Here is a 56,306-nt window from a genome sequence, read left to right on the forward strand (position 1 = left end):
ATCCGACAACTCTTAAATGGATAATCACCTTGCGTTAGATCAAAGTCGGTAGATCACGGAGAACCAGCAAATAGTCAGACTGCATATCCACAACGCACATAGCACTTGTCCACAGAAAACTTGAGCAAGCCTGTGGACAACCTGAGCACATCCTTCCCAAGTCCTTGACGCCAAACATCTATCCTCGATCGGCCCGTCTTTAGGCTGTGATAAAAAGTAGCCTTCGCTTTTCCTCACGCTTTCCGCCACTCGCCGAGGCTTCGCATGTCCTCCGTCATGGGCTTCAAACTCGTTCTGCTGTCGTTGATCGCGATCATCGGTCTCGAGCTGCTCGCGAAACGTCTGCGTCTGCCGCCCGCCGCCGCGCTGCTCGTCGGTGGCGTCGCCATGGCATTCGTGCCCGGCCTGCCGCCGTTCAATCTCGACCCCGAACTCGTTCTGATCGTCTTCCTGCCGCCGCTTCTCATGGACGGCGCGTACTTCTCGGTGTGGGACGAGTTCAAACGCAATCTGGGCGGCATCCTGCTGCTCGCCATCGGCGCGGTCGCTTTTACGACGCTCGCGGTCGGACTCGTGGTCCACTGGGTCGTGCCGTCGCTGCCGTGGGGCGCCTGCTTCGCACTCGGGGCGATCGTCTCGCCGCCGGACGCAGTCGCCGCCAAGGCGGTGCTCGAACGGGTCGCGCTGCCGCGCCGGTTGATGGTGCTGCTGGAAGGCGAAAGCCTGCTCAACGACGCCGCCGGCATCGTGCTGGTGCGCTTCGCGGTGGCCGCCGCGCTGACCGGCACGTTCAGCGCGCAACACGCGGTCGTTCGCTTCGCGATGCTCGGGCTGGGTGGTGTCGCGGTGGGCGTCGCGGTCGGCTTTCTGATCGTCCGGCTGCTGCGTTTTCTCGATCACGCCTATCTCATCATCACGGCGTCGATCCTGGCTGCGTGGATCAGCTACATCGTCGGCGACATGCTCGACGTTTCCGGCGTCATCGCGACCGTGAGCTGCGGCATGATGCTCGGCTGGCATCAGCACGAGATCTTCTCGGCATCCGTACGCATGCGCGGCACCGCCTTCTGGCAAGTGCTGATCTTCCTGATGGAAGCGCTCGTGTTTATCCTGATCGGCCTATCGCTGCGCGGCGTGATGATCCGGCTCGGCGGAGTCGGCGACACCTTGAGCGCATTCGCGCCCGCGGTCGGCGCGGTGATCGCGGCAGTGGTGCTGTCGCGCTTCGTGTGGGTGTTCGTGGTCGAGGCGCTGAGCGGCGTGTTGAAGCGCCTGATGCGTCGCGCGGACGCCGCGCCCGACTGGCGCTCGGCGACCATCACGAGTTGGGCGGGCATGCGCGGCGTGGTGACCCTGGCGATCGCCCTCGCCTTGCCCGAAACGATGCCGGGTCGCGATCTGATTCTGGTCGCGTCGTTCGCGGTGATTCTGGTGACGGTGCTGGGCCAGGGAACCACGATCGGTCCATTGATCCGCTGGGTCAAACCGGACCAGGACGCGCAGCGCAACACGCGCCATCTGACCGAGCCGCAAGCGTGGGCGCGGCTGGAAGCGGCCCAGCTCGCCGCGATCCAGCCGCTCGTGCACGACGAGCACGGTCAGGTGATCCACCCTCGCCTGCTCGAGCAATACAGCTACCGTGCGCGCATCACCGAGTCGCATCAGAACGACGCTGCGTTTCCCGCCGACGCCCGCGCGGCCCATTACGACGTCGTGCTTGCCGCGGTCGCCGCCGCGCGTATCGAGCTACTGCATTTGCATCGAACCGGTCTGTTGCACGATGAACTGCTGACGGTTCTCGAGCACGATCTCGACTTGCAGGAAATCGCCGCGCTGCACGGCCGGGGCTGACTTACTGCGACTGCGACGCCTCTTTCTGCCGCAGCGATTCGGGCAAGCCAAACAGCACGATCAACGCGCACACCAGGCTCATTGCACCGATCACATACAGCGCCGGCGTGGTGCTTCCTGTGAGGTCCCGAACGCGCCCAACCATCACCGGACTGACAATCCCGCCGAGTTGTCCGAGCGTGTTGATCAACGCAATGCCGCCCGCCGCGCCGGCGCCGGTGACGAGCTTCGGCGGCAGCGCCCAGAACGCCGGGATCGACGCCACCACGCCCGCGCCCATCACGGCCAGCGCGATCACGAGCAGCGTGGTCTGCTTGTCGAAGAATCCTGCGGCGAAGAAGCCGGCCGCGGCCATCACCAACAGCCCGCAGACATACTTGCGCCGCTCGCCGCTCGCGTCCGACACGCGCCCGACCACCACCATGCAAATCGCGCCGCACACATACGGCACCGCCGTTAGCAGACCGATCATCGTGGGATTGTGCGTTCCGGAAACGCGGATCAGATGCGGCGCCCAGAAGTTCAAGCCGTACGACGCCACCTGAATCAGAAAATAGACGAGACCGAGCGTGAGAAAGCCGGGCGTCCTGATTGCGCCGAGCAGGGAATGGCCGGTTTCCGGATGACGGTTCTGCCGCGAAATCTGCGTCGTGAGAAACGCCTTTTCCGACGACGACAGCCAGCCGGCGTCTTCGATGCGATCCTTCAGCAGCTTCAGCACCATGACGCCGAGCACCACGCACGGCAGGCCGCCGAGCAGAAAGAGCCAGTGCCAGCCGGGCATGCCGAGCACGCCGTTCATGTGGCCGATCACGAGACCGGCAAGCGGTGCGCCGACCAGTCCGGAAAACGCGGAAGCGAGAAACAGCATGGACGTGACGCGCCCACGATAGCTCGGCGGAAACCAGAGCGTGAGGTAGTACAACACGCCCGGCGCAAAACCGGCTTCCATTGCGCCGATCACGAAGCGCAAACCGTAGAACTGCCATTCGTTGTTGACGAACACCATCGCGGCGGTCGCCAGTCCCCACGAAATCATGATGCGCGCAATCCAGCGACGCGCGCCGACCTTGTAGAGAAACAGATTGCTCGGCACTTCGAACAGCACGTAGCCGATCACGAACAGACTCGCGCCGAGACCGTATGCGGTGTCGGACAACCCGAGATCGCTTTGCAGCTGAAACTTCGCGAAGCTGATGTTGATGCGGTCGAAAAATGCGAACAGGTAGCAGATCATGATGAGCGGCATCAGCCGCCACGCTACCTTGCGGATGATCGCCGCGGCGTCGTTGCCGCTTTCTTCGCGGCGTCCGCTTGCTACTGCGCCCAGGTCACTCATGCTTGTCTCCAGTGCCGGATTCGGCGAGGCCGTCCGGTCATATAGTCGGTTTGTCGGTTGGGGAAGGTCAGATTTGCAGTACGTAGTCGGGCACGGGATGCAGGTCGCGATTGCGGCCGGCTTTAGCCAGTTGCCCCGGCACTTCGTGGCCGAGCAAGGCGGGCAATCCGCGCGACAAGGCCAGCAGTTTCTCGAGGTCGACTCCGGTGGGAATGCCCATCTCGTCGCACATATTCACGAGGTCTTCGGTGCAGATGTTGCCCGACGCGCCCGGCGCGAACGGACAGCCGCCGAGGCCGCCGAGCGCGGCATCGAAACGTCGAGCGCCGGCTTCGTAGGCGGCCAGCACGTTGGCGAGACCGAGACCGCGCGTGTTGTGAAAGTGCAGCGTCAGCGCGGCAGCCGGCACGCGTTCGAGCACGCGCGCCACGAGCCGCGCCACCTGACGCGGATTCGCCATGCCGGTGGTATCGGCGAGCGTGATGCCCTCGATGCCCATCTCGCGATACGTGTCCACGATCGCGATCACGCGGTCTTCGTCGATCGTGCCTTCGAACGGGCAGCCGAACGCGGTCGCCACCGACGCGTTCAACGTGGCCCGCGACGTGTCCCGGACGAGCCGCACGATGTCGCCGAAAGCCGTCAGCGACGCCTCGCAACTCATGCGCATATTGGCGCGGTTGTGCGTCTGGCTCGCGGACATGACGAGATTGAGTTCGTCGGCGCGCGAAGCCAGTGCGCGCTCGGCGCCCTTCAGGTTCGGCACCAGCGCGACGTAGATCACGCCGGGTCGACGTGCGATCTGCTGGAACACGGCGTCGCCGTCGCGCAAAGCCGGAATCGCCTTGGGCGAAACGAACGAGCCGGCTTCGATGCGCGTAAAGCCTGCCGTCGACAACGCATCGATCAACGCGATCTTGTCGGCGGTGTCGACCCACGTGGGTTCGATCTGCAGACCGTCGCGCGGCGCGACTTCCTGGACGACGAGCGTGTCGAAGTGAGTGTCTCGCGGGTTCATTGCACGGCTCCTTCCCGGCGCAGCCGCTCGATATCGTCATGGCCGAAGCCGAGATCGGTCAGCACGCTGCCGGTGTGTTCGCCGAGCGTGGGACCTTGCCAGCGCACTTCGCCCGGTGTGTCCGAAAGCTTCGGCACGATGCCCGGCATCTTCACCGACGCGCCGCCGGGCAGATCGGCTTGCAGCAACATGTCGCGCGCCTGGTAATGCGGGTCGGCCACGATGTCGGCCACCGAATAGATGCGTCCGGCCGGCACTTCGGCGCGTTCGAGCGCGGCGAGCACGTCGTCGGTGGCATGGCGCGAGGTCCATGCGGCGATTGCCTGATCGAGCATCGCGCATTGCTTCGCGCGGCCGTCGTTGCGGGCGAGCGCGGGGTCGTCGGCGAGATCGGGGCGGCCGATCACCTGCATGAGCCGCCGGAAAATCGGATCGCTGTTGCCGGCGATCACCACGTAGCCGTCGTCTTCGGTGGGATAGGTGTTGGAGGGCGCGATGCCCGGCAGCGCGCCGCCGCTGCGTTCGCGCACGTGGCCGAGCAGGTCGTACTCGGGCACCAGGCTTTCCATCAGGTTGAAGACGCTTTCGACCAGCGAGACGTCGACCACCTGGCCTTCGCCCTGACCGGTCTTGACGCGCAGCAAGGACATCAACGCGCCGATCACGCCGTGCAGCGAGGCGAGCGAGTCGCCGAGGCTCACGCCGACCCGTGCCGGTGCGCCGTCCGTTTCGCCCGTCGTATAACGGATGCCGCCCATCGCTTCGCCGATGGCGCCGAAGCCCGGACGATCGCGATACGGACCCGACTGACCGTAGCCGGAGATACGGACCATGGTCAGCTTCGGGTTGATGGCGTGCAGCACGTCCCAGCCGAGGCCGAGTTTTTCCAGCGCGCCGGGACGCAGATTTTCGATGACGACGTCGGCGTCGGCGGCCAGACGTTTGACGATGTCCACACCGTCCGCCGACTTCAGATTTACGCAGATGGACTTCTTGTTGCGCGACTGCAGATACCACCACAGTGAGGTGCCTTCATGCAGCTTGCGCCATTTGCGAAGCGGGTCGCCCGTCCCGGGCGCTTCGATCTTGATGACTTCGGCCCCGAACTCGGCCATGAGCCGCGCGGCGAACGGCGCGGCGATGAGGGTTCCGATCTCGACGACGCGAATACCCTGAAGGGGTCCACCCATAATGCTGTCTCCGAAGCTGGTTTCGTGTTGAGACACAGCTTAGGAGCGGCGCGGGCGCGGCGTCCAACCGCAATTCGTCAAGCATCGTTCGCGAATGACGAACGCTCGGCCCGTCTTTCAGGCAGACGCCGTCGTCTCCTGCGCCTCGACCGAACGCAGATGATCGAATAGCAGACGGCTCACCGGCGAAAGCGCCTCGACATCGCGTACCACCAGCAGCAGGCTACGTTCGGACCAGTTGTCTTCGAGCGGCACGCCGATCAGGCCGAGCGGGCGGCCCATTAACTGATACACCTTGAGCGGCAGCACGCCGACGCCCATGCCCGCCTGCACCATCCGGCACACGGCGTCGAATCCCGGCACGTGAATTCGCAGACGCAGCGGCTTGCCGGCCTGGCGCGCGGCCAGATGCGTGCGCGCGTTGATCGAGCTGGCCGAATGCAGACCGACGTGGTCGCCGTCGAGCGTCTCGGCGAACGCGACACTCGCGCGGCCGGCCAACGGATGATCGTCGCGCATCACGAGCACCAGCGAATCGCGCCGATAGTGGGCCACGTGCAGGTCGCGCGTGTCGGCGTCGCCGGAACAGATGCCGAGATCGGCGAGGCTGTCGTCGACGGCTTCGACGACGCCGCCGCTCGGCCGCTCCTCGAGATCGAGCTTGACGCGCTCATGCTGCAACTGGAATGCGCGCAAGTCCTCGGGCAGAAATTCCACGATTGCCGAGAGGTTCGCCATCATCCGCACATAGCCGCGTACGCCGCTGGCATGGCCGGCCAGTTCGATGCCGATGTTCTCGATGTCGCGCATGACCCGGCGCGCGTGATGCAGCAGCGTTTCACCAGCCGGCGTGAGCGTCATGCCGCGCGCGTTGCGCTGGAACAGCGTCGCGCCGATGGCCTGTTCGAGTTCCAGCAGACGCTTGCTCGCGGCCGACACGGCAATCGCCTCGCGTTCGGCGGCACGCGTGAGCGTGCCTTCCTCGTAGACGGCGAGAAACAGTTGCAGCGTGGTGAGATCGAGCTTGCGCAGAAGGTTTTTGATTACCATGGCGGGGCGCCGCGCGGTTGTGCGATGAGCGTATTCTGACGCCAGATGCACAAAATAGGTGGAGCGCCTCGCCGTGGCGTCAGTCCTTCCAGGACGAACCGAGAATCATCGTGCAGAAATTCTCGCGATGGTAATGCGGGTCTTTCAGCGCCAGCACGTCCGCCTTCACGTTGCCGAAAGTCGTCTCCGGCTTGTGGATCGTGCCATGCGCGAAGGCGTCGATGATGCCTTCCTTGAAGTGCGCGCCGCGCGGGTGCGCGTGAATCACTTCATGCCGTTGATGTTCGGTGAACTCGTCGTAAGCGAGGCCGAGCACGTCCATCTCGACGCCGGCCGTCACCAGCGCGACCACCGGCTTCATGTGCTGCGGAATGCCGGGCGTGGTGTGCAGCGCAATCGAATTCCACACCTGTTCGATGTCGTGCTCGCCGATGCCGTGACGCTGCAGGAAGTCGCGCGCGGCGTTCGCGCCGTCCACTTCGAAACGGTCATGCTCGCTGCTGTACGGCGCAACGAGGCCCATGTCGTGAAACATCGCGCCGATGTACAGCAACTCCGGATCGTACTTGAGTTGCTTGCGCTGTCCGGCGAGCGAGCCGAACAGAAAAACGCGGCGCGAGTGGTGATACAGCAGATCGGTTTCGGTGTCGCGAACCAGCTGCGTCGCTTCGCGCGCCATCATGCTGTCGGGAATCTGGATGCCTGCAATCGTGGTCATGAGAGATGCTCCTTGCGGTAGAGAGAAGCGCGTCTTTGTCACGCAAAGGCGCGTTTGGTATGCTGCTCCGCGACGCGTCGTCTCCTGCTTTCGTGCTGCTCTGCAAGCGTTGCGTCGATGAAGTTCAGTATTGGCCAGCGCGCTTTCGCGGGCAATCGCCGCACACCGTTGAACACTGCCAGGCGCACGGCGTTGACTGCCGCGGCGGCTTTTGCCCATCGTCAAAGGAAGCCATTGGATGCGTACCGTCGCGATTGCGATCTTTCCCGGCGTGCAGGCGCTCGACGTCGCCGGCCCGGTCGACGTCTTTTCCGAAGCCAATCGCTTCATCGCGCCCGGCGATCGTTATGAGGTGACGTTGCTCAGCGCCGATCCCGCACCGCTGCGCGCCTCGAACGGTATGACGATGGTGGCCGACGCCACCTTCCACAGCGCGCGCCGCCCGTTCGATCTGGCCTTGGTGGCAGGCGGCCCGGCCTTGCCCGAAGGCGGCACGCCCGATCCGCGTCTGCTCGACTGGCTCAGCAAGGACGCCGCGCAATGCGCGCGCTACGGCTCGATCTGCACCGGCGCGTTCGTCCTCGGCCATGCCGGCTTGCTGGATGCGCGTCACGTCACGACTCACTGGCAGCATGCGGCGCAACTGGCCACGCAGTTTCCGCTGGCGCGTGTCGACTTCGACCGCATCTATCTGCGCGACGGTGCGCTCGTGACCTCGGCGGGTGTCACCGCCGGGATCGATCTGTCGCTGGCGCTGGTGGCGGAAGATCACGGTCCGCTAACCGCGCTCGCCGTGGCCAAACGGCTCGTGGTATTCGCGCAGCGCCAGGGCGGACAGTCGCAGTTCAGCCCTTATCTCACCGCGCCCGCCGACGACACTTCGCCGGTCGCCAAAGTGCAGGCGCACGTGATGGAACACATCGGCGAAAGCTTCACCGTCAAGCAGCTCGCCGACGTCGCGCGCATGAGCGCACGCAACTTCGCGCGGGTTTTCGTGCAGGAAACCGGCGTGACGCCCCATGAATTCGTCGAACGGGCCCGCGTGGACGCGGCGCGCAAGCTGCTCGAAAGCAGCGGCGCGGCGCTCAAGGCGATTGCATACGACTGCGGATTCGGCACCGCCGACCGGATGCGCATCGTCTTCACGAAACGTATCGGCACGACACCGATGCAATACCGCGAGCGTTTCCGTTCGGAATAAGGGGCCGCTGCGGGCCGCGAAGCTTGCGTGAGAAAATGACGGCCTCTCAAGTCAACGATCACAAGGCACGCCATGACCTCTTCCTCGCCGATCCGCGCAATCGTCACCGGCCACAATCGCGGCCTGGGCGCCGCGCTCGCCGAGCAACTGCTCGCACGCAACGTTGCCGTGCTGGGCCTGTCGCGCTCGCGTCACGCCGACCTGCACACGCGTTTTCCCGCGCTGCTGGAAGAAATCGAACTCGAACTGGGCGACCCCGCGCAGGTTGCGCAATGGGCGGCGAGCGACGCGCTGCGCGCCTTCACGAGCGGCGCGCAAACCGTTCTGCTGATCAACAACGCGGGCACGATGCAGCCGGTCGGCCCGGTCGAAACGCAGAATCCCGCTGAGATCGCCACCGCCATCAGTCTGAACGTGGCGGCGCCGCTGATGCTGTCGAGCGCGCTGGCTGCTGCCAGCGTCGACGCCACCGATCGCCGCATCGTGCACATTTCGAGCGGCGCGGGCCGCAACGCGTATCCGGGTTGGAGCGTCTATTGCGCGACCAAGGCGGCGCTGGATCATCACGCACGCGCCGTCGCACTCGACGCGAATCGCGCGCTGCGTATCTGCAGTCTCGCGCCGGGCGTGATCGATACGAACATGCAGGCGCAGATTCGCGGCAGCGACAAAGACCGCTTCCCCATGCGCGAGCGATTCGAAGAACTCAAGCAGAACGGGCAACTCGCCACGCCCGAAGCGTGTGCCACGCAGTTGCTCGACTATGCCTTCAGCGATGCGTTCGGCACGACGCCTGTCGCCGATATTCGCGAGGTCGGGAAGCCGGCTTGAGGAGCGCGCAGCGCAGCGTAGTCTGCCTGCTTTGACGCTCCCGTAAAACCTCACCTTTCGGTCATTCGACCGATCAGTTGACGCCGGGCGCGGCCATCATGTCGCGCTCGGCCGCGCCGATTTCTCCGTGCGGCACGAACACATAGCCGCGTCCCCATACCGTCTGAACGTAACGCGGCTCCGAAGGATCGATCTCGATCAGACGACGCAAGCGCCAGATCGACACATCGAGACTGCGCCCTTGATGCAGCACGCTATTGCCGCGCAACTGCTCGTTGAGTTGCACGCGCGTGAGCACCGTCATCGCATGATTGACGAAGATCTTCAGCAACGCGAATTCGGAACTGCGCAGCGCGAAGCGCTCGTTATCGCGACGCAACTCGCGCGCCGAGAAGTTCAGCTCGCAACGGCCGAAGCGATAGGGCGGCCGCGTTTCCGGCGCGCCGGGCGCGAGCGCGCCGCGCCGGCGCAGCAAGACGCGGATACGGGCCAGCAGTTCGGCGGGATCGGCGGGCTTGCTCATGTAATCGTCCGCGCCGAGTTCGAGACCGATCACGCGATCGATCGCGTTGGTGCTGGCCGACAGCAGGATCACGGGCACGTCGTTGCCGCTCATGCGCAGGTCGCGCAGAACGGCGAGTCCGTCGCCGTGCGGCGCGGAGACGTCGAGCACCAGCAAGGCTGGACGCTCGGTGTCGATCACGTGCTTCAACCCGGCCGAATGCGGGCGTGCCGACACCCCGCAGCCTTGCCCGCGTAAAGATTCGCCAACTACGGCCGTTAAACCGGAGGCGGCGCCTACAAAGAGAATATGCTGGCTCATCCAACTGATTCCAGGAGACGATCGGTTTTCAGAGACAGGCGATGGCTTGCAGCAATAGCAAAGCCGCTGACCGCTTGTCGTCCGCGTCGCCATCTTCTCCGCATGCCGCTATTCTCAAAACGCGGAACAACCCCCAAGGTTGGCAATTTCTTCCCAACTCTTTCAACGGCGAACGTGATATGAGAAAAGCGCGCGAGGCGCGCTTCACCGCATCACGGTCGGCTCCCGAAAAATCTCACCTTTGGCACGCAGCGACCGGGGCCAGGCGCGAGGCGCGTCCCGGAATGCTCCCGAAAAGTCTCACCTCAAGCACATTTTGGCGGTCCGCAAAGCCATGCTGGGCGGGCGGTGGGTCACTCGAAAACAACGATTCCCGAAAACCCTCACCTTTATCGACACGCGACTAATCTGCATACCCAGGTAAGTCGCGCCTGCTGGCGAACGCGGACAGACAACGTCGGCGCGCGGCACGGGATACCCGCGCAAAATGCCTGACAGCAGGGATAAACCGGCTAAGTACGTGTCGGAAAAGCGAAATGACGCGGCGGGAAGGAGGCGGGATCATGGGTCATGGCGACACGCTCGCCGACGCTCGAAACGGCTCGCGTCGGGAATGTGCAGAGAGGTATGTCGCGATTTTCTGCGGGTGAGGCGCGGCAACACGGCTCGACTCACTTTTAGCGTTTGCGCGCCAGGTCCCGAAAACTCTCACCTTTGGCGATTCGGCGCACCTTAACGCGAGCGCAGGAACGCGCCGCGTAAGCGCAAAGAAAGTCGAAGCACGATCAGGCCGGCACGGCGGACAACTCGGAAGGAGCGTATTTCGAGCTTGCCAGTACCTCGGCGGGAACCGGCACGTGCGCGCGACGCACCAGCGCGCCGCTGCGGAACATCAACATATCGCCGGGCTGGCAGAAGGTCCAGGCTTCGTCGGTGAGCGGCGTGGTGGCGATCACGGCGGTGCGGTCGGCCGGCGTGCCGCGCTCGGCGAAATCCACGGAGAGATCGCCGTCCACGAGACGTGCGCTCGAAAACGGCCAGTGACGTATCACGTACGAAAGGCGCGTCGAGCAGTACGCAAACTGCACGTGTCCGTTCGACAACACGAAATTGAAAATGCCGTAGGGGTTCAGCGTGCGTGTCGCCTACTCGATCACGGCAAACACCGCGTCGATGTCGGCGGTATCCGCGTGAGTGGCGAAATGCGCGTGCAGACGATTCATGATGAAGCAGAACGCGGCTTCGCTATCGGTCGTGCCGACCGGCGCATACGGACCAGACTGTGCGTCGTCGAGCGGCCGCAGATCGCCGTTGTGCGCGAACACCCATTGCTGGCCGCGCAATTCACGCATGAACGGATGGCAGTTCTCGACCCGCGCGCCGCCCTGCGTCGCCTTGCGGATATGCGCGACGACGTTGCGGGACTTGATCGGATAGCTCTTGAGATAAGCGGCCACCGGCGATTCGCAGGCCGGCTTTTCGTCGACGAACACGCGGCACGCGCGGTCTTCGTAGAAGGCGACGCCCCAGCCGTCGACGTGATGATCGGTGAGGCCGCCACGCGCGGCGAAACCGGTCAGCGAAAAGCTGACGTCTGTCGGTTCGGCACAGCTGAGGGCGAGCAATTGGCACATGTTCGCAGACTAGCGCGTTTCCCGCGCCGCCGTTATAGCGAATCGTGCTTTGCAAATCAGCCGAGAGCGGCTCCCGAAAAACCTCACCTTTGGACGCGTGGCGCGTCGCGCGGCTTCATGTTCCGAGCCGGGCTGTCTGCCAGGCCGCCGGCTTCAGCTCGCCAGCTTGCGGAACGTTTCCAGCACGGCGTCGCCCTTGAACGGCTTGACGATCCAGCCTTTGACGCCAGCCGCCTTGCCGCGCTCTTTCATCGCGGGGCTGCTTTCGGTGGTCAGCATGATGACGTTGACTGTCGTATTCGCGAGTTCGCCGCGGATTTTCTCGACCATCGTCAGACCGTCCATGTTCGGCATATTGACGTCGCTGATGACGAGGCGCGTGCCCGGACTGGCCTTCAGTTTCGCGAGACCGTCCTTGCCGTCCACGGCCGTATCGACGTCCAGACCGTTCTTCTTCAGAAAGCCGGCCACTTCGTCGCGCACGGTGCTCGAATCGTCCACCACCAGAATTTTCGCCATGATTTTTGTCCTTTTGACAGCATTTGCCACGTTCAAAACAGTTCCAGCTCTCCGCTGGTTTCTTCGATAGCGCTCGTGTCCGCCACGAAATCGATCGGCGCGTAAGCACAGACGCAAATCGTCGCGGCAAGCTGCGCGGCGTCGCCGAGCCTGATCGAATACGACTGCACCAGACCCGGCTTCAATTCGTGCAGATGCGGCAGGCAGCGCGCGCTCAGCACGTACGGCGTCGACATGCCGAGGTCCGGGAAGTAGTGCAGCAACTCCTGATTCATCGCGCCGCAACAGAGATTGCAGATTTCCAGAAAGGCTTCCTGGAAGGAGCGCTCCAGATCGCCTTGCAGGTAGTAAGCGCGCGTGCTGTCGTCTTCGTCGAAATGAAGAATCAGCAACAATCTGAATACGATCGACGAAATGGTCAGCACGACCACTTGAGTATTTTTCGTTGCGCCCTCGCCGGCATCGGCAAGCGGCACGATCTCGCAGTGTTCGCTGGAATCGACCGGCAGGCGCGCCTGCGCCGCCTTACGGAAAATGCGTTCGAAGCTGTCCTTCGCTTGAGCCGTGATCACTTCAGCCCCTTAGTGCAGCTTCGAATGAAACTGATTCGCCAGCGACTCGACGCTGGCCAGCGACGCCGCAATCATCTTGCCGCCCGCCTGGATGTCCTGAAACGTCGATGTAGTGGTCAGGTCGTTGCGATGCAGGCTGTCGCGATAGCTCTTCGACAATTCTTCGGAGCGTGCCGCGAGCGCGCGCACTTCGCTCGCCACGACCGCGAAGCCACGACCGGCAGGACCCGCACGCGCCGCTTCGATCGACGCATTCAACGACACGATCACCACATGCCGCACGATCGACGACAACTCCTGGTTCTTCGCGTGCATGTCGTGGTTCTGCGTCATCAGCGAGATCATCTGTTCGTGCCAACGCTCGAACGTCGCGCCGAGGCTCTTCAGACGCATGGCTTCGCCCGCGATCAGACGCGCCTGATGCGCCCACTGGTCCTTGTCTTCCGTGGCGGACTTCAGTTCGGCGCGCAGTTCTTCCGCGGCGGCCAGTTGTTGCGCGAGTTCTTCGCGCAATCCGGCCAGCAGAGCTTCCGTATCCTGCGCCACCTGCGCCTGCTCGACAGCCGTCTGACTCCGGTCAGCCTGCTCCGCGCTCGCCGCTTCGATTCCCGTGCGCGCTTCGGCGCGCAAGCGCGCCGTCAGCTTCGCGCTGTGCCATCTGTGCGCGGCCCACGCGAGCAGCGCAGTGAGTGCGCTGCCTGCTGCTGCCGCCAAGGCGTACTGTTCGACCTGTTGAATCACAACACTTCCTTACTTAGTGCTTGCCCAGAAACGCGCGGCGTTCAGTCGGCCATCGCGTCGAGTTGCAGTTCGCCGGTGGGGCGTCGTGCCTGCAGGCCGAGCGTATCCACGGCGACGCTATCGGGCAGGCTGACGATCGTCTGAAACTGACGGAACGCCGCGCCTTTACGATCGTCGGTGAAACGCAACTGGATGCTGCCGTGCTCGCGCCGGAGGAAGTCGCGCACGGCGTCCATACCCACGCCGCGTCCCGAGACTTCCGTGACGGCTTCGGCAGTCGAAAAACCCGGCCGGAAGATGAATTCGGCAACGGCTTCGTCGCTGATCGATTCGTCTTCGCGAATCCAGCCACGCTGAACGGCGATGCCGCGAATCCGTTCGAGCGCGAGGCCGCGGCCGTCGTCGCTAAGGGTGATCTGCAGCGCGCCGCTGTCCACGCCGACCTCGATGTCGATCGTGCCGGCCGGCGCCTTGCCGTGCGTCGTGCGCGCTTCGACGGTTTCGATGCCGTGGTCCATCGAATTGCGCAGCAGATGCATGAACACGTTGTTCAACGTGCCGCCGGCCTGACCCTGCAGGCGGTAGCCGTTGTCGTCGATACGAACCTGCGGCGCCGCTTTACCCAACTCCGTTGCCAGCGAAGGCAGCGAGCCGAGCACGCCCGAAAGCGCATCGGCCACGCTTTCGCTGCCGAGCGCCTGCAAACTCTGCCGCATCACGTCGCGCATGGCTTGCAGTTCGTGAAGTTCGCTCGCGTCGGTGCGCTCGAGCAGGCTCAAGGTCTGCTGGATATGCGCCTTCTCGACCATCACGTAGTTGCCCGCGTCGCCGGCCTGATTCGCGGCACGCTTGCCCTTGCGTCCGAGGCTCTGCTCGTTGATCTTCGCGTAGCTCTCGATGGCCTCGCGCACGCGCGTCAGTTCGCGCATCAGGTGATCCTGATCCCACGGACGGTCCGCATCCGGCTGACGCAGCTCGTCATAGCTCTGCTCCGTTTCGTGCACGACGTTGGTCAGGTGCTGCAGGTTGTAGGTGCGCGCGTTGCCCTTGATGGTGTGCATGTTGCGGAACAGTTCGGCAATGGCCGCGTGATCCGCTTCCGAATGCTTGCGGATGATCCGCTCGTTTTCGCTGACGAACCCCGCCGAGCTTTCGATGAAGTGATGGAACTTCTCTTCGCTCACCGCGAGAATCTCGCCGATCATGTCGAGACGGCGACGCTGCTCGCTGGCTTCGGCGGCGAGCTTGCGCAGCTCGGTGACGTCGCGCACGCACAGCATCAGACGCACGATCACGTCGTTCTCGTCGGTAATCGCGGACCAGCTCAGGTCGAGAATTTTGAGGCGGCCGTCGGGCATGCGCTTCGAGATTTCGCCCACCAGCAGATGCTGGTTGAACGCAAAGTTGATGCAGTCTTCACCGAGACAGGCATGCGTGGCGGCGTCGACTTGCGAGAGTACGTCCGAGCCGAGGTCGGTGTCGGAGAACACCAGTTCCATCAGGCCGCGCCCGGCAATGTCGCGCGTTTCGAAAATGTCTTCGAGATACGCCGAGTACTCGGCGTGGATCACGGCGCCGTCGATCACGGTCAGAATGCCCTGCTGCATGTTCTGCAACATCGCCTGAATGTCGGCGGTCTTCTGCTTGAGTTGCGCCGAGCTTTCCTGGATCTTCGCGATCATGCCGTTGAAGGCGACGATCGAATGTCCGATCTCGTCGAGACGTCCCACCGGCACACGGCGCGTGAAGTCCTGGCTCGACGCGATCTCGCTCATCATCGCCTGCATGCGGCTGAGCGGACGCGTGATCTGGCGGTAGAGCAGCGAGCCGATCGAGGTCAGCAGAATGATGGCGATGCCGGTCACGATGGCGATCGCCGTGGTCGTGGTGGCGAGCGTCGCGTTCAGCGCGGTGATGGCGTCGTCTTTCTCGCGATTTTTCTCGACGCGCAGCGTTTCCACGATGCCTTCGAGTTCGTCGCGATACTGCGCGACATTGGCGAACAGATACGCCTGCGCCAGTTCGTTCTTGCCGGCCGCCTTCATTTGCGCAGTGTCGGCAATGGCGGAGAAATAGTTTTCGAGGCTCTCTTTAGCCTGCGTCACCAGCCCCTGCTGGGCGTGACTCGCGGCGTCTTTCGCCTGCAGCGCGAGTGCCTGCTGCAACGAAGTCTTTTTCTTCTTCAGTTCGTCCTGTGCCTGCGCGACCATGTTCGCGTCCGGCGCGTAGACCAGCGTCATGGTCGCGAGCTGCACGTCTTTCACTTGCGAGACGAGATCGGCGGAAGCGAGCGCGCTGGGCACGACGCCTTCGGTCACTTTGCGCACTTCGGCCGCGCTGCCGCGCGTCTGATAAACGGCATAAGCGCCGATCGCCGATAACGCGACGAACATCAACACAACCAATAACGTAATGCGATGACGAATAGTCATGGTGAAACCCCCGAGGGTATGGCCTTGTGCGCTTTTGCCCTCTGACGGAGCCGCGCGTATGTATGTCGAATCCGGTCGATTCGACCGCTGCAGCGCGTCAGGCGTGCAGCGCGGCAGATTATTCAAGCCGCATGTTACTGAGCGATGACTAGAAACTAATTAAATCAGACAATAGAAAATTGCGACTAAATTCCTAAAGTATTTCTATTGGCGGCCGTTAATTGTTCTTTTCGATTTTTTATTCACGACGAATTACGGCATGGGACGCGACACGAAACCGTCACGAGCGCACCGCCAAACTAGCCTCCACGCCACTTCGCGGAGCGCACCGATGACCGTTTCTGTCCGCAGCTATCTTTCCCCGACACTCGTGTTGCTCGCGTTCGACTGGCCCGAAGGCCAGAACCGCGACGACTTTCTCGGCTTTGCCATCAAACGCACGCCGGGCTTTGTTTCCGAAAACGGCCACGATCGCGAAGCAAGCAGTTGGCTTCCCAATCGCCTGACCTTCAAAGGTGCCGTGCCGTCGACGCAAGCCGATGCGCCGTCCAACACGGCGCCGATCCAGAAATTCATGTGGTGGGACGCGCGGATCGACGAGCCCGATCGCGAGAAGCCGTTTGCCTACAAGGTGTATCCGGTGGTCGGCACACCCGACGCGCCGCAATTGCTCGAAGCGCAAATGGCCGAGTGCAAGCTCACGCTGCCTGCGCATATTGAAGCCGGCATCGGCACCTGGTTCAACCGCGCGGTGGTGAGTTCGCAGGCATTCGCGCGCAAAGTGGCGGCCCTGCATCTGGCGCCGAACGAGGCGCCGCCGCCCGCGCAGGCCTTGCGCCTGCGCACGTGGCTCGCCAACGACTTGCAGGAAGTGTTCAGTCTCACGCTCGCGCACGCGCATCGTGCGGCGGCGGCTGTTTATCACCTCACCGATCCGCTGTGGGCCATTCCGGCATTTGCGGCGTTCGGCAAGGAGCAGGGCAAGACTGCGCTTGCCATTGTCTATGACTCGCACGAGGTGCGTGAGAAGGGCAAGCCGCCCGCGCCGTCACCCAATCAGCCGGCTGTCGATCAACTCGCCGACGTCGCCAGCTTCGCACCGCGCGACAAGACGCACATCATGCACGACAAGTTCATTGTCGTAGACAACGGCAACGGACAGGCGTCGCCCGCGCGACTGTTGACCGGCTCGGCGAATTTCACCACCGAAGGCATCACGGAGCAGGCGAACGTGCTGCACCTGTTCGATTCGCCCGAACTGGCGACGCTTTATAGCGACCGCGCAAAGAGCCTTGCCGGCAATCCCAGCATTGCCGACACCGCGAAGCTCACGCATGGCTGGTCGCAACCGGTTCAGGTCGGCACCGCGCAAGTTCGCGCTATCTTTTCTCCGGAACCGAAATCCTCGCGCCTGCAAATCGATACGATCGTGGACGCCATCGGCAAGGCGAAGCATTCGGTCGTGTTCTGCCTGTTCATGCCGACCGACGCGCCGCTGCGCGACGCCTGCTTCGCCGCGGGCGACAAAGGCCTGATGATGTTCGGGCTGGTGAACCATATCAGCGCGAAGTCGGCCGACGCGGCGGAAGCGGCGCAACGTGACGGCCAGATCGTCACGACCACGGCGCTCGCGAACATGGAGCTTTACCATCGCAGCCGCGACAATCGCGACGTCATCGACGCGGAATACTTTTCACCCGCCACGGTGCCGGCCGGCTTCGAACCCGAGCTTCGGCTGTTTCCGGGCGAGCATGCACCCGACTACGCGCCGGTCATCATTCACCACAAGTTTCTGGTGATCGATGCGGAGAGCGCGAATCCGATCGTGTACACGGGCTCGGCCAACATGAGCAACAACTCCGAGCATTTCAACGACGAGAACCTGCTGGAAATTCGCGACCGCCGGATCGCCGGCACCTACCTCGCGGAGTTCCTGCGCCTGTACGAACACTATCGGGCGCGTGCGCTCGCCATCGACCAGAAGAACAAGGACACGCACCCGCGCCTCGCGCTGCAGCCGAACGGCGATTGGGCGAAGAAGTATTTCGTCGCCGGCAGTCCGGAAGCGAAAGCGCGCATCGCACTCGCGCACGGCGGCGATTGAGTCATCACCTCGCAGGAGGCCGTACTCTGCCGGCCTCCCGAATCTCCTCACCTTTGAGAGCAAAGTGCGCTGACAGGTAGCGAGTTTGTCACCGCACGCTCTCCCGAATATCCTCACCTTTGGACGATCCGGCCTGCTTGCGGAGGCGATGTCGTCCGCGTCGTCCTTCGTAATAAACTGTAAGCGCGGACAAGAACCCGAAAGCGGCAGCGCGGCGCAATTCGCTATATTCGCTTATCCGACTGGCGCGCCGACGCGCGATCCATCCACTCTTTTCTCCGATCAGGCCTGAGCCATGTCCGACACGCCCATCCAGGTTCTGCTGGTCGACGACGACGCCGATCTGCGCGACCTGCTCAGAACGTTTTTCCAGCAACGCGGTATCGAGATGTCCGTGCTGCACGACGCCAATCATCTTGCCGCGCGACTCGAACGCGAGCGGCCGTCGATCATCGTGCTCGATCTCATGATGCCGGGCGTCGACGGTCTGAGCGCGCTGCGCCAGCTGCGCGCGAGCGGCGACATGATTCCGGTGGTGATGCTCACGGCGCGCGCCGACGGCGTCGATCGCGTGATCGGTCTCGAACTCGGCGCCGACGACTATCTCGGCAAGCCGTTCATGCCGCAAGAGTTGCTGGCGCGCATTCACGCCGTATTGCGGCGACATGCGCAGCCTGCCGCCGCCGCGCCGGTCGAGCGACGCGAGGCGCTGCGTTTCGGCCGCTTCCGCCTCGATTTTGCGACCCGCACGCTGTTTCGCGACGAAGCGCCGCTCAAGCTGACCGGCAGCGAATATGCGCTGCTCGAAGTGCTGGCGCAGCATCCCATGGAAACGCTGTCGCGTTCGAAGCTCGTCGATCTGCTGCATGGTCCGTACGCCGATGTCACCGAGCGCGGCATCGACGTGCCCGTGTGGCGCCTGCGCCGTCTGCTCGAAGACGATCCCGCCAACCCGCGCCGTATCCAGACCATTCGCGGCATCGGCTACATGTTCGTCCCCGGCGACAGCGACGATGAAAAATCCGTTTAACACGCTGTTCGGCAGGCTCGCGCTGATGACGGTGAGCCTGATCGTGCTGGTGCATATCACCGCTCTGGTTCTCGTGGACCGCGAACGCGGGCAGATCGATACGAGTCACGCGCAGCGCGGCGTGCGGCTCGCGGTCGAAGCCGAACACGCCATCACGCTTCCCGCCTCGCAGGTCGTTGCGACGCTGGGTACGTCGTATGTAAATGCCGACGACGCCATCGCGGCCGGTTGCCCCGCGCCCTGCGACAACACGTTCGGGCCGTTCGAGCGCGACTTGCGCGCGCGTTTGCCGGCAGGCAGCCGTGTCGTTGCCGACAGCGAGAGCGGCACCGTCTGGGTCCGTTACGCAGACAACCCCGGCTGGATAAGAATGGACAACGCGATCTTGCCGGCGCGCCGTTTCATGGGCGCATCGGCCACCATGCTCGTGCTCGCGGTCATCATCGCGTTGTTGAGCGCCTGGCAATTGCAGCGGCCGATTCATCGTCTGGCGCTGGCTGCACGCGAGTTCCGCGTCGGACATCGCGCGCCGGTCGTACAGGCAAGCGGGCCGCGCGAACTGCGGGAACTGATCGGCGACTTCAACCAGATGGTCCATGAACTTGCGCAGTCCGAACAGGAACGCGCGGTGATGCTGGCCGGTGTGGCGCACGATCTGCGCGCGCCGATCACGCGCATGCAGGTGCGCGCCGACCTGTTGCCGGATGAAGCCAACCGGCGCGGCTTTCTACGCGATTCGGAGTCGTTGTCGCGCATCGTCACGCAGTTCCTCGACTTCGCGCGCGAGAGCGCTGACGCGTCGCCGCGTACCAGTGTCGATGTGCATTGCCGGCGTCACTACGGCGACAGTCACGCCGACGACGCGCTCGTGCGCCTCGACCTGCAGGCGGGCGGCAGCTTCGCCTTGCCGCTCGTCGACCTCGACCGCATTCTCACGAACCTGATCGAGAACGCACTGACGTATGGCGAACCGCCCGTCGAGATTTCGACGTCGATGAGCCAGGGGCACTACGTTCTGCGAGTCCGCGATCACGGTGACGGCATTCCGTCCGGCCAGCTCGACCGCGCCTTGCAACCGTTCGTGCGTCTCGACGAAGCCCGCAGCGGCGACGCGCATTGCGGGCTCGGTCTCGCGATCGTCCGGCGACTGGTGCGCTACAACGGCGGCACGTTCCACGCGGACAACGCCGCCGATGGTGGCTTCGTCGTCACGCTCACGTTTCCGGTGTAGCGCGTCTGCAGTCGCAGTCGAGCAGCCGTGCGCTCAGGCTTGTGCCGGATTGCCCGGCACGACGATCGAACCATGCGGACCGCCACCACCAGGGCCGCCGCCCGGACCACCCCCACCACCGCCGCCGCCTGGACCACCGCCCCAACCCGGCGGCGGTCCCCACCAGCATCCGCTCAAGGTTGCGCTTAGCGCGGCCAGTGCCGCGATCGCGATCAGCTTTTTCATGATTGCTCCTTCGATGAGTTGACGCGTTTCGCGCCGTCGTTTGCAGGACGGCGCCGTGCGTTATGCGCAACTTATCAATCAGCGAAAGATCATGTTTTACGAAGCCGTTACATCCACGACAAGCGCAGCGCGCCCGACGCGCGCGTCGTACAGCGTGCAAGTCCGCGCAGCGAAGGCCACGCGGCAATTCGACATGACGCCGCTCGGCTTCACGCGCTCACGCTTTGTTTGACTATGGAAGTGGATGTAAGGAGTTGACCGCCGCTGCACGCGGCGCGCGTCGAGCATGAAACAAACAGCGGTGATGTTTCACTGTCACGAGGAATCACCACAACGGCCTGTGCGCGACTCCCTGGAAATCCTCACCTTATTCACAGGTGCAATTATTCATGGGCCGTTCCTCACCTCCTGGAATTCCTGACCTTGACGACGCAACTCCTGGAACGGCTCACCTTTGCGCCAGCACCTCCTGGATTTCCTCACCTCCTGGTAATCCTCACCTTTCGTGACGGCTAACGTCTCGCGAACAAGGCGACCGGCGTGTCGACGAAATCCGCGGACTGCGCCGGCATGCCGAAGGCGTGATAAAGCTCGCTTGAGATGATGTTCATGTTGTTGTCCGGCTCGGTCACCTTGCCGACGAACCAGACGCGCTGATGCGCGGCCAGAAGTTTTCTGATTTGCGCACGGTCGCTTTCGACGACCGACGGCGAACCTTTGTTGCCTTGCAGATACGGCCGCGTCAAACCGGCAGCCGGGTACGTTGCGGGCAAAGCGAGCACGTCCATGCCGCCTGCGTTGTCGCGCGCGTAGTAATCCAGACCGAGTTGCAGGTCGTTGGGATACACCATCACGAGATCGCCCAGCTGGTAGCGCGACGAGAGATAGTCGGTCGCGCCGCGCAGATCCGGCGTATTGCTCTGGTAGTAGCCGATATCGTGTCCGATGCAGATCAGCGCGAGTATCGGCGCGAGCGCGAACTTCAGCTTCTGCATTTTCCCCGGCAAAAACAGTCCGAGCGATACGACCGACAGAAACACCGGCGTCAACCATGCCATCGTCCCCGTCACGAAAATCGCGCTGACGACATACGATGCGATGAACACGAAGACAACCGGAATCACGACGACGCTCGCCACATACGCGGCGATCGCGCGGCTGTTCTTGTAGATACGCAGCCACGCCATCACGGCGACGATGCCCGCGAGAACGAACGCGAATCCGCCGCCGGAGGCCAGCGTGAACGGCGAGAGAAGCGTGTCCAGTGAGTTCGACGGCGAGCTGAAACCGGAAGCGGGTTTCGACTCCAGCCAGGCGATGAAAATGCAAGGCGCCCAGATCAGCAACACGACCGCGAGCGCCTTGCCTGAGACGATAAAGTCACGACGGCGGTGAGTCGAACCCAGCAGAATCGCGCCTGTGAATCCCACCCAGTTGCCGACGATGAGGAACAGGCTGTCGTGCTGCAACCAGAGCGTGACACCCGCAAAAATGCCGGCCGGCAAATAGGCCAGCTTCAGGGCGGCGTCGTCGTGATCGTCGATCTGAAGACGTTTGAGCAGCACGGCCGACGCCAGAATCGTCAGCGTGGCGAACAGGGTGAGCAGCGCATCGGCGCTGGCCTGCTGCGCGTAGTCGATGCTGCCGGGATTGATCGCGAGCAACGCGGCGGTCATCACGCCGATCCGATCGTAGCGGCTGGCAAAACCCAGCAGCCGCGACGAAAACGCGATCACGCCGACGGTCGCCAGACTCGCCACCACGGAGAGCGAGCGCATGCCGGCTTCCGAGTCCCCCGTGATCCACGTCCAGATTTTCAGCAGCGAATAATAGAGCGGCGGATGCGAGCCGTAGAACGGTGTCTCGGTCCAGAGCGCGGACCAGGAGAGATTCGAGAAATAGTAGCTGTACGCTTCACCCGCACCGATCGCGCGATCGGAAAGGTTCGGCAGGCGAAGCGCGAGGGCCAGCAGCATCACCAAGGCAACGCCCGGCATGAACCAGCCGATCGATTTCGCGTCCGCCCGCAAACGCATCATCCAGTCGCGATTGAAAATCGAGCCTCGTGCGGGGATCGTCTGCTGATCGACCGGCGTCTCTATTGTTCTGGGAGGCATCATTGCGGCGGTCTCTCCGACTGAATCGTGTCTCAACGCGCTGATTGCCCGACGCGCTCCGATCGGGAGCGCATGTCGGGTCGCGACGATCCGTGCGCGTACCGGGGCGCTGGAGAGAATGTAGCGAGGATTGGTCTGAACGTTTGTTCGTCAACCCACACTGAGGGTGGGCGGGCGCACACATGAGAACATGCGCAGAGAAGCGTGGTTCCGGTGAAGGCGGGACGCAGCGAATCGTCACCGTTGGGCAACGAAAGGCAGCCCCTGGAAAACCTCACCCTTGAGAGGTGCGCACGAATCCGATGATCGGCTCACCTCCTGGGAATCCTCACCTTTGAACGATTTCGACCCGGCATCGTGCGACAACGGGCGTGAAGAGTGATGCGGCAGTCGATTAAAACTTCACCTTCACCTGGAAGCCGATCGTGAACGGAAGATCGTCTGAAGGGATAGGCGGAATCACGATGAAGTTGGCACCGACGCGCTTATATTCGAGCATGACGATGGGCGCGGCAACGGGTCCGATGGTGTGATTGCGGCCGAGGCCCCAGTTGCCGTAGTTGTAGCCCGAGATGATGCCGCCCATTGCGGCGATGCGCACGATGCCCCAATGCAGGAACTCGGGCGCCCAGACGCCGCCGCCGTAGTAGGAAGGCCGGCGCAGCGAGTTGCGAAAGCCGCCGGCCGTCAACGCCCATTGATTGTTCAGCCAGCACTCGACACCAAGGCCCGGGTTGAACTGTTCGAAGTGCGTGTTCGGGTCGGGGTTGATGTGGTACGAGCCGAGCATCGCATCGACCCATACGCCACCGCCGCACCAGTCGCCCGCATAGGCGGCCGGCACTGCCGCGACGCTCGCGGCAAGCGCGACGGCGAGGTGCCGGATGTTCCTCTTGATCTGCCGAAAATGCATGTGTTCTCCGTCACCGGTCGGGCGCCGGTGTCATCAGTGTTCTGTTATGCCTGCATGCTGTCCGTCGCGCACTGTACCTCATGGCGCACGGGCGATGTCGAGGACGCGCTCGGACGCGCGGGCACGAGACGTGCCGCGCACGACAGACACAACGATAACGGAGACCGATGGCAGAGTGGTGAATACGGACGACGCGTCCGCGTCACCCGATCAGAGACCGAGGTCGGACAGGCCCGGATGATCGTCAGGACGACGGCCGAGCGGCCAGTGGAACAGACGGTCGGCTTCGCGGATCGGCATGTCGTTGATGCTGGCGTGACGGTGCGCCATCAGACCGTGCTCGTTGAACTCCCAGTTTTCGTTGCCGTAGGAACGGAACCAGTTGTTCGAGTCGTCGTGCCATTCGTAGGCGAAGCGCACGGCGATGCGGTTGTCGGTAAAGGCCCACAATTCCTTGATGAGACGGTAGTCGAGTTCCTTGGCCCACTTGCGGCGCAGCAGTCCGATGATCTCCGGGCGGCCTTGCACGAACTCGGCCCGATTGCGCCACAGGCTGTCCGTCGTGTACACGAGCGACACGCGTTCGGGATCGCGGCTGTTCCAGCCGTCTTCGGCGCCGCGCACTTTCTGGATGGCGGTTTCGCGCGTGAACGGCGGCAGGGGCGGGCGGGTTTCGATCGTGTCGGCCATGATGGCTCCTTACTCAGGTTGCGGTCCGCCGGGATGGCGAACGCGGGCTAGTGGATTTGCGCAGCGATTTGCCTTGCGGTGAGGGTGAGACGGGCGCCGAGCGTGCTGCGCATTCGCTGTCGAGCAAGGCTGCGGCGGCGGCTTGCGCGTCGAGCGCGGCGTCGGCCTCGCCGCTCACCAGCGCGACGGCAATCGCGCCGTCGAGCAGGATCAGCCATTGCCGCGCCAGACGCGCAAGCCTGGCGGGATCGACGCCGCACTCAGCCGCCAGGGGCTCGCATTGCTCGCTCACGAAATCGAGCAGGCGCTCCTTGTGTTGCCGCGCAACGACCCGGATCGGATCTTCCGGAGAAGCAAGTTCGCCAGCGGCGTTCAGAAACGCGCAACCGTGAAAGCTCTCCGTGGCGAACCACTCGCGCAGCACGTCGAACATGCCGAGCAACCGTTGCCGCGCGCTGTCGCCGCGTTGCTGCGTGCCGGTGATGAACCAGTTCATCCAGCGTTCGTCGCGCCGCTCCAGCGCGGCGGCAACGAGCGCATCTTTCGATTCGAAATGCGTGTAGAAGCTTTTGCGCGCCGTGCCGGACTGCTTGACGATCGCATCCACGCCAGTTGCGTGGATGCCGCCCGCGTACACGAGCGCCTCGGCGGCTGCGAGCAGACGCTCGCGGGCGCTGCCGGCGGCAGCGGATTCGGTTGGGTTTCGAGTAGCCATGATCGAAGGGTAGAACGATCATTCTCCCTCGTCAAGTTTTTGTTGCTGGGGCGGTTCATGGCTCCGCTTCAGGTATGGTTAGATACGTTTGTCGTCATCGTGACCGGAACCGGTCGACAGGAATGAAATTCATGAATGCTTCGACTACTCGCGCGGCGCTGTCGCGCGCATTGTTCAGTGCAATCCTGCTGACATCGGCGGCTTGCACGCCGGTTCAGGTGCTCACGCACAGCGTCAGCCAGAACGAAGCGCGCGTGCCGGCCGGGCGCTACGATCTCGACCACGATCATTGCAGCATTACATTCGACGTCGATCACTTCAAATACTCGCGCTTCACGATGCGTTTCGATCGCCGGCAAGGACAACTCGACTGGCACGAAGGCGGCATGGATAAAAGTACGGTGACGGTCTCGATCGACGCCGCGAGCGTCGATACGAACGTGCCGCTGCTCGACAAGATGGTGAAGGGCGACAGCATGCTCGACGTCGAACGCTATCCGGAGATTCGCTTTGTCAGCACGCGTTTCGAGCGCACCGGCGAATCGCGCGGCACGCTGACGGGCGATCTGACGATTCGCGGCGTCACGCAACCGGTCACGCTGGACGTCACGTTCAACGGTTTTTCGCGCGATCCGCTCACGAAGAAAGGCACGCTCGGTTTTTCCGCGGACGGCCAGTTCAGCCGCGCGAAATTTGGTTTGTCGACGTGGTATCCGGCCGTGGGCGACGACATTCACGTGCGCATTCAGGCCGAGTTCGACAAAACGCCCGCAGGCGCGTAAGCGCACTGCGGGCGTTTTTCCTGTGACTGGCGCGGCGTACTTAGATCACGCGGCGGTCCAGTCGAGAATCACTTTGCCGCTTTCGCCGGAGAGCATGGTGGCGAATGCTTCCTGATAATCGTCGACCTTGAAATGGTGCGTGAGGATGGGCGAGAGGTCGAGCCCGCTTTGCAGCATGGCCACCATCTTGTACCAGGTTTCGAACATTTCGCGACCGTAAATGCCTTTGATTTCGAGGCCTTTGAAAATCACCTGCGTCCAGTCGATTGCGGTTTGCGCGGGCGGAATGCCGAGCAAGGCGATCTTGCCGCCGTGATTCATCGCTTCGAGCATGCTCGTAAAAGCGCTCGGTACGCCCGACATTTCCAGACCGACGTCGAAACCTTCAGCCATGTGCAAGTCGGCCATCACGTCGCGCAACGATTCGCGCGACACGTTGACCGCGCGCGTCGCGCCCATCTTGCGGGCCAGTTCGAGCCGGTAATCGTTGACGTCGGTAATCACCACGTTGCGTGCACCGACGTGTTTCGCGATCGCCACGGCCATGATGCCGATCGGCCCGGCGCCGGTAATCAGCACGTCTTCGCCGACCAGATTGAACGACAGCGCCGTGTGCGTGGCATTACCGAACGGATCGAAAATCGCGGCGAGGTCGTCGGAGATTTCGGGCGGAATCTTGAACGCATTGAACGCCGGAATCACCAGATATTCGGCAAATGCCCCTTCGCGATTCACGCCGACACCCACGGTATTGCGGCACAAATGACGGCGTCCCGCGCGACAGTTGCGGCAGAAACCGCACGTGATATGACCTTCGCCCGACACGCGGTCGCCGATCGCAAAGCCGCGCACTTCCTGGCCCATTTCGACAATCTCGCCGACGTATTCGTGGCCGACGTGCATCGGCACGGGAATCGTTTTCTGCGCCCAGTCGTCCCACTTCCAGATATGAATATCGGTGCCGCAAATTGCAGTGCGCGTGATACGGATCATCACGTCGTTGTGGCCGACTTCCGGTTTCTTGACGTCCGTGAGCGTGAGCCCCGGAGCGCGTTCGAGTTTTGCCAGTGCTTTCATGATTGCCCCGTGTCAGATGATGCCGAGTTGACGGCCGACGCGTGCGAATGCGTCCACGGCGCGGTCGATCTGCTCGGCCGTATGCGCGGCGCTCATTTGCGTGCGAATGCGCGCGCGGCCTTTGGGCACGACCGGGAACGAGAAACCGATCACGTAGACGCCTTCTTTCAGCAAGGCGTCGGCCATGTTCGATGCGAGTTGCGCGTCGCCGAGCATGACGGGAATGATGGGATGTTCGCCGGGCACGAGCGTGAAGCCGAGCGCGCTCATTGCCTGCCGGAACCGCGCGCCGTTTTCGCGCACGCGTTCGCGTAATTGCGCGCCTTCGCTGCTGGCGAGCAGTTCGAGCACTTTCAGCGAAGCCGCGGCAATGCTCGGCGCGAGCGTGTTGGAGAACAGATAAGGACGCGAGCGTTGACGCAACAGTTCGACGATTTCCTTGCGTGCCGCCACATAGCCGCCCGACGCTCCGCCTAACGCTTTGCCGAGCGTACCCGTGATGATGTCGACGCGATCGAGCACGCCGCAGTGCTCCGGCGTGCCGCGCCCCTGTTCGCCAACAAAGCCGACCGCGTGTGAATCGTCGACCATCACGAGCGCCCCGTAGCGGTCGGCGAGATCGCAGATGCCGGCGAGGTTGGCGATGATGCCGTCCATCGAAAACACGCCGTCGGTCGCGATCAGCTTGTAGCGCGCGCCGGCCGCATCCGCTTCCTTGAGTTTTGCTTCGAGGTCGGCGAGATCGTTGTTCTTGTAGCGAAAGCGCTTCGCTTTCGACAGACGAACGCCGTCGATGATGCTGGCGTGGTTCAGTTCGTCGCTGATGATGGCGTCGTTCTCGTCGAGCAGCGTTTCGAACAGGCCGCCGTTGGCGTCGAAACAGCTGGAGTAGAGAATGCAATCGTCGGTTTGCAAAAACGCGGCGAGTGCTTTTTCCAGTTCTTTGTGCACGGTCTGCGTGCCACAAATAAAGCGTACCGACGCCATGCCGAAACCGTCGGCGTCGAGCCCCTGCTTCGCGGCGTCGATCAGGCGCGCGTCGTTGGCGAGGCCGAGGTAATTGTTGGCGCAGAAGTTCAGCACGGGTTCGCCGTTCGCGAGACGCACGTCGGCCGATTGCGGACTCGCGATCACGCGCTCGTTCTTGTAGAAACCGTCGGCGCGGATCTGCTCGAGGGTGCCGCGCAGATGGGCGAGGTATTGATCACGCATGAACCAGACTCCTGATGGGTGCTCGCGGGGTGGTCGCGCCTCGCACCGTCATTTCCGGCGACGCGGCGGCCTGCTATAGTCGATTGTCAGCTTTATCGGATATTTTCGTTTTTCCGAACTAAAATCCGGTATGTCGAACAACTCTAAACGATAGGTCAGTAAATGGCAAGTTCGGGTGCACGTCGCGCGGCAGGCAGCGCGACACCCACTTCAGGCGCGACGCAGGCTCCGGCGATCGCAGCGCCGCCGCGCGTCGGCGATCAGATTCAGCGTCTGCGCGCGGAACGTCGTATGACGCTCGACGATCTGTCGCGCGCGGCCGGCGTGTCGAAATCGATGTTGTCGGAAATCGAACGCGACAAGGCCAATCCGACCATTGCGGTTGCCTGGCGGCTGACCAATGCGCTCGGCGTCAGTCTCGATTCCCTGTTCGCGCCTCAAAAGACGCCGGAGGCAATTGCCGTGTCCGGTCCGCACGACATTCCGACGCTGAGCGGCCATGATGCCAGGTATCAATTGCGCGTGTGGGGGCCGATCGAGCTGGCCGGCAAGTTCGAATGGTACGAACTGACCTTGCAGCCGGGCGGAGCGCTGGTGTCGAACGCGCACGAACCGGGCACGCGCGAGCATCTGACCGTGCTGAATGGATCGATCGACATCGAGGCGGCCGGCACGACGAAGCGGCTCAAGGCTGCGGACACCGCGCGCTACGTCGCCGACGAGCCGCACGCCATCCGCAACGCGGGCAAAAGCGAGGCGAAGGCTTTGCTGGTGGTGATCCACGGCTGACAACAGGTGCGTTCGACGGGCGTGGCTCGACTGAGGGTTGTCGGGATAGGCCGATTGGCCGAGGTTGCATGAACTACTGTATATTTGTACAGTATACGGTATCGACTGGAGCCGATCATGAACGACCTGACGACCGAGCACGCCGACCGGGAATTGGCCGCGCGGCGCTTTAAAACCGCGGCGCGCGATCTCGAACATATCGTGCGCAACATCGCCGCGCGCTACATCGTGCAGCAAGTCCCCTTAACGTGGCGGCTGTTGCAGGCCATCGAGGCGGAAGCGCTGGCCGACCTCGGCTTCGCCAGCCGTCACGACGCAATCATGCTGGGCCTGTTTCAGCGTCCTTCGGATTTGCCCTATCCCGAGACCGACGAAGCCGTCGACTTCGGAACATCCACTGCTTTGCCCGCCGTTTTCGCCTTCGCTGTCTCGGCTTATGAAGAGGCGGCCAAACGCACTGCTGCGCAAACATCAACGGAACCCGCTCCGCTCAAACACGCACGCGCCTGGGGAGATTGAGTTTTCCTCGGGCTGGATTTTTCCGCGTTGCCATCTACAATCACTGCAACTAACGGAAAGATAGCGTATGTCACCTCCTCATCTGTCCGACCCGGTTCCGCGTCCTGCGGCCGTAACCGATCTCTTCGATCAGGAGCGGGAAGACTGGCGTCGCGATCCACAAATTGCTTTCGACGCATGGCTGGCGAGACAACATTTCCGGCGATCCTCGGCGCAGGTGTACCAGGCGCAATGGGGATTGTTTCTGGAATGGCTGTCGCTTCGGCAGAAAAACCTGACCACGGTCGATACGCAATCGATCGCCGAATTCGTCGCTGGGCTCGAGATAAAAAAGCCGCAACGTGTGCGCTATTTGCGGCTAATCGAACGCGTGCTCGATCATGTCCGCGAGATCGAATCTTCGTCGACCAACCCCGCTCGCTTCATTGCTCAGGATGGCGAAGCAGCCTGGCGAAATGCGCGCGACAACGAGCCAACCGGTTTTCTGACCCACGCGGAGCGCGCGGCGCTGACCGCTTATCTGTTTTCACCGCTAAGCGCGGCTTCGGTTGCGCAGCGATGGCGAGAACGTCGCGATCGCGCGTTGATCGCGGTATTTCTCGGCGCAGGAATCAAAACCGGCGAAGCAGCCATGCTTACGGTTAGTTGCGTGAAAGCGGGCTCACCATGGGTGACGATCGAATCCGCGAACCCTATGCTGACGCGTCGCACGCGCCTTGCACCATTCGCGGTTGCGATTCTCGATGCGTGGCTTGCCGAACGGCGTCTCACTGAACTTGCCGGCAATCTGGTTTTTCCGGCATCGCCGTCCGGTCGGCCCATGCACAAGGCGACCATGCTGCGCGCGGTCGACGCCATCGTGGACGAATCGGGCATCGCTGCACAGCGAACCTCCCGTGCCAGTCCGCAGACTTTGCGCAACACGTTTGCCGCCGACCTGTTCGAAACCGGTGTGGAAGCTGAGCTGGTCGGCCAATGGCTGGGATTTGCTCAGGCCGTCTCGGCTAATCGCCTGTACCGCGCCTGGCAAACATGGCTGGATCAGCAGGAACCTGTCAACAATGAACCGGATCCCGCCGCGCCACCGTTTCCGTCACCCCGGCGGGACGGCCGTTCCGTCAGGAAAGTAGAGCAGAACGGCTCCTGAAAAAGCTCACTGGTGAGGTCCCGAATTTCCTCACCTTTGACGATTTTTCCACTATGGCGCACCCATCGCATTCAGCTCGAAGCGGTCACCGATCCCGTCGACAAAAACTGGCTAACCGCCGCCAGTCTTGATTCGCCGAGCCCCGACGAGTGATCGCACTCCGGGCACTGCAGTTCAAAGCGGTGATCGACATACGACAGTTCGGGCTCACCTTCCTCGCATTTCGGGCAGCGCGGCGGCAGGGCGACGTGTCCGTCCGCCGCCGTTCCGATCGCAGACAATTCGTCGGGGTTGAGTCTGCCGGCTTCGACCAGAGTACACAGCAGGGTCGCGATGCCCGGGTCGATGCCTTGTTGACCACGCAACGCGTCAATTTCTTTGGTCAACGCATCCAGTTCGTCCGACTGCTCGCGCAGTTGAGCGTCCAGTCGATCGCCGCGCGCTTTGGCAGCGGCGATTTGCTGGATAAAGTCGAATTCCTTTCGACTCGCGTCCCGCACACCCGATTGATAGGTCGCAGCCATGCTGCGCAGGGAGTCGAGTTCGACCAGCATGGGTTTGACTCTGCGCTCGGCCTCGGCCACCGCGTCTTTAATCTGCTGCGCATAGTGTTCCGTGCTTTGGCGCAATTCGAGATGCAGGGAGTCGATGCGGTCGCGCAGCGTGGCATTGTTGCCCTGCTCCGCATCGAGACGCTGCCGCAGCGCAGCATTTTCCTGATCGAGCCGCCGGACGGTTGCCTGCAAGCCTTCCTGATGGGCCGTGCCGTGCGAAGTCACACTCGATAACTGGCTTTCTAGCGCGTGAGCCCGCTCTGACGCGGCTTCAGCGCGCAATTCGCTGCGCCTGATCGCGTCTTCGGACGCCTCCAGTCGGATCTGAACCTCGCGTACCCGCTGGTCAGCCGCGGCTACCTGAGCGCGGAATTCTTCCCGTTCATCGTTCAGGTTGGACTGAGCCAGCGATACGGCCTCTTCGAACAGCGCGCCAAGAAGTTCGCCGGCGCGATCTTCCAGCGCTTTGGGAATCGAGCCTGCGCCAACTTTGACCCGCGACACTTCCCGGATGCGCTCCCAGAACGCGTCGATATCTTTTGGGATGTCGCTCGCGCTGCCTGTTTGAGTGAGATCGCGAACCGCAGCCATCGACGGTCGGATTCCAAGATCGAAAAACAGCCTTTTGCAGGCATGAAGTGAAAGCTCCTGCCTGCGTGCCCCTTTTGCCTTTAGCGATTCCAGTTCGTCGCGAATGGCGTGCCGTTGTTCATCCATATTCATGCAGACCTCGATGTTGCCGGAATTGGATTAATCATAACAATTTACGTAGTGTTCGATACGATTTTGTTCGTACCCTGCTGAACGTGCATGAAACGACGTTTCTGACGTTATGTGATGCCTTTAAGAACGTTGCCGCTCCATTTTTCCGTGAAACAAAACTAAGAATAGCCAATAAGTCTTTGTAGACAAAGCGCTTTTTTGCCTTTCCCAATGATCGCGCACTGTTTCACGGATGCGTCATCCTGGTGACTGGGGTTTTGGAAGATCTGTCCGAAGGACGCACGGGGAAGGTCTAGAGAGTAATAAAAGTAAACACCTTTGAACCCATGTTAAAAACGTTAACGCCACGGCAAAGCCTTATCTGGCGGGCGTTACAGACCGGTCAGGTGAAGCTTTACGGGAGAGGTGGTGAGGTTTTGCAGGACGGTTGAGTGATGAGGTTCGGGGGCCTCGGTGAGTAGGTCCGGGACAGAACGTGAGCGGGTTCGGGAACAGGCTACCAGACGGGTAATCGTCAAAGGTGAGGTTTTGCGGGACCTGGTTGGCGGGGATCGCCCGGCAGCTCTGGAAAGATGAGTGATGGAGTGGATCGACGTCAGGTGAGGGTTTTCAGGACCTCTCGTTACGTCGATTTTTGACCTCGTTCTGGCTGCCAAAAGGGCATTGGTGAGCCGAGACGGGATAAAACGAGAACTCGAGGTGAGATTTTCCGGGACTCAGCGGCTATTTTGCACAGAAATTGGGCAAGAAAGTGACTAAGGTGAGGATTTTCGGGAGCTGGCGCGACGAGACGCCGGTGATTTGCCAAGCCACTGTATGGAGGAAGTCGGGGGACATCGACACCAAGGTGAGGAAATTCGGGATGCGCCAGTTTGGAGACGGGTCGAGCGCGTCAAATTTCGCGAATTGATCAAAGGTGAGGCTTTACGGGATACTTTTTCGACGCAAAGTGCTGCTGAGGTGAGTAAATGCGGGAGCAGAACAGGGACTTTGGGCTGGGAACGTCCTGTTGACGGCGTCCAGGCAGCCGACAAATCGGGACGGCCGAATTTGAATGGTGAGTGTTTTCGGGAGCTGCTGCGGCGACTGCCGGAGATCGCTATTTTGTCCAAATCGCTCTTGAGGTGAGGTTTTTCGGGAGTGGGCCGGAGTGGATCTGCAATTTGGTGATCAGTAAGTAGTTGAAAATAAACAATAAAAAAGATTGAAACCGCAAAGGTGAGGTTTTTCGGGGGCTGTTTTTGGAGTGAGAAAAAACCGCTCAATTGGCTGAAGGTGAGACTTTTCAGGATCGTTTCGAGCCTGGTTTGGGCCACGCATGACGGCGGACCCGCGCCGTTTCTCGCGATCTGCGATTCCAGAGGTGAGCTTTTTCGGGTGTCGATAGGGCGAATGTGGAGGAGCCGGGGCTGGCGAGTTGTGGATTGCATTCGATGTGGAGAAGGGGCCTTGGTGCAACTAGCTTCGATTTGCAAGGGCGGTTCAGCGAAAACTTCTGTATGGCCGACCGACTGACCGGCAAATGACCGGTACAAAGCGTCTGTGTGCGCAGCCTCGTTAAAGCGCTGTACGCGGCGCTGCAGACATTCGACCTCGCGCCCGCTTTCTATGACGCGTTGGCCGCCTACTGACCGGCTGCGCTGCCCGAGTGGCGGTCGAGGGTGGGGCAAGACGCGATCGCGACAATCATTGGACCGAATAGCGGCGGGTAGCCAGCGCAAATGCGAAAGCTCTAACGCCGCGGTGACGATTCGGCCGCTTCGCGTCTCACCACTGCATTAGCCGTTTTACACCCGCGCCACCGTATGCCCGTTAGCCCATCGGATCCGCGCACTCAGGAATTCAGAAAAATCGAATCGCGCAGGGCGCTCTTGAGTGCCCTTTGCCAGGAAAACTCACGGAGAATTTTTTAAGGTGAGAAGATTCGGGACGCCCGACCTCCGCTTTATTCACGGGTAAACAGGGGTCGATTTGCGGGACGCCGCGATCTGCAAGGAAGCCCGAACCAGGGGCGATTGGATTGAGGTGAGGGTTTTCGGGAGAAGCTCGAGGTGAGTCGCGTCGCGTAAACTCACTTCACCGGGAAGGGTGAGATCCGTGCTATAGACGGGTATCACCGCAGCCGGTATGCTCTCGCCAAATCCCTCCTCGACCAGACGCATGGCCACGAAGCGCGCGAAGAAGACCGATGTAGTCAGCCCGAGCTCGGCCGAATTGCGCAAAGCCGTCGAGGCGATCGCGATTCAGCCCAAGAGCGGCAAAATCACGCTGCTCACCCGCAAACTATTCAACGTGCTCCTCGCCGTTGCGCAGCAGGCGGATGAGTCCGGCGACACCTATCGGGCTTTGTTGTCCGACATCGTGGCAAATTCCGCGTTCGATTCCAACGACACCGCGCTGGTCAAAGAACACTTGCGTCGCATGGTGTCGGTTCAGGTCGAATGGAGCAGCGGCACGTCGAGTCAGAAGCCCGGCCGTAAATGGGGTATCTCCACGCTGATCGCCGACGCGGAAATTCTCGAAGATCCGACTACGCGCCGGGTCTGGGTGGAATTCTCGTTCGCGCCCAAGATCAAGAAAAAGCTGCTGGACCCGGTTCAGTATGCCCGTCTGAGCCTGCAGTTCCAGAGCCAGTTGCGCAGTAGCGCGGGCCTTGCGCTCTACGAAATTTGCGTTCGTTACCTCACCAACCCAAGTCATCTGACGATGCGCGAGTCGTGGGAGTGGTGGCGGCCCATTCTTTCCGGCACGCCGGATACGGAAGCCGGTGACGAGGCGAAACGCGAATACAAGTATTTCAAGCGCGATTACTTGCGCCCGGCTATCGCCGAGGTCAATGCCGTCACGAATATTTTCGTGGAATTGATCGAACATCGCGAAGGACGCCGTGTCGCCGAAATCCAGTTTCGCGTGACGGAGCGCAAGCAGCCTATGCTGGCGCTCGACGAGCATCCGAACGTGTTCGACAGCACGCTGGTCGACCGGATGGTGAAGATCGGCATTCCGCTGAAAGAAGCGCAAACGCTGTACGCGGATAGCGAGGAAAACCGCATTCGCGCAGCCTTGCAGATGACCGAGCAGCGTATGCGCAGCACGTCGCTGCCTGCGGTGCGCAGTGCGCCCGCGCTGTTCAAAGACGCGCTGAAGAAAGGCTACGCACCGCCGGTCGAGGCGTTGCCCTCATCATCGGGTGGCAAGGCAATCGGCGCGCCGGCCGACGACCTCAAGGCGCGTCTGCTCGGCGAGTACTCGGCTTATCGTCGCAAGGAAGCCCGCGAGCTTTATGAAGAACAGGGCGAGTCCGAACGCGAGATCGCGCGTAAGTCGTTTGAGGACGACGAGTTGCCGGGTCTCGGCACGCATTTGAGAGACGACTGGCGCCGTCGGGGGCTGGATTCGAAGATCGTCGATACGGCATTCTTCGACTGGCTGGCTCGCAAGACCTGGGGCGAACCGACCGATGGCGATCTGCTCGCCTTCACGCTGAGTCAGTCGCGCGCGGCGTAACCGGCACGGCGCAGCAAACTCGATCGAGCGGCGGCCAGATAGAAGGCCGCCGCATCTGCGTTTCTCGATTACTTCAACATTTTCTCGATTTGACGAAGGATGTCGTCGCGCTTTTCACGCGTGAGGCCCTTCAGGCGAAGTTCGATCCGATCGTCGCCATACGACTTCAGATCGCCGACCGATACGCCTCCCAGTTTGATCTCCAGACGCTGAGCATAGCGTTGCCGACCTGCAGGTTTGGCGCTTTCCTGCGCGCTCGCTCGTCCCTTGACGATGTCCGCGACCTGCCTCGTACTCAGATCGTCGGAGAGGATCTTGTTGATCAGGCGCAGCGTTGCGTCGGCGCCGCGGGCAGTGTGATAGCGGCCAACCTGGTACGCCATGTTCGAACCGAAACGGTCGGGGCGCGCCACCATTTCATGCATCACCGCTTCCGGCAACTTCGCGATCGATAGTGCGACGGCAACAGTCGACTCATCGAGGCCGAGGTGCTCCGCCAGTTCCTTCTGACTCTGGAAGTGCCGGTCGTCGAGGAAACGTCGCCACACGACGGCGTTGTCGAAAACCGTTTGCGAATCGCGCTGGACGTTGAGGTCGTAGCCGAGCTTGTAGCTCTGGATGCCGATCGGCAAGTCGATGACGATTGCTTTGACGGAGTCCTTGTTCGCCTCTTTGAGAGCACGGACACGTCGTCCGCCATCGCTCACGAAGTAAGTGCCGGGATTGTCGTAGTCCGGAATGACGTGGATGGCCTGTTGCTGCCCCTGCTTGGCCAGGTTCACCGCGAGTTCGGCAATCGACGACTTCACGTAAAAGTGGCGCGGGTTAAACGGGCTAGGCTTGATCGTCTTCAGTGCGAGTTCGATGACCTGGCCAGGCCTGTAGCCGTGCTCGACGCGCCACGTGCGATAGGCGGCTGATTCGTTGGCGCTGTCGGCCGCGCCAATGTCGGTTTCCACGAGGTCGCGGGGGCGGGTCGTCTGGCCGGCTCGGCTCGGGATGTCGGCGGCGGCGCCATTCTTTACCAGGCCATCGATTGCATTGAGCCGGTCCAGTGCGGTTCGCTTTTCGCTGCTGGTCGTGTCAGGACGTGCTTGAAAGCCTTTGGCAAATTGGGAGGGTTTCATTCAGGGTCCTTTATGCGCATAAATTCAGGGAAGCAGGGCTGCGATCTCATTGGCGCACGCCCGGATTTCGATCGCTGCAAGCTTGGCGCCGCGATCGTTCATCTGAAGTACCGTCTGGCCCAACGCCATCGCCTGCTTATAGGCTTCGCGCGTGGGAATCTGAGTCTTGAGGAGCGGGAAGCCGAGTTCTTCTAGCGCGCGCTTCAGTTCGCGCGTCAGCATGCGCTTCTCTTCGGTCTTATTGAGCAGGAAGACGGCGCGGAGGTCTTCGTTCATCACTTGCGCTTGCTGGACGAGTTTGACCAGACCGACGCTCGACCAGTAATCGGCGGGTGACGACGAAGTTGGGATGACCGCGACACTCGCGGCGAGCAATACGACGCCTGAAACCTTTTCGGTAATCGAGGGAGGGCAGTCGACGATGATGATGTCGTAGTCAGCGACGAATTTCTTGATCTCGCGGTGGATCTGGCTGCCGGCTTCGGACAGGTTGACGACCGGAAACGGGATGCCCGTTTCACCGTCCGACGATGCGCTGGCCCAGTGGATCAGCGTGTTCTGACCGTCTGCATCCACAACCAGGACACGCTTACCTTTCTCATGAAACGCAGCGCCGAGATGCATCGCAAGTGTGCTCTTCCCGACTCCGCCCTTCTGCTGAGTTACCGCGATGATTTCTGCTGCCAATCTTCACCTCCTCTTTTAGACGCAAATGGATTCTACCTGGATGATTTTCCATTTCAATCGTTTTTGTTTAAATAAGGAAAAGATTGGCCGAACGATATAGGTTTATGCGCATAAAGGAGTGCTGGGGGCGGTTGAGTGACCGGAGGTGTGGGATGCGCGGACGACGGCTATCGCTTATGGCGATGCGTGATCTGCTTTAGCCGTTAGTCGGCTTGCCAAGTGCAATCGTGTTCGCATTGCAGCAGTGGACGATGTTGCCACGGGCGCATCGCACGCGCAGGGTATTGGATTTGTATGGAGGCGTTTTGAACGGGCAAGAGTAGCAGCAGCCGGTCCAAAATCATTCACTCGAAGGTCGAGGCTTTATGCGCATAAACCGGCGGTGTCCTGACGCACCGCGCAAAGCGCGTCATTTCAAGGTAATCGTTTTGCCGGCACACTGGCAGAGTGCCTGAGCCCGTCTTTGCTTCATGGGCGCGGAAGCCAGCTTTCGGTTCAATCTGGCATTGGATAGACATCCCGTTAGGCAGTGAAAAGACCTGCACGCCGACTTCAGCGAGCTAGAAGGAGCGAGTTAAGGTACCCACGACAAGTAGCAGCACAACCCGTCCGCCACTTTATGCGCATAAACCGGGTTGCTGACGAGCTGAGCATCCAATCGCTTGGCGCGGCATCACGACCTCCAAGTCACCGCAGCATTCAACGTACGCCACGCCACGAACCCGCCACAACGACAACGCCTCATCCGCACAAGCTTCAACAGCGCAAATATCACCGCGGTAACTAACCGAGCACGAAGCACGAACGTCCAGAGCCCTACCGGCAAATTCGCGGCGCCCCATGCGCCAAAGACCAACCCGCCGACTCACGAACTCCCACCGCAGTCCCACCCAAACAAACCACGTCACCAGTCCCACCCGCTAAAATCCCTGCAATCCACCAGCCCCCACCCACCATGATCACGATCTACCACAACCCCCGTTGCTCGAAATCACGCGCGACCTGCGAACTCGTCGGTAGCACCTACAACAGCGCCAACGAGCCGACGGAAGTCATCGAGTACCTGAAGCAACCGCTGACGGTCGCGCAACTGAAGCATCTCAACGCGCAACTGGGTTGCCCGGTCCGCGACATGATTCGCGATAACGAAGCCGAATACAAAGAACTGCAACTCGACAATCCCGCGCTAAGCGACGCCCAACTCTACGAAGCGCTGGCAAGCCATCCCATTCTTCTGCAGCGGCCGATCGTGGTCCGAAACGGGCGTGCCGTAATCGGACGCCCGCCGGAAAACGTCGCGGCGCTTTTTGTGTGAACCGGCCAGCGACGCAAGCCGTTACGCCGTGAACCCTAGCGCAGCGTCCTTTGTCACGATCTTCGTCGGGATGATGCGCAAATCGCTGAACGTGTCGGCGATTCGTTGTTGTTCCGCGAGCACGTTGGCGTCGACCGGCTTGTAGATGTGCGCATAGTGCCGCAAGCCGGCTTCGATCACGCCGGCGTCGAGCCCCTGGATCGGCGCAAGCTGCGCGGCGGCCTCGGCGTAGTGACCACGCACCCAGGCGCCCTCTTTGCCCGCCTCGTCCATGACGATCGCCAGCACATCGCTGTTCTGTTCCGCGAACAGCCTGGCGCTCAGGAAAAACTGGTGGTGACTGACAATGCCATCCGCGTCGGCGAGTAGCCGCGCATTCGATTGCCGCTTTGCCGCTTCCAGAAACGGATCCCAGATTGCCCACGCGTCGATCGATCCGCGCTCGAATGCCGCGCGCGCATCCGCCGGAGCCAGAAACACCGGTTGAATTTCGCTGTATTTCACGCCTGCCTTTTGCAGTGCGGCGACCAGAAACCAGTGGACGTCCGATCCCTTGTTCAGCGCGATTTTTTTCCCTTTGAGGTCGGCGAGCGTCTTTATCGGCGCGTCCTGGTGAACGAGGATGCCTTCCGCGTGCGGCGTCGGAATTTCATAGGCGGTATAGACGAAGTTAGCACCGGCCGCCTGTGCGAAAACGGGCGGCGCTTCACCGACGTAACCAAAATCGATCGCGCCGACATTCAGGCCCTCCAGCAACTGGGGACCCGCAGGAAACTCGTTCCATTTGACCGACACGCCGAGCGGCGCAAGACGCTTCTCAAGCGTGCCGTGCGCCTTCAGTAGAACTAGCGTATTGGCCGCTTTCTGATAACCGATGCGTAATTCCTTCGCGCGCGTCTGCGCGGCGAACACGGATGTCGGGACGACAGGCAAGGCGGCGCTCGCGAGCGACGCCCCCACGCCGGCGATAAATTTGCGGCGCGAGAGCAGTGAATGACGGGACATGAAAATGCTCGATAAAAAGACGGACGCAAAACGGACCGATTGGCTCCGACGATAATTCGTCCGTCGACCTGGACGAACCGATAAATTCGCATAAGCAAATCACGCAAGTTCGCTGACCGGCGAAACTGCCGCCTTCGCTGCCTCGTGTCTTCCTGCGCCGCTACAATCCGTCATCCGCGCCGCCGCGCCTCGTCAATCAACCAAGAGAAATCGTGAATCCGACGACAACACTCGCACCGTGGGCCGCCCACGACACTCAACTCATACTGTCCTGCGCGCTCGGACTCGTCATCATCATTGCTTTTATTAGCGTGCTGAAACTGGCACCGTTCCTGTCGATTCTGGTCGGCACGTTCGCGGCGGGTTTTGCAGCGGGTCTGCCGCTGGAGGCCGTGGCCAGCGCGTTCAGTAAAGGCGCCGGTGCATTGCTCGGTGACGTGGGCATCATCATCGCGCTGGGGGCGATGCTCGGTGCGTTAATGGCGGAATCCGGCGCGGCCGACCGCCTCGTCTCCACCATCCTGAAACACTCCACGCCTCGCACGCTGCCGTGGATGATGGCGGTCGTCGCGCTCATCATCGGTTTGCCGCTGTTTTTCGAAGTGGGTCTGGTGATGATGGTGCCGATCATCTTCGTGATGGCGCGCCGCTCCCAACAGCCCATCTTGCGCATCGCGATTCCCGCGCTCGCCGGCATGACGACGCTGCACGCCCTGCTGCCGCCGCATCCGGGTCCGCTGATCGCGGTGAGCGCGTTGCATGCCGATCTCGGTCTGACGCTCGGCCTCGGTCTGATCGTAGCGATTCCGGCGGTGATACTCGCTGGCCCGCTCTACGGCATCTGGCTATCCAAGCGGATGCACGTCGTCGAACCGGAAGAAATGGGCAAACTCTTCAGCGCGCAGGATAACGCCGCCGAAACGCCCGGCTTCGCCATCTCGCTCATCACGATTCTGCTGCCCGTCGTGTTGATGTTGGGCCGTACCGTCGCCAAGCTGCTGCTTCAGCCCGAAACCTTCCTGTTCAACGCGCTCAATTTTCTCGGTGAGCCGTTGATCGCGCTCGGCCTCACCGTGCTCTTCGCGGTGGTCGCGCTGGGTTGGTCGCGTGGCATGGCGCGCGATCGCGTCGGCGGCATTCTGCGCAAGAGCCTGCCGCCCATCGCCGCGCTGCTGTTGACCATCGGTGCCGGCGGCGGACTCAAGCAGGCGCTCGTCGTCGCCGGCATCAGCACGACGATCGGCAAGATCGCAGTAGGCGCTCACTTGCCGCTCGTCCTGCTGGCCTGGCTGATTGCCGTCGCGCTGCGCCAGGCCACGGGCTCGGCCACCGTCGCCACGACGACGACCGCCGGCATCGTCGCGCCGGTCGTCGCGGGACTCAGCGCCACCCACAATTCGCTGATGGCGCTCGCCATCGGCGCGGGCTCGGTGTTCTTCTGCCACGTCAACGATGCGGGTTTCTGGATGGTGCGCGAATATTTCGGGCTGCAATTGAAGCAAACCGTGGCGGTCTGGTCGGTGCTGCAAACGATCGTCTCGGTGGTCGGCCTCGTCCTGACGCTCGTGTTGTGGAGTGTCCTGACCTGATCAGGCGATCGTGCCAGGTGGCAGGAATTGAAGCCTGGCTGTCCATTGAGCGCGAATCGGCTCGCGTACACTCGGTCGGCGAACGAGGCGCATTCCCGCGCCTCGACGCTGCCTGTCGACGGGAACCCACCATGCTTGAATTGCGCCCTTCCTGCGAAGGATGCGGTAAATCGCTGCCGCCGAACGCGTCCGACGCCATGATTTGCACCTACGAGTGCACCTTCTGCGAAGTGTGTGCGCTGACGACGCTGCGCAACGTCTGCCCGAACTGCGGCGGCAACTTCCAGCACCGGCCGATTCGCACGCGCGCGCAACTCGTCAAACATCCGGCCGCGGCCGAGCCGCATCCCGTGCTGATCGACGCGGCGTCGCATGCCAGCTTCTTCGAGCGTTATCGCGACACGCCGCCCGGCGAGCGTTGAGCGCTGAACGGCAAGGCAACGCCGTCGCTCACTCTTCGTTGCCGCCGCCGTCCGACGAGTCGATGCCGCTCACCGTATGGGCGGCCAAACGCAGCAGACGAATCTGTTTGCGATAGTTGCGGCAGCCGCTGCAAGTCGGCAGATGCAGGCGGATGGCGACCCATTCGCCGGTAGTCAGCGGCCGGTCGAGCGCATCCGACAGCAAACGCGTGATGTGCTTACATTTCCCCATTCGCATCCTCGCTCGATAAGCCCCGTTCGCTCAGGCACGTGCGCAGGCGCATCCGTGCGCGGTAGATCAGCACGCTGCAATGATTGGCGGTCAACTGCAATTCGGCGCAGATTGCCGTCGTGTCCAGATCGAGGAACTCGCGCATCATGAACACGCGGCCGATGTGTTCCGGCAAATGGTCGAGGCACATCTCGAACAGCGTCCAGAACTGCTGCTGCCTCAGCGCGTTTTCCGGCGTTGGCCATGGTTGCGGCTTGGCCTCGCGCGACCAGTGGCCGTTTTCCTTGAAGAGTTCGCGGTCGAGTAAGGTCTCGCCGTCGAGTTCGGCTTCGAGCGACGACAAACTCACCGTACGCCTGCGCGCACGCAGAATATCGACGAGCTTGTGCCGCAAGATGCCGAACACCCATGTCTTGTGTTCGGACTGCGCGGCAAAGCGATCGGCCTGCGTCCATGCGGCGGCCAGCGCTTCCTGTACCGCATCTTCCGCAGCCGCGGCGTCGCGCAATTGCAGGCGCGCGAAGCGCAACAGATCGCGCCGCAGTTGCGTCAGATAAACCGCATCGTCGAGCGCCGGTCTATTCACGTCCGCCATGGCGCGCTCCATTCCCGGCGCCCCGATGAGTGGGTGTGGTTCATATGCAGATGGCTTTCCTTGCGTGGCTGGGTGACCCGTGCGCCATTCTCCCGCACGGACCGACGCGAGCGAACTGGTATTGAACATATGCCTAGCCATGTGGTGTCGACGTTATAAGTCGTGCCACGGCCGGGTTTTATGACATCGAAATAGATTATTGCGCAAATTGAAAGTTGCGTTTGCGCGAGATCAAAGATTGCGGCGTGACAAGCCAGCTATGACGCTAAAGATGGCGCCATGCCGTCCGCAAGCTTAAAACGCGATTATTTCAATTTGCGAAAAAATGTCTTCGCGCCTTGGGGATTTTTCGGCCGACTGCCAATCGCTATTCTTCGTCCCATCGATCGGCACCGATCGCGAAACCACGCTGAAGAGGAGTAGCACCATGAAACGCATTCTTTCCGCCCTGATCGCTTCCGTCGCTCTGTTTGCCGCCGCATCGGGCGCAGCACACGCTGCGGCTCCGGCGCAATGCAGCGGCCCGGCATCGTACTGCAACGTGTTTTTCGGCAACTGATCCGGCTGCGAACCGCAGCGGACTCAGGTCACGCCAGCGGTACGCAACGCCGCAAGTTGTCGAAGCCGAAGGGCGCCGGAAACGGCGCCCTTTTTGCGTTCTGAACCAGGTTTCGCGACGCGTCGGTACACAATACGCGGCACTCCGAAGCAATGGCTGCGCCTGGTGGCCAAATGCGTCAAATATCCGCCCTACTAACGTGTTACAGTGAGTCAACTGCACTGTTCTCCGCACGCCGCGCACAGTCCCACACGCGCCGAGCCGCACTATCTCGAGCCCCAGGTCGATCGGGGTCCCTCCTTCCACTCATTTCACGGTGTCGTCGGCCGGCTGCCTGTGTTGCCGGGCGTTGCGCACACCGTCATCGTCTCTCTGGTCTCGTGTGAATGGCGTCATCGCCGTTGAACTCACGCCGCTTCCAGGGCGCCGACGTTCACGCGACATATTCACGGAGACACACATCATGAGCAACACCATCCGAAGTTATCGGGGCCTCGAAATTTATCCGCTGGTCTATCCGCACACGCCGCGCAGTCTCGATGGCGCGCGTCACTACGATTCGGGCTTCGATGCGGCGGTGCGCATCTGCCGTCGCGGGACGGACGACACCATGACGAGCAGCCGCGTGTTTCGCGTGCCGAGCCGTTCACCGTTCGGCGCTGCCGGCGACGCGCGGATTGCCTCGACAAGCTACGCGGAACAGGTGATCGACGGCATGGTGGCCGGTCAGTCCATCGCTGGTCTCTGATGCGTACATCGATGCCGAGTCAGTTTTCCAGACGCGCCCAGAGCGCCAACGCCGTGGTGTTAACCGGCCGGGCAAACTACCAGGTGGCGGCGTCGTCGCGCCGTACGTCGAGCGGAACCGTGCCGACGTTGAAGGTCATCCGTTTGAGCGACGAGCGCGTGATCTACCCGTTTCAGGGTCACGCCGACATGCCGTTTTTCGAAACTGCCGAGGCGGCGCAAACATTCGCCGAAGACTACGGCTGGCAACTGGTGGACGGCGACATCGCCGTGCCCGAATAAAGCCGCGGCGCGAAGCCACGCTGCCGACCGTCACGCGCGGTCATTCATGCCGACCGCAGGCCGTCTTCATGCGAATCGGGCGGTGAAAATTACGCGTGCCTTCAAACTGCCTCAAAACGGTCGAGCCCGAAAGCATGCTTGATTGACAAGGCAAAAGTACCAGTTATCCACAAGGTTATTCAAGAAATCTGTGGATAACTTTGGGCGATGCGAGGTTATCCACCGCTTGCCGGCAGACTGCTCCGTTTCTCGTATTGTGGGACGGACGCGAATTTGGGTCGCTGCCGCCATCCGTTGCCGCGATTGCCTATGATGGACAGTTCGATCTCTTGGCGCGTTCCAGCGCCACTTTTCAAGGAAGCGAACATGGCCCATCACATTGCAGTGGTTGTTGGCAGTCTGCGCCGCGAGTCGTTCAACCGGCAACTCGCGCAAGCCGTGATTTCTCTCGCGCCCGCCGATTTCACCTTCGAATTCATCGACATCGGCAGCTTGCCGCTTTACAGCCAGGACTACGACGCCGATTACCCGGAAGTCGCGAAGAACCTCAAACAACGTGCCGAAGCCGCCAACGGTCTGCTATTCGTGACGCCCGAATACAACCGCTCGATTCCCGGCGTGCTGAAAAACGCGCTCGACTGGGGTTCGCGTCCGTGGGGGACCAACTCGTGGGGCGGCAAGCCCGGCGCGGTCATCGGCACGTCGCTGGGCGCGACCGGCACGGCGCTCGCGCAGCAGCATCTGCGCAACGTGCTCGCGTATCTCGATGTCGCCACGCTCGGTCAGCCCGAAGTCTTTATCAAGCACGACGCGGCGGTGATCAACGAGAAGGGCGAAATTCTCAACGACGGCACGCGCAAATTCCTGCAGACGTTCGTCGATCGCTACGTGGCGTGGGTCAAGCGGAATTCGGCCACCTGATCGTCCGCCATCCGACGAAAAAACGCGGGCCTACGCACCGCCCTAAGGCGGCGCAGGCCCGCGTTACGCATTGCCTCACAAACACCGACACGTTAGACGTGGTGATGACCCGTCACGCGTTCCCAACCGTGTCGCACGGCAATCTTGAAGCGCTCCCACGTGCTGTCCGGCGACGTGCTTTCCCAATGACGACGTGCTTCCGGCTCGACGTCGTCCCACGCCTGATCGCGATAGCGCGCGTCGTGGGCGATTTCCGCGCCATAGCGATAAGCCGGCACGTAATCTTCGTAGCGTGAGTTTTCAGCGGCGAATTGCTCGTCGTAGTGGCTGCGGAAGTCCTCTTCGTACTCCAGGTATTCGTTCGGCATTTGACCGCCCATGCCGGCGGTCGGCTGCCCCGCCTCGGACACCACTTCCGTCGGCTGCATGACCGCGCCCGAGCCGGGCATCCCGCCTGCTGCGATGGCGCTACGGCCGGCGTCGCCCACTAACGGGTCCTGCAACGGTTCGTTCACCGGATCGACCAGCGGCCGTTCGGACAGCGGCGGCGGAACGAACGGCTCGGCATCGGTGCTGGTCCGTCCTGAGTAAAGCGAATCGAGCACCGGCTCGATCGGCGGCGCCGTGCGCGCATCGGCACGTGTGTCGATACCCGCGCCGCGCGGCGTAACGACGCCCGGCGTGACAACGCCCGGACTGCCGATGCCGAGTTCGTCCAGCACCGAATGTTCGCGAGCGGTTTCACCTTCGACGTAATCTGCCGAACGTTCGCCGATGTCGGTCGCGCCGAGTCGCGTTAGCGTATTGCGCGCCAGTTCGGCATGCGATTCGCTCGCAGCGCTGACGCAAACCAGCACCGCGCCGCGACGCACGGCTTCGGTATAGCGGGCGGTGTCCGGCGAACGCGGGCCGGAGGCGAACAGGCTCGCGAGGAATCGCTCGATATTGGCCAGCATTCCCGCGCCGGCAACTTCTTCAGCCGCGGAGCCCACGGTAGGTTCCGGGTTAGCCTGCAATTCAATGGCTTCGCGTGCAAACCCTGTCTGCACGAGGCTATCGCGCGCACCTTCCGCTTGTGCGTAGGTGTCGAATAAACCAATCACGGTATGTCGCATGGCTGTCTCCCGACGTATTGACGTGGAGAGGACGACGCGTGAACGCACCGGCCTCCTGTTCCTATACGACGGCGCAACGATCGTGCCGGGTCCCACGATTCAGGCGCGCGCTTGCGTAAGAGGCGGCCGGGCGGCCCTTCTTCCGGCAAACGGCGCGGCGCAGCAAGCCGCCAACCGCGCCGCTGGCCGAATCTCCACACTTTTACAAAATGCGGTAAATCGGGACGTGCCGGGAGGCCGATCGCCCGATCAGCCGGCCGGATCCACGGCCTGTTGTGAGCCGGCTTGCGCGATGTCGCGCTGGATGGCTTGCAGCAGTTCTTCCAGCAACGCGATATCGAACGGCTTCGACAGAACGCGCACATCGACGTGACGTGCGCGGTCGAGTTCTTCCGCGTAGCCGGTGACGAGAATGACCGGCAATTTTGTACGGAAGGACAACACGGCTTCCGCCAGATCGATGCCGTTCATTTTCCCCGGCATGTGGATGTCGGAAAGCACCAGATCGAATGGCAACGGCTCGCCGGTGCGCGCCTGTTCGGCGTGCGCGTCGTCGAACAGGCGCAGCGCGGTGTCCGCGTTGAATACGCAGGTGACCTGATGGCCCATCATCTGCAGCAGCGCCTCGGTGCCGGCCGCGACCTCTTCGTTGTCTTCCACCAGCAGGATGCGCAAGCCCTGCGGCGCGGCGGTTTCTTCGCTGCCGGCCGGCGCCGGTTCTTCGGCCTCGGGCGCGGCTGTCGCGCGCGGCAGATAGAGACGCACCGATGTCCCTGCACCGATCGCGCTGTCGATGGCAGCGAGGCCGCCCGACCGCTCGCAGAAGGCGAACACCTGCGGCAGTCCTAAGCCCGTGCCCATGCCTTTCGGCTTGGTCGTGAAGAGCGGTTCGAAGGCGTGCGACAGGACATCGGGCGGCATGCCGACGCCGGTGTCCTCGAGCGAAAGTTGCACGAATTCACCGGTGAGTGGAAAGCCGTCTTCGGGACGAAAATGGATGTTGGATGCGCGCACGGTGAACCGTCCGCCGTTCGGCATGGCGTCGCGTGCGTTCACGGCCAGGTTGATGAGCGCGAGCTCCAGTTCGGCGACGTCGGCATGCATCGGCCAGATCTCCACGCCGATATCCATGACGAGCGAAATCTTCGCGCCGAGCGAGGCGCGCAGCAGTTCGCGGCAGGCCGGCAGCCAACGGTCGAGCGCGACAGTCTCGTTGCGCAACGGCTGCTTGCGCGCCACGCCGAGCAGTTGCCGCGTGAGCGACTGGCCGCTCTTGAGCGCCCGTTCGATGGCCGACAGCTCGCGGTCGAAACCCGGCGCGCCGCGTCGCCGCAAAATCTGCACGTTGGCCGACACGATCATCAGCAGATTGTTGAAGTCGTGGGCGACGCTGCCGACCAGATTGCCGAGCGCTTCCATCTTGCGCGACTGACGATACGCGGATTCGATCGAACGCCGCATCGACGCCTCGGCCTGCCAGCGCTCCCACGCCTCCTCTTCCGCGCCCAGGCGCCGCAGCGACAGCCAGATCACGCACCACAGCACGATCGACGGCGTGAACATCGACACGATCAGCACCGTCAGGTGCCGATACCAGCCGGCCCAGATCGCCGACGTGCGATAGCCGCACGACACGTACACCGGATACGAACCGACGCGCCGGAACGCGACGATCATGCTGTCGTCGCCGGCATCCGGGCGCATGCGCACCACGCCCGAGCGCCGGCCTTGCACCATGGCTTCGGCGAGCGGCGAATGCGGCGCGAGCGTCACGGGCTCGCCCGGTCCGCGCGGATAGCGGGCGAGAATCGAGCCGTCGGTGCGGATCAGACTCATGGTCATCGGCGCGCTATCGGTGCCGCCGAGCAGTTCGCGGTAGAACGCGTTGAAATAGCTCGGCCGCAGCGCAACCGAGACGACGCCGGCGAACGCCCCGTCCGCGTCGCGCCGCTCGATGCCCATGTTGAAGACCTGCTCGCCGGCCACGTGTCCGGTCACGACCTTCGACACGTGTTCGAGGTCCTTGCCGTCGCGAATGCCGGTGAAGTCATCGCGGTCGGCGATCGAAACCGGCGGCGCGGGATAGAACCGGCTGCTGGTCAGCAATTGCCCCTTGCCGCCGAATATCGACACCGCGGCGACCTGCGGATAGCCGCCGCCCATCGAGCGCAATTGCTCGTGAATCGTGGCTTCCTTCGCGTGAATGCCGTCGTCGTCGAGTCCTTGCGTCAGGTCGACGATGCGCGAGTCGAGCGTCTCGTTCATGTCGAACACTTTCAACGCATGTTCTTCGGCGACGCGCACCGTGCGTAACGTCGCTTCGGTGGCATCGGCCTCGCGTGCCCGCAGGTCGCTGATCGACATCGCCACGACGTACACGAACGGCAGCACCACGGCCGCGACCAGCAGCGCGATCAGCGTAATGCGCCGGACGTGGAAATTCTGCTCCGGCACGGCCGGAAACAGCGCCTCGCCTGGCTGCTCGGCGGCAAGACGGCTTTTTCGAGGCGGGTCGAGCCGGTCTGGTGTCATGGTCGGCAATGCTTGGGTTCTTCAGGACGGACAGGGGAAAGCGGTTCGACATCGATCATAAGGGAAGCATAGACGCGCGACGCCAGTACTTGTTACCGCTGAACACAGTGAAAGGCAGATTTCATTCGCTTTTTCAATGAGCGACGAATTGCGAAGCGCAAACGTACACAAAAGTATAAATATGAAAATGGCATCAACCGAGGTATAAGATTTCACCGTCAATCGGCTAATATGAGGAATATCTCCTTAACGAATGCGATTTTGTCGAGTTGCCTTTCCGTTCGATTGATTCGAGAATCGCTTTTACGATAAATAATGCGTCCGCCACGTTCGGACGTATCTGCCGCGGGGGCAGCCGGTAACGCGCAAAACGCGTGACGAGTGGCGCTTGCGGAAACACGCGCGCGGCAGAATGACAGCCAGACATGAAGCCGCGCCGGATCCTTTACGGGGTAGGCTTCGAACATGCCGGTCATAGCCGTCTTCCACCGTGCGCGCATGCACCCACGCATGCCCACCGGTACCGCCAGAGGCGCTCGCTCGCGCCCGCGCGCCTGTCCCCGTCGTCCCGGCGGGACGCTACGAGCCGCCGTGCGACCGCCCGTCATTTCCGGAACCATTTCGACCCGTCTCGCCGCCGGTCGACAGAGCCCGCGCTAAAGAAATCGCCTCTAGCGCCGTTAATGCGTTCGAGCTCACTCCGCTTCCGACCCGCCCATGTCCTTGCCCATTGTGATCGCCGATGATTCGCTGCTTGCCCGCAAGGTGCTCTCGAAAGCCTTGCCGCCGGGCTGGGACGTCGACGTGTCTTACGCGTCGAACGGACGCGAAGCGCTCGCGCTGTATCGCGAAGGCCGGGCGTCGGTCATGTTCCTCGATCTGACCATGCCGGACATGACCGGCTATCAGGTGCTGGAAGCGTTGCAGCACGAAGACCTCAACACGTTCGTCATCGTCGTCTCCGCCGATGTCCAGCCGATGGCCCAGCAGCGTGTGCGCGCCCTCGGCGCCGTCGCGTTCATCGCCAAGCCGGTCACGCCCGAGGCGCTACTACCCATCCTCAAGGAGTACGGGTTGTATGTCTGAGCCAGTCCTCAACGAAGATCAGCGCGACGCGCTGCAGGAGGTCGCCAATCTGGCGATGGGCCAAGCCGCGACGCGCCTCGCGCGACTGCTCGATGCATTCATCGAGTTGTCGGTGCCGCGCGTGAAAGTGGTGGCGGTCCGCGAGGCGGCGCAGGCGTTGCGTGAAATGACCGGCATCGAAGACACCGTGAGCGCGGTGCGTCAGGGCTTTCGCTCGGACATCAAGGGCGAAGCGCTGGTGATTTGCCGCAGCGACAGCGTCGAGCAACTGTGTGCGCTCGTCAGCGATCCGTACGCGCGTTCCAGCTACGAAGCGGTGAGCCAGCAGGAACTGGTGTTCGACGTGGCCAACGTGCTGACCGGCGCGTGCGTGTCGTGCATTCTCGACCAGCTCGGCCGCACGCCGGTGTTTTCCGCGCCGGGGCTGCTCGGACAGGCCATGACGCTCGACGAAGTGTTCCAGCCGGGCGTGCTGCAATGGGAAGTCGCTTTGCTGGTCGAGGTGAATTTCGCGCTCGAAGACCACAGCTTCCGCGCGCACCTCGTCATGCTGATGGCCGAAGATTCGATCCGCCACCTGAACGGCGCGCTCGACGCCTTGCTGTCCAGCCTATGAGCGTGCCTGTGACTTCATTGAGCGATCTGGTTGTCGAGCGAGTGGGTTTCGGCATCTTCGTGCTTGATCGCGACATGAATGTGCTGATGTGGAATCGCTTCATGCAGGACCACAGCGGCCTCGCACCGGAACAGGTGGTCGGAAAATCGCTGTTCAGCAATTTTCCGGAACTGCCGCGCGTATGGCTCTCGCGCAAGATCGAAAGCGTTTTCCAGCTCGGCAGTTTTGCCTTCAGCTCGTGGGAACAGCGCCCGTATCTCTTCAGATTCGATCACGACCGCCCCATCACCGGCGGGGTCGATTTCATGCAGCAGGACTGCACCTTCATGCCGCTCGTGCGCGACCGGGAAGTGGTGGCCGTCTGCGTGACGATTTCCGACGTGACCCATGTCAGCATCGTGCAGCGCGAGCGGGAAGAGGCCGTGGCCAAGCTGCAGGAATACGCGGACCGCGACGGCCTGACGGGCATCGCCAACCGGCGCTATTTCGAGGCGCGTCTGCGCGACGAGTACACGCGCTGGCAGCGCTACGGCGGTGAATTGTCCGTGCTGCTGTTCGACCTCGACCACTTCAAGAAGATCAACGACCAGTTCGGCCACGGCGTCGGCGATACGGTGCTGCGCGTCATGGCGCAGAGAGTGGCCGACATGGTGCGGGTGCAGGACACCTTCGGACGCTTCGGCGGCGAGGAGTTCGCGCTGCTGCTGCCGTGCACGCCGCTCGACGACGCGATGCGGGTCGCCGAGAAGATTCGCTGCGCGATCGCGGACACCCCCATTGAGGTGCAGGGCACCAGCGTGCCCGTCACCGCGAGCGTCGGTGGCGCGGCGGCGCGCCAGGGCGTGCCCGCCTACGACATCCTCATCAACGAGGCCGATGCGGCCCTGTATAGTGCCAAGCGACAGGGGCGCAACCGCTCCGTGGCCTTCAACTAGGCGCAAGACTGCGTCATCTCGTAAAGATTGCTATACTTTTCGCCGTTTCCGGCCTCCCGGCCGGGTCTTTCGCGCGTGTCCCCGCGCGTGCCGCTTGCCCTGCGGGCAGGCTTTAAAACTACTTGACCGCCTTTCAGCAGGCGCCTCCCGCGGAGATCGTCTTGGCTGTTTCCAATCTTGTCGTGGACGATACAGAAATTGACGCCGCTGCCGCCACGTCCGGCAGTTCGTTTTACCTCGCCATGCGCATCCTGCCGGCCGCGCAGCGCGACGCGATGTATCAGGTCTATGCCTTTTGCCGCGCCGTCGACGACATCGCCGACAGCGACATGCCGCACGCCGAACGCGCCGCCGGGCTCGAACGCTGGCGCGCCGACATCGACGCGTGCTACGCCGGCGCGCCGCGCGCCTCGTTGCGCGCGCTGACGCGGCACATTCACACGTTTCATCTGCAACGCGAAGACTTCCACGCGATGATCGACGGCATGGCCATGGACGCCGCCGCCGACATCTGCGCGCCCGACGAAGCCACGCTCGACCTCTACTGCGACCGCGTGGCGAGCGCGGCGGGACGGCTGTCGGTGCGGATCTTCGGCATGCAGGACGAACCGGGCCGCCTGCTCGCCCATCATCTGGGCCGCGCGCTGCAACTCACGAACATCCTGCGCGACATCGACGAAGACGCCGGCATCAATCGCTGCTACCTGCCGTACGAACTGCTGGCGCGCGAAGGCATCGCCGTCACGAACCCGACGCAGATCGCCGACGATCCGTCCTTGCCGCGCGTGTGCGCCACGCTCGTCGAGCGCGCCCGCGAACATTTCGCCGCGTCGGACGCGATCATGAACGACGAACCGCGCCAGCATGTGCGCGCGCCGCGCATCATGTCGGGCGTGTATCGCGTGCTGCTCGAACGCACGGTGGACCGCGGCTTCGACATTCCGCGTACGAAGGTCAGCAAGCCCAAACTGCGCCTGCTGTGGATCGTCGCGCGCTACGCGCTCTTCTGAGCCGATGCGCAAGCTCGTACATGTGATCGGCGCAGGTCTCGCCGGTCTCGCCGCCGCAGTGCAATTGCAGCGGCGCGGCGCGCAAGTCGTGCTGCATGAAGCGAGTCCTTTCGCGGGTGGGCGCTGCCGCTCGTATTACGACGCGCAATTCGGCGCGACGCTCGACACCGGCAATCACATCGTGCTGTCGGGCAATCACGCGACGCTCAATTACACGCGAGCGATCGGCGCCGCCGACGAACTGACCGGTCCGGCCATGCCGGATTACCCGTTCGTCGATCTGGCAACGAAGGCGCGCTGGACCGTGCGCATGTCCGCCGGCCGTTTGCCGTGGTGGATCTTCGATCCCAACGCGCGCCTGCCCAACACGGGTCCGGCCGACTATCTGACGCTCGCGCCCCTGCTGTTCGCGAAGCCTGGCCGCACGGTGGCGCAGACCATGCGCAGCAACGGGCCGCTGTGGGACCGCCTGCTGCGTCCGCTGCTGCTCGCGCTTCTCAATGTCGAGCCGCGCGAGGCGTCGGCCGAGCTGACCGGCGTCATGCTGCGCGAGATGCTGCTGGCCGGCGGCCTTGCCTGCCGGCCGCTGGTGGCGCGCAACGGCCTCGGCAGCGCCTTCGTCGATCCGGCGTTGCGCCTGTTGCAGCACGGCGGCGCGGCCATCCGGCTGGGTTCGCCGCTGCGCGATATCGTGTTCGCCGATAACGCGCGCGTCGCGGCGCTGGGTTTTGCCGACGAGCGCGTTGCCGTCGACGCGAATCAGGCCGTGATTCTCGCGGTGCCGCCGGAAATTGCGCAGTCGCTCGTGCCGGGGCTGCGCGCGCCGAGCCGTTTCGCCGCAACCGTCAACGTGCACTTCGCCGTCGAGCCGCCGTTCGGTCAGGCGCCCGTCACGGCGCTGCTCAACGGAACGGCCGAATGGCTGTTCGCGTCGGAAGGACGGTTGTCGGTCACGATCAACGGCGCCGAACGTCTGCTCGATACGCCGCCCGAAGAGCTGGCGAAAACCGTCTGGGCCGACGTAGCCCAGGCCACCGCCTTGCCGGCCGTGCCCATGCCGGTCTGGCAGGTCACGAAGGAAAAGCGCGCGACCTTTGCCGCGCTGCCCGATCAGGAGACGCTGCGCCCCGGCACACGTACTCGCTGGAACAATTTGATGCTCGCGGGCGACTGGACGGCCACCGGCCTGCCCGCGACGATCGAAGGCGCGATCCGCTCAGGCCAGAAGGCCGCGGACACGCTGCTGAATCAACCGATGGAACGCCGATGAACGACTTATCCCAAGCCCAGCCGTTACAGCCTTCAATCGACGTGCTGCCCGAATTCGCCGGGACGACGCTGGACGTACCGACCGCCGCTCGCGAAGCGGCGCCCGCTACCGCGCTCGACGCGGCGATCACGCGCGCCACCGACGCGATCCTCGCGGCCCAGAAGCCGGACGGTCACTGGGTCTATGAACTGGAAGCCGACGCGACGATCCCCGCCGAATACGTGCTGCTGGTTCACTATCTCGGCGAGACGCCGAACCTCGAACTCGAACAGAAGATCGCGCGCTATCTGCGCCGTATCCAGCTGGCGGACGGCGGCTGGCCGCTTTTCACCGACGGCGCGATGGACGTCAGCGCGAGCGTGAAAGCGTACTTCGCACTGAAGATGGTCGGCGACTCGCCGGACGCCGAGCACATGGTGCGTGCGCGCGAAGCGATTCTCGCGAACGGCGGCGCGGAAGCGGTGAACGTGTTCACGCGCATTCTGCTCGCGCTGTTCGGCGTGGTGTCGTGGCGCGCCGTGCCGATGATGCCCGTCGAAATCACGCTGTTGCCCGAGTGGTTTCCGTTCCATCTCTCGAAGGTGTCGTACTGGGCGCGCACGGTGATCGTGCCGTTGCTCGTGCTCAACGCGAAGCGGCCGGTGGCGCGCAATCCCCGCAAGGTGCGGATCGATGAAGTGTTCCGTGGCGCGCCGGTCAATACCGGCATGCCGCATCGCGCGCCGCATCAGCACCTCGGCTGGTTCCGCTTTTTCCGTGGCGTGGACGTGATTCTGCGCACGGTCGACGGTCTGTTTCCGCAAGCGACGCGCGAGCGCGCGGTGCGTCAGGCCGTGGCGTTCGTCGACGAACGTCTGAATGGCGAAGACGGTCTCGGCGCCATTTTCCCGGCCATGGCGAACTCGGTGATGATGTACGACGTGCTCGGCTATCCGGCCGATCACCCGAACCGCGCGATTGCCCGCGAGTCGATTGAAAAACTGCTGGTGATTCACGACGACGAGGCGTATTGCCAGCCGTGCCTGTCGCCGGTGTGGGACACCTCGCTGGCCGCTCACGCCCTGCTCGAAACCGGCGAAGCGCGCGCTGAACAGGCGGCCGAGCGCGGTCTCGCGTGGCTGCGTCCGTTGCAGATTCTCGATGTGCGCGGCGACTGGATTTCGCGCCGTCCGAACGTGCGGCCGGGCGGTTGGGCGTTCCAGTACAACAACGCGCATTACCCGGACGTGGACGATACCGCCGTGGTCGCCATGGCGATGCAACGGTCGGGCGCGCTGACCGGCTCCGACGTCGACCGCAAAGCCATCGCGCGGGCGCGCGAATGGGTGGTCGGCATGCAGAGCAGCGACGGCGGCTGGGGCGCGTTCGAACCGGAAAACACGCAGTACTACCTGAACAACATTCCGTTCTCCGATCACGGCGCGCTGCTCGATCCGCCGACCGCCGACGTCTCGGGCCGCTGTCTTTCCATGCTTGCGCAGCTCGGCGAATTTCCGCAGGGCAGCGAGCCGGCGCAGCGCGCGTTCGACTACATGCTCAAGGAGCAGGAAGCGGACGGCAGCTGGTATGGCCGCTGGGGCCTGAACTACATCTACGGCACGTGGACCGCGCTGTGTTCGCTGAACGCCGCCGGCATGCCGCACGACGATCCGCGCATGAAGCGCGCGGCGCAGTGGCTGCTGTCGATCCAGAACGAAGACGGCGGTTGGGGCGAGGGCGGCGAAAGCTACAAGCTGGATTACCACGGCTACGAGCGGGCGCCGAGCACGGCGTCGCAAACCGCATGGGCGCTCATGGGCCTGATGGCGGCGGGCGAGGTGAACCACGAGGCCGTGGCGCGCGGCGTGGCTTATCTGGAGCGCGAGCAGCGCGAACACGGTCTGTGGGACGAAGCGCGCTTTACGGCGACTGGCTTCCCGCGCGTGTTCTATCTGCGCTATCACGGCTATCGCAAGTTCTTCCCGTTGTGGGCGCTGGCGCGTTTTCGTCATCTGAAGCGGAATGGGCTGACACGCGTCGCGGTCGGGATGTAACGGATGGCACGGTCTTCAGCGTCGTTCGTGGAACCCGCTCGCGATGCGCTGCCGGTGATCGTGGTTACCGGCATGGCGTTCGAGGCGAAAATCGCGCGCGGCGAGGGTGTCGACGTGGTGTATGCGGCGCGCGCCGATCTTCTCGAACGCGCGTTGAGCGCGGCGCTGGCGCGCGGCTGCTCCGGCATCGTCAGTTTCGGGACTGCTGGCGGACTCGCGCCGGACCTCGACGCTGGCGCGTTGATCGTGGCGGAAGCCGTCGACGGTCCGTTCGGGCGACTACCCACCGATCGTCTCTGGGCCGACAGACTCGCCGCAGCGTGCGCTGCCGGTCCGCTTCAGTCTCGCGTGCGACGCGGTCCCATGGCGGCGGTGGCGGCGCCGCTCGTCACCGCGCAGGACAAGCGCGCGTTGCATCAGTCGACCGGCGCGCTCGCGGTCGATATGGAATCGCATATTGCCGGCGCGGCCGCTGCCGCGCACGGCGTTCCCTTTGCGGTGTGCCGGGCCATCGTCGACCCGGCGTGGCGGACGCTGCCGTCCGCGGCCACCGCCGGTCTGCGTGACGACGGCACCACGGCGCTCGGCCCGATCCTGCGCGAGTTGTTGCGGCAACCGTCGCAACTCGGCGCCCTGATCCAGCTTGCCGGCGACGCGAAGGCCGCGCGCGCGTCTCTCGTCGAGGCCCGCCGCGCCATGCAGAGCGCCGGCGCGCTCCGACCGGCTCACCCCCAGCGCGCCTGACCGCCATTTCCGGGCGTTTAGCCGCGTCCGCATTTCTCTTGTTCAGCGAATATTGAAAAACTAGGGAAAACCCTTATATTTGGTACACTAGTAAGTGTTAACCCTAGGTCGCGAGCTGATCGTCGGCCTCGGTGCTTTCATAGACGGAGTACCAGATGAATTTTCATACGAGAAAGTGGGTCAAGCCCGAAGACCTCAACCCGAACGGCACGCTCTTCGGCGGCAGCCTT

52 protein-coding genes and 1 pseudogene (1 of these 53 running past the window's edge) are annotated in these 56,306 nt (G+C 62.7%); 26 read left to right on the forward strand and 27 right to left on the reverse strand.

The annotated features are described in order from the left end of the window. Positions 1–264 precede the first annotated feature (264 nt). The gene (locus P3T18_RS29175; RefSeq protein ID WP_429303426.1) at positions 265–1,851 is read left to right on the forward strand and encodes a Na+/H+ antiporter; all 1,587 of its coding nucleotides are present in this window, start codon (positions 265–267) and stop codon (positions 1,849–1,851) included. A 1-nt stretch (position 1,852) separates the two neighbouring features. On the opposite strand, the gene P3T18_RS29180 is transcribed toward P3T18_RS29175, so the two are convergent. The 5 genes from P3T18_RS29180 to P3T18_RS29200 all read right to left on the reverse strand — a co-directional run bounded on the left by P3T18_RS29180 (position 1,853) and on the right by P3T18_RS29200 (position 7,166). Further along, positions 1,853–3,190 carry an MFS transporter gene (locus P3T18_RS29180; protein WP_429303427.1) on the reverse strand — a complete coding sequence of 446 codons (1,338 nt, stop codon included), beginning with the start codon at positions 3,188–3,190 and terminating at the stop codon, positions 1,853–1,855. Positions 3,191–3,257: 67 nt separating this feature from the next. After that, positions 3,258–4,208, reverse strand: coding sequence for a hydroxymethylglutaryl-CoA lyase (locus P3T18_RS29185; protein ID WP_429303428.1), 951 nt, complete (start codon positions 4,206–4,208; stop codon positions 3,258–3,260). After that, on the reverse strand, positions 4,205–5,398 hold the full coding sequence (locus P3T18_RS29190; protein ID WP_429303429.1) for a CaiB/BaiF CoA transferase family protein: 1,194 nt from the start codon (positions 5,396–5,398) through the stop codon (positions 4,205–4,207). The genes P3T18_RS29185 and P3T18_RS29190 overlap by 4 nt, the downstream gene beginning before the upstream one ends. Positions 5,399–5,515: 117 nt before the next feature. Beyond that, a complete protein-coding gene (locus P3T18_RS29195) occupies positions 5,516–6,448 on the reverse strand; it encodes a LysR family transcriptional regulator (RefSeq protein ID WP_429303430.1) in 933 nt (310 codons plus the stop codon). 79 nt (positions 6,449–6,527) lie between these two features. Beyond that, positions 6,528–7,166 (reverse strand): HD domain-containing protein, encoded by a 639-nt coding sequence (locus tag P3T18_RS29200; protein WP_429303431.1) that lies wholly within the window; start codon positions 7,164–7,166, stop codon positions 6,528–6,530. 238 nt (positions 7,167–7,404) lie between these two features. On the opposite strand from P3T18_RS29200, the gene P3T18_RS29205 reads away from it, so the two are divergent. Continuing rightward, a complete protein-coding gene (locus tag P3T18_RS29205; RefSeq protein ID WP_429303432.1) occupies positions 7,405–8,367 on the forward strand; it encodes a GlxA family transcriptional regulator in 963 nt (320 codons plus the stop codon). 72 nt (positions 8,368–8,439) lie between these two features. Beyond that, positions 8,440–9,198 carry an SDR family oxidoreductase gene (locus P3T18_RS29210; protein WP_429303433.1) on the forward strand — a complete coding sequence of 253 codons (759 nt, stop codon included), beginning with the start codon at positions 8,440–8,442 and terminating at the stop codon, positions 9,196–9,198. Positions 9,199–9,271: 73 nt separating this feature from the next. Here P3T18_RS29210 and P3T18_RS29215 read toward each other — a convergent pair whose 3' ends face one another. From P3T18_RS29215 to P3T18_RS29240, 6 genes and pseudogenes are all read right to left on the reverse strand, one after another. Then, complete coding sequence (locus P3T18_RS29215; protein ID WP_429303434.1) at positions 9,272–10,021, reverse strand: winged helix-turn-helix domain-containing protein; 750 nt, start codon at positions 10,019–10,021, stop codon at positions 9,272–9,274. 785 nt (positions 10,022–10,806) lie between these two features. After that, positions 10,807–11,655, reverse strand: a pseudogene (locus P3T18_RS29220) (class II glutamine amidotransferase). A gap of 153 nt (positions 11,656–11,808) precedes the next feature. Further along, positions 11,809–12,174 (reverse strand): response regulator, encoded by a 366-nt coding sequence (locus P3T18_RS29225; protein WP_429303435.1) that lies wholly within the window; start codon positions 12,172–12,174, stop codon positions 11,809–11,811. A 32-nt stretch (positions 12,175–12,206) separates the two neighbouring features. Next, the gene (locus P3T18_RS29230; RefSeq protein WP_429303436.1) at positions 12,207–12,746 is read right to left on the reverse strand and encodes a hypothetical protein; all 540 of its coding nucleotides are present in this window, start codon (positions 12,744–12,746) and stop codon (positions 12,207–12,209) included. A 9-nt stretch (positions 12,747–12,755) separates the two neighbouring features. Continuing rightward, positions 12,756–13,487 carry a methyl-accepting chemotaxis protein gene (locus P3T18_RS29235; RefSeq protein WP_429303437.1) on the reverse strand — a complete coding sequence of 244 codons (732 nt, stop codon included), beginning with the start codon at positions 13,485–13,487 and terminating at the stop codon, positions 12,756–12,758. A gap of 41 nt (positions 13,488–13,528) precedes the next feature. Next, on the reverse strand, positions 13,529–15,919 hold the full coding sequence (locus tag P3T18_RS29240) for an ATP-binding protein (protein ID WP_429303438.1): 2,391 nt from the start codon (positions 15,917–15,919) through the stop codon (positions 13,529–13,531). 331 nt (positions 15,920–16,250) lie between these two features. Here P3T18_RS29240 and P3T18_RS29245 point away from each other — a divergent pair, with 331 nt between their 5' ends. From P3T18_RS29245 to P3T18_RS29255, 3 genes are all read left to right on the forward strand, one after another. Further along, entirely contained in the window at positions 16,251–18,023 is a 1,773-nt protein-coding gene (locus P3T18_RS29245) for a phospholipase D-like domain-containing protein (protein ID WP_429303439.1), read from the forward strand. Positions 18,024–18,318: 295 nt separating this feature from the next. Next, entirely contained in the window at positions 18,319–19,053 is a 735-nt protein-coding gene (locus P3T18_RS29250) for a response regulator (RefSeq protein ID WP_429303440.1), read from the forward strand. Then, on the forward strand, positions 19,037–20,284 hold the full coding sequence (locus P3T18_RS29255; protein ID WP_429303441.1) for an ATP-binding protein: 1,248 nt from the start codon (positions 19,037–19,039) through the stop codon (positions 20,282–20,284). Before P3T18_RS29250 ends, P3T18_RS29255 begins: the two co-directional genes overlap by 17 nt. 33 nt (positions 20,285–20,317) lie before the next feature. Here P3T18_RS29255 and P3T18_RS29260 read toward each other — a convergent pair whose 3' ends face one another. The 5 genes from P3T18_RS29260 to P3T18_RS29280 all read right to left on the reverse strand — a co-directional run bounded on the left by P3T18_RS29260 (position 20,318) and on the right by P3T18_RS29280 (position 24,944). Then, the gene (locus P3T18_RS29260; protein ID WP_429303442.1) at positions 20,318–20,509 is read right to left on the reverse strand and encodes a hypothetical protein; all 192 of its coding nucleotides are present in this window, start codon (positions 20,507–20,509) and stop codon (positions 20,318–20,320) included. Positions 20,510–21,021: 512 nt separating this feature from the next. Continuing rightward, positions 21,022–22,629 (reverse strand): glycosyltransferase family 39 protein, encoded by a 1,608-nt coding sequence (locus P3T18_RS29265; protein ID WP_429303443.1) that lies wholly within the window; start codon positions 22,627–22,629, stop codon positions 21,022–21,024. A 391-nt stretch (positions 22,630–23,020) separates the two neighbouring features. After that, complete coding sequence (locus P3T18_RS29270) at positions 23,021–23,539, reverse strand: hypothetical protein (protein WP_429303444.1); 519 nt, start codon at positions 23,537–23,539, stop codon at positions 23,021–23,023. A 210-nt stretch (positions 23,540–23,749) separates the two neighbouring features. Beyond that, on the reverse strand, positions 23,750–24,229 hold the full coding sequence (locus P3T18_RS29275) for a DUF1348 family protein (RefSeq protein ID WP_429303445.1): 480 nt from the start codon (positions 24,227–24,229) through the stop codon (positions 23,750–23,752). A gap of 13 nt (positions 24,230–24,242) precedes the next feature. Beyond that, on the reverse strand, positions 24,243–24,944 hold the full coding sequence (locus P3T18_RS29280) for a TetR/AcrR family transcriptional regulator (protein WP_429303446.1): 702 nt from the start codon (positions 24,942–24,944) through the stop codon (positions 24,243–24,245). Between the two features lie 131 nt (positions 24,945–25,075). Here P3T18_RS29280 and P3T18_RS29285 point away from each other — a divergent pair, with 131 nt between their 5' ends. Then, positions 25,076–25,726, forward strand: a complete 651-nt coding sequence (locus P3T18_RS29285) for a YceI family protein (protein WP_429303447.1) — start codon at positions 25,076–25,078, stop codon at positions 25,724–25,726. A 45-nt stretch (positions 25,727–25,771) separates the two neighbouring features. Here the strand turns inward: P3T18_RS29285 and tdh are convergent, their stop codons facing one another. Further along, positions 25,772–26,803, reverse strand: a complete 1,032-nt coding sequence (gene tdh, locus P3T18_RS29290; RefSeq protein ID WP_028195988.1) for an L-threonine 3-dehydrogenase — start codon at positions 26,801–26,803, stop codon at positions 25,772–25,774. Positions 26,804–26,815: 12 nt separating this feature from the next. Then, positions 26,816–28,015, reverse strand: a complete 1,200-nt coding sequence (locus tag P3T18_RS29295) for a glycine C-acetyltransferase (RefSeq protein WP_429303448.1) — start codon at positions 28,013–28,015, stop codon at positions 26,816–26,818. 162 nt (positions 28,016–28,177) lie between these two features. On the opposite strand from P3T18_RS29295, the gene P3T18_RS29300 reads away from it, so the two are divergent. The 3 genes from P3T18_RS29300 to P3T18_RS29310 all read left to right on the forward strand — a co-directional run bounded on the left by P3T18_RS29300 (position 28,178) and on the right by P3T18_RS29310 (position 30,470). Beyond that, positions 28,178–28,804, forward strand: coding sequence for a helix-turn-helix domain-containing protein (locus tag P3T18_RS29300; RefSeq protein ID WP_429303449.1), 627 nt, complete (start codon positions 28,178–28,180; stop codon positions 28,802–28,804). 117 nt (positions 28,805–28,921) lie between these two features. Further along, on the forward strand, positions 28,922–29,323 hold the full coding sequence (locus P3T18_RS29305; protein ID WP_429303450.1) for a DUF2471 family protein: 402 nt from the start codon (positions 28,922–28,924) through the stop codon (positions 29,321–29,323). A 67-nt stretch (positions 29,324–29,390) separates the two neighbouring features. Continuing rightward, entirely contained in the window at positions 29,391–30,470 is a 1,080-nt protein-coding gene (locus P3T18_RS29310; protein WP_429303451.1) for a tyrosine-type recombinase/integrase, read from the forward strand. Between the two features lie 71 nt (positions 30,471–30,541). Here the strand turns inward: P3T18_RS29310 and P3T18_RS29315 are convergent, their stop codons facing one another. After that, the gene (locus P3T18_RS29315) at positions 30,542–31,747 is read right to left on the reverse strand and encodes a DNA-binding protein (RefSeq protein WP_429303452.1); all 1,206 of its coding nucleotides are present in this window, start codon (positions 31,745–31,747) and stop codon (positions 30,542–30,544) included. 2,160 nt (positions 31,748–33,907) lie between these two features. Here P3T18_RS29315 and P3T18_RS29320 point away from each other — a divergent pair. Beyond that, positions 33,908–35,254, forward strand: coding sequence for a replication initiation protein (locus P3T18_RS29320; RefSeq protein ID WP_429303453.1), 1,347 nt, complete (start codon positions 33,908–33,910; stop codon positions 35,252–35,254). Positions 35,255–35,322: 68 nt separating this feature from the next. Here the strand turns inward: P3T18_RS29320 and P3T18_RS29325 are convergent, their stop codons facing one another. Both P3T18_RS29325 and parA read right to left on the reverse strand, forming a co-directional pair. Continuing rightward, the gene (locus tag P3T18_RS29325) at positions 35,323–36,381 is read right to left on the reverse strand and encodes a ParB/RepB/Spo0J family partition protein (RefSeq protein ID WP_429303454.1); all 1,059 of its coding nucleotides are present in this window, start codon (positions 36,379–36,381) and stop codon (positions 35,323–35,325) included. Positions 36,382–36,405: 24 nt separating this feature from the next. After that, complete coding sequence (gene parA, locus P3T18_RS29330) at positions 36,406–37,068, reverse strand: ParA family partition ATPase (RefSeq protein WP_429303455.1); 663 nt, start codon at positions 37,066–37,068, stop codon at positions 36,406–36,408. Positions 37,069–38,023: 955 nt separating this feature from the next. Here parA and arsC point away from each other — a divergent pair. Then, positions 38,024–38,383, forward strand: coding sequence for an arsenate reductase (glutaredoxin) (gene arsC, locus P3T18_RS29335; protein WP_429303456.1), 360 nt, complete (start codon positions 38,024–38,026; stop codon positions 38,381–38,383). A 21-nt stretch (positions 38,384–38,404) separates the two neighbouring features. On the opposite strand, the gene P3T18_RS29340 is transcribed toward arsC, so the two are convergent. Then, positions 38,405–39,388 carry a sulfonate ABC transporter substrate-binding protein gene (locus tag P3T18_RS29340; protein WP_429303457.1) on the reverse strand — a complete coding sequence of 328 codons (984 nt, stop codon included), beginning with the start codon at positions 39,386–39,388 and terminating at the stop codon, positions 38,405–38,407. A gap of 212 nt (positions 39,389–39,600) precedes the next feature. Here P3T18_RS29340 and P3T18_RS29345 point away from each other — a divergent pair, with 212 nt between their 5' ends. Together P3T18_RS29345 and P3T18_RS29350 are read left to right on the forward strand one after the other, a co-directional pair. Beyond that, the gene (locus tag P3T18_RS29345; protein ID WP_429303458.1) at positions 39,601–40,977 is read left to right on the forward strand and encodes a gluconate:H+ symporter; all 1,377 of its coding nucleotides are present in this window, start codon (positions 39,601–39,603) and stop codon (positions 40,975–40,977) included. A gap of 131 nt (positions 40,978–41,108) precedes the next feature. After that, positions 41,109–41,399, forward strand: a complete 291-nt coding sequence (locus P3T18_RS29350; RefSeq protein ID WP_429303459.1) for a DUF1272 domain-containing protein — start codon at positions 41,109–41,111, stop codon at positions 41,397–41,399. Positions 41,400–41,427: 28 nt separating this feature from the next. Here P3T18_RS29350 and P3T18_RS29355 read toward each other — a convergent pair whose 3' ends face one another. Next, positions 41,428–41,631, reverse strand: a complete 204-nt coding sequence (locus P3T18_RS29355) for a zf-HC2 domain-containing protein (protein WP_429303460.1) — start codon at positions 41,629–41,631, stop codon at positions 41,428–41,430. Then, on the reverse strand, positions 41,618–42,226 hold the full coding sequence (locus P3T18_RS29360) for an RNA polymerase factor sigma-70 (RefSeq protein WP_429303461.1): 609 nt from the start codon (positions 42,224–42,226) through the stop codon (positions 41,618–41,620). The genes P3T18_RS29355 and P3T18_RS29360 overlap by 14 nt, the downstream gene beginning before the upstream one ends. Positions 42,227–42,653: 427 nt before the next feature. Here P3T18_RS29360 and P3T18_RS29365 point away from each other — a divergent pair, with 427 nt between their 5' ends. The 4 genes from P3T18_RS29365 to P3T18_RS29380 all read left to right on the forward strand — a co-directional run bounded on the left by P3T18_RS29365 (position 42,654) and on the right by P3T18_RS29380 (position 44,735). Continuing rightward, entirely contained in the window at positions 42,654–42,785 is a 132-nt protein-coding gene (locus P3T18_RS29365) for a hypothetical protein (RefSeq protein WP_408499924.1), read from the forward strand. A gap of 463 nt (positions 42,786–43,248) precedes the next feature. After that, positions 43,249–43,533 carry a hypothetical protein gene (locus tag P3T18_RS29370; protein WP_429303462.1) on the forward strand — a complete coding sequence of 95 codons (285 nt, stop codon included), beginning with the start codon at positions 43,249–43,251 and terminating at the stop codon, positions 43,531–43,533. Next, positions 43,533–43,814: a DUF6723 family protein gene (locus P3T18_RS29375; RefSeq protein ID WP_429303463.1), complete on the forward strand. Its 282-nt coding sequence runs from the start codon at positions 43,533–43,535 to the stop codon at positions 43,812–43,814. The genes P3T18_RS29370 and P3T18_RS29375 overlap by 1 nt, the downstream gene beginning before the upstream one ends. Before the next feature lie 366 nt (positions 43,815–44,180). After that, a complete protein-coding gene (locus P3T18_RS29380; protein ID WP_429303464.1) occupies positions 44,181–44,735 on the forward strand; it encodes an NADPH-dependent FMN reductase in 555 nt (184 codons plus the stop codon). 92 nt (positions 44,736–44,827) lie between these two features. Here P3T18_RS29380 and P3T18_RS29385 read toward each other — a convergent pair whose 3' ends face one another. The 3 genes from P3T18_RS29385 to P3T18_RS29395 all read right to left on the reverse strand — a co-directional run bounded on the left by P3T18_RS29385 (position 44,828) and on the right by P3T18_RS29395 (position 48,858). Continuing rightward, complete coding sequence (locus tag P3T18_RS29385) at positions 44,828–45,850, reverse strand: hypothetical protein (protein ID WP_429303465.1); 1,023 nt, start codon at positions 45,848–45,850, stop codon at positions 44,828–44,830. A gap of 249 nt (positions 45,851–46,099) precedes the next feature. Beyond that, positions 46,100–48,382, reverse strand: coding sequence for an ATP-binding protein (locus tag P3T18_RS29390; RefSeq protein WP_429303466.1), 2,283 nt, complete (start codon positions 48,380–48,382; stop codon positions 46,100–46,102). Between the two features lie 218 nt (positions 48,383–48,600). After that, positions 48,601–48,858 carry a hypothetical protein gene (locus tag P3T18_RS29395; protein ID WP_429303467.1) on the reverse strand — a complete coding sequence of 86 codons (258 nt, stop codon included), beginning with the start codon at positions 48,856–48,858 and terminating at the stop codon, positions 48,601–48,603. 241 nt (positions 48,859–49,099) lie between these two features. Between P3T18_RS29395 and P3T18_RS29400 the strand changes: the two genes are divergently transcribed. The 8 genes from P3T18_RS29400 to P3T18_RS29435 all read left to right on the forward strand — a co-directional run. Next, complete coding sequence (locus tag P3T18_RS29400) at positions 49,100–49,468, forward strand: response regulator (RefSeq protein ID WP_429303468.1); 369 nt, start codon at positions 49,100–49,102, stop codon at positions 49,466–49,468. Continuing rightward, entirely contained in the window at positions 49,461–50,084 is a 624-nt protein-coding gene (locus tag P3T18_RS29405; protein WP_429303469.1) for a chemotaxis protein CheC, read from the forward strand. The genes P3T18_RS29400 and P3T18_RS29405 overlap by 8 nt, the downstream gene beginning before the upstream one ends. Next, the gene (locus tag P3T18_RS29410; RefSeq protein WP_429303753.1) at positions 50,081–51,019 is read left to right on the forward strand and encodes a sensor domain-containing diguanylate cyclase; all 939 of its coding nucleotides are present in this window, start codon (positions 50,081–50,083) and stop codon (positions 51,017–51,019) included. Before P3T18_RS29405 ends, P3T18_RS29410 begins: the two co-directional genes overlap by 4 nt. A gap of 161 nt (positions 51,020–51,180) precedes the next feature. Next, entirely contained in the window at positions 51,181–52,029 is an 849-nt protein-coding gene (hpnD, locus tag P3T18_RS29415) for a presqualene diphosphate synthase HpnD (RefSeq protein ID WP_429303470.1), read from the forward strand. 4 nt (positions 52,030–52,033) lie between these two features. Further along, positions 52,034–53,299: a hydroxysqualene dehydroxylase HpnE gene (hpnE, locus tag P3T18_RS29420; protein ID WP_429303471.1), complete on the forward strand. Its 1,266-nt coding sequence runs from the start codon at positions 52,034–52,036 to the stop codon at positions 53,297–53,299. Beyond that, on the forward strand, positions 53,296–55,332 hold the full coding sequence (gene shc, locus P3T18_RS29425) for a squalene--hopene cyclase (protein WP_429303472.1): 2,037 nt from the start codon (positions 53,296–53,298) through the stop codon (positions 55,330–55,332). Before hpnE ends, shc begins: the two co-directional genes overlap by 4 nt. A gap of 3 nt (positions 55,333–55,335) precedes the next feature. Next, a complete protein-coding gene (locus P3T18_RS29430; protein WP_429303473.1) occupies positions 55,336–56,076 on the forward strand; it encodes a phosphorylase in 741 nt (246 codons plus the stop codon). 155 nt (positions 56,077–56,231) lie between these two features. Beyond that, a protein-coding gene (locus P3T18_RS29435) for an acyl-CoA thioesterase (RefSeq protein ID WP_429303474.1) crosses the window boundary here: on the forward strand, positions 56,232–56,306 show its 5' portion. The gene runs 411 nt beyond the window's last position; the window shows 75 of its 486 coding nt (coding positions 1–75); the start codon lies at positions 56,232–56,234; its stop codon lies off the right edge, out of view.

The organism is Paraburkholderia sp. GAS199, assembly GCF_050436585.1.
GTDB lineage: Bacteria > Pseudomonadota > Gammaproteobacteria > Burkholderiales > Burkholderiaceae > Paraburkholderia.

What these genes read in the sequence shown, in the direction of transcription:
- P3T18_RS29200 (WP_429303431.1), bottom strand. Translation starts at nt 7,166, where the DNA reads ATGACCACGATTGCAGGCATCCAGATTCCCGACAGCATGATGGCGCGC.
- P3T18_RS29250 (WP_429303440.1), top strand. Translation starts at nt 18,319, where the DNA reads ATGTCCGACACGCCCATCCAGGTTCTGCTGGTCGACGACGACGCCGAT.
- P3T18_RS29360 (WP_429303461.1), bottom strand. Translation starts at nt 42,226, where the DNA reads ATGGCGGACGTGAATAGACCGGCGCTCGACGATGCGGTTTATCTGACG.
- P3T18_RS29295 (WP_429303448.1), bottom strand. Translation starts at nt 28,015, where the DNA reads ATGCGTGATCAATACCTCGCCCATCTGCGCGGCACCCTCGAGCAGATC.
- P3T18_RS29180 (WP_429303427.1), bottom strand. Translation starts at nt 3,190, where the DNA reads ATGAGTGACCTGGGCGCAGTAGCAAGCGGACGCCGCGAAGAAAGCGGC.
- P3T18_RS29340 (WP_429303457.1), bottom strand. Translation starts at nt 39,388, where the DNA reads ATGTCCCGTCATTCACTGCTCTCGCGCCGCAAATTTATCGCCGGCGTG.
- arsC (WP_429303456.1), top strand. Translation starts at nt 38,024, where the DNA reads ATGATCACGATCTACCACAACCCCCGTTGCTCGAAATCACGCGCGACC.
- P3T18_RS29380 (WP_429303464.1), top strand. Translation starts at nt 44,181, where the DNA reads ATGGCCCATCACATTGCAGTGGTTGTTGGCAGTCTGCGCCGCGAGTCG.
- P3T18_RS29390 (WP_429303466.1), bottom strand. Translation starts at nt 48,382, where the DNA reads ATGACACCAGACCGGCTCGACCCGCCTCGAAAAAGCCGTCTTGCCGCC.
- P3T18_RS29215 (WP_429303434.1), bottom strand. Translation starts at nt 10,021, where the DNA reads ATGAGCCAGCATATTCTCTTTGTAGGCGCCGCCTCCGGTTTAACGGCC.
- P3T18_RS29305 (WP_429303450.1), top strand. Translation starts at nt 28,922, where the DNA reads ATGAACGACCTGACGACCGAGCACGCCGACCGGGAATTGGCCGCGCGG.
- hpnE (WP_429303471.1), top strand. Translation starts at nt 52,034, where the DNA reads ATGCGCAAGCTCGTACATGTGATCGGCGCAGGTCTCGCCGGTCTCGCC.
- P3T18_RS29395 (WP_429303467.1), bottom strand. Translation starts at nt 48,858, where the DNA reads ATGACCGGCATGTTCGAAGCCTACCCCGTAAAGGATCCGGCGCGGCTT.
- P3T18_RS29190 (WP_429303429.1), bottom strand. Translation starts at nt 5,398, where the DNA reads ATGGGTGGACCCCTTCAGGGTATTCGCGTCGTCGAGATCGGAACCCTC.
- P3T18_RS29270 (WP_429303444.1), bottom strand. Translation starts at nt 23,539, where the DNA reads ATGCATTTTCGGCAGATCAAGAGGAACATCCGGCACCTCGCCGTCGCG.
- P3T18_RS29405 (WP_429303469.1), top strand. Translation starts at nt 49,461, where the DNA reads ATGTCTGAGCCAGTCCTCAACGAAGATCAGCGCGACGCGCTGCAGGAG.
- P3T18_RS29355 (WP_429303460.1), bottom strand. Translation starts at nt 41,631, where the DNA reads ATGGGGAAATGTAAGCACATCACGCGTTTGCTGTCGGATGCGCTCGAC.
- P3T18_RS29385 (WP_429303465.1), bottom strand. Translation starts at nt 45,850, where the DNA reads ATGCGACATACCGTGATTGGTTTATTCGACACCTACGCACAAGCGGAA.
- P3T18_RS29300 (WP_429303449.1), top strand. Translation starts at nt 28,178, where the DNA reads ATGGCAAGTTCGGGTGCACGTCGCGCGGCAGGCAGCGCGACACCCACT.
- P3T18_RS29315 (WP_429303452.1), bottom strand. Translation starts at nt 31,747, where the DNA reads ATGAATATGGATGAACAACGGCACGCCATTCGCGACGAACTGGAATCG.
- P3T18_RS29325 (WP_429303454.1), bottom strand. Translation starts at nt 36,381, where the DNA reads ATGAAACCCTCCCAATTTGCCAAAGGCTTTCAAGCACGTCCTGACACG.
- P3T18_RS29275 (WP_429303445.1), bottom strand. Translation starts at nt 24,229, where the DNA reads ATGGCCGACACGATCGAAACCCGCCCGCCCCTGCCGCCGTTCACGCGC.
- P3T18_RS29370 (WP_429303462.1), top strand. Translation starts at nt 43,249, where the DNA reads ATGAGCAACACCATCCGAAGTTATCGGGGCCTCGAAATTTATCCGCTG.
- P3T18_RS29255 (WP_429303441.1), top strand. Translation starts at nt 19,037, where the DNA reads ATGAAAAATCCGTTTAACACGCTGTTCGGCAGGCTCGCGCTGATGACG.
- P3T18_RS29240 (WP_429303438.1), bottom strand. Translation starts at nt 15,919, where the DNA reads ATGACTATTCGTCATCGCATTACGTTATTGGTTGTGTTGATGTTCGTC.
- P3T18_RS29320 (WP_429303453.1), top strand. Translation starts at nt 33,908, where the DNA reads ATGGCCACGAAGCGCGCGAAGAAGACCGATGTAGTCAGCCCGAGCTCG.
- P3T18_RS29245 (WP_429303439.1), top strand. Translation starts at nt 16,251, where the DNA reads ATGACCGTTTCTGTCCGCAGCTATCTTTCCCCGACACTCGTGTTGCTC.
- P3T18_RS29410 (WP_429303753.1), top strand. Translation starts at nt 50,081, where the DNA reads ATGAGCGTGCCTGTGACTTCATTGAGCGATCTGGTTGTCGAGCGAGTG.
- P3T18_RS29185 (WP_429303428.1), bottom strand. Translation starts at nt 4,208, where the DNA reads ATGAACCCGCGAGACACTCACTTCGACACGCTCGTCGTCCAGGAAGTC.
- shc (WP_429303472.1), top strand. Translation starts at nt 53,296, where the DNA reads ATGAACGACTTATCCCAAGCCCAGCCGTTACAGCCTTCAATCGACGTG.
- P3T18_RS29210 (WP_429303433.1), top strand. Translation starts at nt 8,440, where the DNA reads ATGACCTCTTCCTCGCCGATCCGCGCAATCGTCACCGGCCACAATCGC.
- P3T18_RS29430 (WP_429303473.1), top strand. Translation starts at nt 55,336, where the DNA reads ATGGCACGGTCTTCAGCGTCGTTCGTGGAACCCGCTCGCGATGCGCTG.
- P3T18_RS29310 (WP_429303451.1), top strand. Translation starts at nt 29,391, where the DNA reads ATGTCACCTCCTCATCTGTCCGACCCGGTTCCGCGTCCTGCGGCCGTA.
- P3T18_RS29365 (WP_408499924.1), top strand. Translation starts at nt 42,654, where the DNA reads ATGAAACGCATTCTTTCCGCCCTGATCGCTTCCGTCGCTCTGTTTGCC.
- P3T18_RS29400 (WP_429303468.1), top strand. Translation starts at nt 49,100, where the DNA reads ATGTCCTTGCCCATTGTGATCGCCGATGATTCGCTGCTTGCCCGCAAG.
- tdh (WP_028195988.1), bottom strand. Translation starts at nt 26,803, where the DNA reads ATGAAAGCACTGGCAAAACTCGAACGCGCTCCGGGGCTCACGCTCACG.
- P3T18_RS29205 (WP_429303432.1), top strand. Translation starts at nt 7,405, where the DNA reads ATGCGTACCGTCGCGATTGCGATCTTTCCCGGCGTGCAGGCGCTCGAC.
- P3T18_RS29350 (WP_429303459.1), top strand. Translation starts at nt 41,109, where the DNA reads ATGCTTGAATTGCGCCCTTCCTGCGAAGGATGCGGTAAATCGCTGCCG.
- P3T18_RS29280 (WP_429303446.1), bottom strand. Translation starts at nt 24,944, where the DNA reads ATGGCTACTCGAAACCCAACCGAATCCGCTGCCGCCGGCAGCGCCCGC.
- P3T18_RS29260 (WP_429303442.1), bottom strand. Translation starts at nt 20,509, where the DNA reads ATGAAAAAGCTGATCGCGATCGCGGCACTGGCCGCGCTAAGCGCAACC.
- P3T18_RS29225 (WP_429303435.1), bottom strand. Translation starts at nt 12,174, where the DNA reads ATGGCGAAAATTCTGGTGGTGGACGATTCGAGCACCGTGCGCGACGAA.
- P3T18_RS29285 (WP_429303447.1), top strand. Translation starts at nt 25,076, where the DNA reads ATGAATGCTTCGACTACTCGCGCGGCGCTGTCGCGCGCATTGTTCAGT.
- P3T18_RS29175 (WP_429303426.1), top strand. Translation starts at nt 265, where the DNA reads ATGTCCTCCGTCATGGGCTTCAAACTCGTTCTGCTGTCGTTGATCGCG.
- P3T18_RS29375 (WP_429303463.1), top strand. Translation starts at nt 43,533, where the DNA reads ATGCGTACATCGATGCCGAGTCAGTTTTCCAGACGCGCCCAGAGCGCC.
- P3T18_RS29195 (WP_429303430.1), bottom strand. Translation starts at nt 6,448, where the DNA reads ATGGTAATCAAAAACCTTCTGCGCAAGCTCGATCTCACCACGCTGCAA.
- P3T18_RS29265 (WP_429303443.1), bottom strand. Translation starts at nt 22,629, where the DNA reads ATGATGCCTCCCAGAACAATAGAGACGCCGGTCGATCAGCAGACGATC.